At 64.1% G+C, this 56485-nt stretch carries 52 protein-coding genes and 2 tRNA genes (2 of these 54 cut by a window edge); 17 read left to right on the top strand and 37 right to left on the bottom strand.

The window, feature by feature from the left end; genetic code table 11:
- Positions 1-1159, bottom strand: the 5' portion of a protein-coding gene (gene argS, locus HV753_RS17620; protein WP_175175805.1) for an arginine--tRNA ligase. The gene continues 539 nt to the left of window position 1, outside the view; 1159 of the gene's 1698 nt are visible here — the first part of the coding sequence; its start codon is at positions 1157-1159; its stop codon lies off the left edge, out of view.
- A gap of 304 nt (positions 1160-1463) precedes the next feature.
- Here argS and HV753_RS17615 point away from each other — a divergent pair, with 304 nt between their 5' ends.
- The gene (locus HV753_RS17615) at positions 1464-1802 is read left to right on the top strand and encodes a DUF1840 domain-containing protein (RefSeq protein WP_175175803.1); all 339 of its coding nucleotides are present in this window, start codon (positions 1464-1466) and stop codon (positions 1800-1802) included.
- 78 nt (positions 1803-1880) lie between these two features.
- The gene (locus tag HV753_RS17610; RefSeq protein ID WP_175175802.1) at positions 1881-2198 is read left to right on the top strand and encodes a hypothetical protein; all 318 of its coding nucleotides are present in this window, start codon (positions 1881-1883) and stop codon (positions 2196-2198) included.
- An 80-nt stretch (positions 2199-2278) separates the two neighbouring features.
- Here the strand turns inward: HV753_RS17610 and HV753_RS17605 are convergent, their stop codons facing one another.
- The 6 genes from HV753_RS17605 to HV753_RS17580 all read right to left on the bottom strand — a co-directional run bounded on the left by HV753_RS17605 (position 2279) and on the right by HV753_RS17580 (position 8316).
- Positions 2279-3079: a carbohydrate ABC transporter permease gene (locus HV753_RS17605; protein ID WP_175175800.1), complete on the bottom strand. Its 801-nt coding sequence runs from the start codon at positions 3077-3079 to the stop codon at positions 2279-2281.
- A complete protein-coding gene (locus tag HV753_RS17600; RefSeq protein ID WP_175175799.1) occupies positions 3076-3951 on the bottom strand; it encodes a carbohydrate ABC transporter permease in 876 nt (291 codons plus the stop codon). The genes HV753_RS17605 and HV753_RS17600 overlap by 4 nt, the downstream gene beginning before the upstream one ends.
- A 16-nt stretch (positions 3952-3967) precedes the next feature.
- The gene (locus tag HV753_RS17595; protein ID WP_175175797.1) at positions 3968-5263 is read right to left on the bottom strand and encodes an ABC transporter substrate-binding protein; all 1296 of its coding nucleotides are present in this window, start codon (positions 5261-5263) and stop codon (positions 3968-3970) included.
- A gap of 35 nt (positions 5264-5298) precedes the next feature.
- A complete protein-coding gene (locus tag HV753_RS17590; RefSeq protein WP_175175796.1) occupies positions 5299-6354 on the bottom strand; it encodes an ABC transporter ATP-binding protein in 1056 nt (351 codons plus the stop codon).
- A 121-nt stretch (positions 6355-6475) separates the two neighbouring features.
- Complete coding sequence (locus HV753_RS17585; protein ID WP_175175795.1) at positions 6476-7273, bottom strand: phosphodiesterase; 798 nt, start codon at positions 7271-7273, stop codon at positions 6476-6478.
- Positions 7274-7302: 29 nt separating this feature from the next.
- Positions 7303-8316, bottom strand: a complete 1014-nt coding sequence (locus HV753_RS17580) for a substrate-binding domain-containing protein (protein ID WP_175175794.1) — start codon at positions 8314-8316, stop codon at positions 7303-7305.
- Positions 8317-8638: 322 nt separating this feature from the next.
- Here HV753_RS17580 and HV753_RS17575 point away from each other — a divergent pair, with 322 nt between their 5' ends.
- On the top strand, positions 8639-9967 hold the full coding sequence (locus tag HV753_RS17575; RefSeq protein WP_175175793.1) for an amidase: 1329 nt from the start codon (positions 8639-8641) through the stop codon (positions 9965-9967).
- 145 nt (positions 9968-10112) lie between these two features.
- On the opposite strand, the gene leuA is transcribed toward HV753_RS17575, so the two are convergent.
- From leuA to HV753_RS17560, 3 genes are all read right to left on the bottom strand, one after another.
- A complete protein-coding gene (leuA, locus tag HV753_RS17570) occupies positions 10113-11825 on the bottom strand; it encodes a 2-isopropylmalate synthase (RefSeq protein WP_175175792.1) in 1713 nt (570 codons plus the stop codon).
- 400 nt (positions 11826-12225) lie between these two features.
- Positions 12226-13203 carry a Bug family tripartite tricarboxylate transporter substrate binding protein gene (locus HV753_RS17565; protein ID WP_175175790.1) on the bottom strand — a complete coding sequence of 326 codons (978 nt, stop codon included), beginning with the start codon at positions 13201-13203 and terminating at the stop codon, positions 12226-12228.
- A gap of 187 nt (positions 13204-13390) precedes the next feature.
- Positions 13391-14047 (bottom strand): hypothetical protein, encoded by a 657-nt coding sequence (locus HV753_RS17560; protein WP_175175789.1) that lies wholly within the window; start codon positions 14045-14047, stop codon positions 13391-13393.
- Positions 14048-14063: 16 nt separating this feature from the next.
- Between HV753_RS17560 and rpoN the strand changes: the two genes are divergently transcribed.
- The 4 genes from rpoN (at position 14064) to bfr (ending at position 17854) form a co-directional block, all read left to right on the top strand.
- Positions 14064-15491, top strand: coding sequence for an RNA polymerase factor sigma-54 (gene rpoN, locus HV753_RS17555; RefSeq protein ID WP_454672796.1), 1428 nt, complete (start codon positions 14064-14066; stop codon positions 15489-15491).
- A 121-nt stretch (positions 15492-15612) separates the two neighbouring features.
- Positions 15613-15894, top strand: a complete 282-nt coding sequence (locus tag HV753_RS17550) for a (2Fe-2S)-binding protein (RefSeq protein ID WP_175175786.1) — start codon at positions 15613-15615, stop codon at positions 15892-15894.
- Positions 15895-16087: 193 nt separating this feature from the next.
- Positions 16088-17002: a DMT family transporter gene (locus HV753_RS17545; RefSeq protein ID WP_175175785.1), complete on the top strand. Its 915-nt coding sequence runs from the start codon at positions 16088-16090 to the stop codon at positions 17000-17002.
- Positions 17003-17377: 375 nt separating this feature from the next.
- Positions 17378-17854 (top strand): bacterioferritin, encoded by a 477-nt coding sequence (bfr, locus tag HV753_RS17540; RefSeq protein WP_006216785.1) that lies wholly within the window; start codon positions 17378-17380, stop codon positions 17852-17854.
- 86 nt (positions 17855-17940) lie between these two features.
- Here bfr and HV753_RS17535 read toward each other — a convergent pair whose 3' ends face one another.
- The 4 genes from HV753_RS17535 to HV753_RS17520 all read right to left on the bottom strand — a co-directional run bounded on the left by HV753_RS17535 (position 17941) and on the right by HV753_RS17520 (position 22604).
- A complete protein-coding gene (locus HV753_RS17535) occupies positions 17941-18627 on the bottom strand; it encodes a hypothetical protein (RefSeq protein WP_175175784.1) in 687 nt (228 codons plus the stop codon).
- A gap of 24 nt (positions 18628-18651) precedes the next feature.
- Complete coding sequence (locus HV753_RS17530) at positions 18652-20259, bottom strand: peptide chain release factor 3 (protein ID WP_175175782.1); 1608 nt, start codon at positions 20257-20259, stop codon at positions 18652-18654.
- Between the two features lie 109 nt (positions 20260-20368).
- Positions 20369-20998 carry a LysE family translocator gene (locus tag HV753_RS17525; protein WP_175175781.1) on the bottom strand — a complete coding sequence of 210 codons (630 nt, stop codon included), beginning with the start codon at positions 20996-20998 and terminating at the stop codon, positions 20369-20371.
- Between the two features lie 61 nt (positions 20999-21059).
- Positions 21060-22604 (bottom strand): DEAD/DEAH box helicase, encoded by a 1545-nt coding sequence (locus HV753_RS17520; protein ID WP_175175780.1) that lies wholly within the window; start codon positions 22602-22604, stop codon positions 21060-21062.
- A 304-nt stretch (positions 22605-22908) separates the two neighbouring features.
- Between HV753_RS17520 and HV753_RS17515 the strand changes: the two genes are divergently transcribed.
- On the top strand, positions 22909-24381 hold the full coding sequence (locus HV753_RS17515) for a YdgA family protein (RefSeq protein ID WP_175175778.1): 1473 nt from the start codon (positions 22909-22911) through the stop codon (positions 24379-24381).
- 96 nt (positions 24382-24477) lie between these two features.
- Here HV753_RS17515 and HV753_RS17510 read toward each other — a convergent pair whose 3' ends face one another.
- The 8 genes from HV753_RS17510 to HV753_RS17475 all read right to left on the bottom strand — a co-directional run bounded on the left by HV753_RS17510 (position 24478) and on the right by HV753_RS17475 (position 35488).
- On the bottom strand, positions 24478-25686 hold the full coding sequence (locus HV753_RS17510) for a metal-dependent hydrolase family protein (RefSeq protein ID WP_175175777.1): 1209 nt from the start codon (positions 25684-25686) through the stop codon (positions 24478-24480).
- Between the two features lie 25 nt (positions 25687-25711).
- Entirely contained in the window at positions 25712-27439 is a 1728-nt protein-coding gene (locus tag HV753_RS17505) for an ABC transporter ATP-binding protein (protein ID WP_175175776.1), read from the bottom strand.
- A gap of 7 nt (positions 27440-27446) precedes the next feature.
- On the bottom strand, positions 27447-28373 hold the full coding sequence (locus tag HV753_RS17500; RefSeq protein ID WP_175175775.1) for an ABC transporter permease: 927 nt from the start codon (positions 28371-28373) through the stop codon (positions 27447-27449).
- Positions 28374-28596: 223 nt separating this feature from the next.
- Positions 28597-29568: an ABC transporter permease gene (locus tag HV753_RS17495; protein WP_175175773.1), complete on the bottom strand. Its 972-nt coding sequence runs from the start codon at positions 29566-29568 to the stop codon at positions 28597-28599.
- Between the two features lie 132 nt (positions 29569-29700).
- Positions 29701-31308 (bottom strand): ABC transporter substrate-binding protein, encoded by a 1608-nt coding sequence (locus HV753_RS17490; RefSeq protein ID WP_175175771.1) that lies wholly within the window; start codon positions 31306-31308, stop codon positions 29701-29703.
- Between the two features lie 355 nt (positions 31309-31663).
- A complete protein-coding gene (locus HV753_RS17485; protein ID WP_175175769.1) occupies positions 31664-33052 on the bottom strand; it encodes a GTPase/DUF3482 domain-containing protein in 1389 nt (462 codons plus the stop codon).
- Entirely contained in the window at positions 33045-34493 is a 1449-nt protein-coding gene (locus HV753_RS17480) for a DUF2868 domain-containing protein (RefSeq protein WP_175175768.1), read from the bottom strand. The genes HV753_RS17485 and HV753_RS17480 overlap by 8 nt, the downstream gene beginning before the upstream one ends.
- Before the next feature lie 104 nt (positions 34494-34597).
- Positions 34598-35488: a helix-turn-helix domain-containing protein gene (locus tag HV753_RS17475; RefSeq protein WP_175175767.1), complete on the bottom strand. Its 891-nt coding sequence runs from the start codon at positions 35486-35488 to the stop codon at positions 34598-34600.
- A gap of 162 nt (positions 35489-35650) precedes the next feature.
- Between HV753_RS17475 and HV753_RS17470 the strand changes: the two genes are divergently transcribed.
- Positions 35651-36544: a DMT family transporter gene (locus HV753_RS17470; protein ID WP_175175766.1), complete on the top strand. Its 894-nt coding sequence runs from the start codon at positions 35651-35653 to the stop codon at positions 36542-36544.
- A gap of 8 nt (positions 36545-36552) precedes the next feature.
- Here HV753_RS17470 and HV753_RS17465 read toward each other — a convergent pair whose 3' ends face one another.
- The 5 genes from HV753_RS17465 to HV753_RS17445 form a co-directional block, all read right to left on the bottom strand.
- Complete coding sequence (locus HV753_RS17465; RefSeq protein WP_175175765.1) at positions 36553-37749, bottom strand: aminotransferase class V-fold PLP-dependent enzyme; 1197 nt, start codon at positions 37747-37749, stop codon at positions 36553-36555.
- A gap of 12 nt (positions 37750-37761) precedes the next feature.
- Positions 37762-38235 (bottom strand): RidA family protein, encoded by a 474-nt coding sequence (locus tag HV753_RS17460; protein WP_175175763.1) that lies wholly within the window; start codon positions 38233-38235, stop codon positions 37762-37764.
- Between the two features lie 104 nt (positions 38236-38339).
- Complete coding sequence (gcvA, locus tag HV753_RS17455) at positions 38340-39281, bottom strand: transcriptional regulator GcvA (RefSeq protein WP_175175761.1); 942 nt, start codon at positions 39279-39281, stop codon at positions 38340-38342.
- Between the two features lie 209 nt (positions 39282-39490).
- Positions 39491-39566 (bottom strand) — tRNA-Asn (locus tag HV753_RS17450).
- 66 nt (positions 39567-39632) lie between these two features.
- Complete coding sequence (locus HV753_RS17445) at positions 39633-40433, bottom strand: IclR family transcriptional regulator (protein ID WP_175175759.1); 801 nt, start codon at positions 40431-40433, stop codon at positions 39633-39635.
- 148 nt (positions 40434-40581) lie between these two features.
- Here HV753_RS17445 and HV753_RS17440 point away from each other — a divergent pair, with 148 nt between their 5' ends.
- From HV753_RS17440 to HV753_RS17420, 5 genes are all read left to right on the top strand, one after another.
- Complete coding sequence (locus tag HV753_RS17440) at positions 40582-42003, top strand: amidase (RefSeq protein WP_175175758.1); 1422 nt, start codon at positions 40582-40584, stop codon at positions 42001-42003.
- A gap of 30 nt (positions 42004-42033) precedes the next feature.
- On the top strand, positions 42034-42999 hold the full coding sequence (locus HV753_RS17435) for a Bug family tripartite tricarboxylate transporter substrate binding protein (protein WP_175175757.1): 966 nt from the start codon (positions 42034-42036) through the stop codon (positions 42997-42999).
- Between the two features lie 149 nt (positions 43000-43148).
- Positions 43149-44537, top strand: coding sequence for a GntP family permease (locus HV753_RS17430; protein ID WP_175175755.1), 1389 nt, complete (start codon positions 43149-43151; stop codon positions 44535-44537).
- 307 nt (positions 44538-44844) lie between these two features.
- Positions 44845-45162 carry a type II toxin-antitoxin system RelE/ParE family toxin gene (locus HV753_RS17425; protein ID WP_175175753.1) on the top strand — a complete coding sequence of 106 codons (318 nt, stop codon included), beginning with the start codon at positions 44845-44847 and terminating at the stop codon, positions 45160-45162.
- A 3-nt stretch (positions 45163-45165) separates the two neighbouring features.
- Positions 45166-45459: an addiction module antidote protein gene (locus HV753_RS17420; protein ID WP_175175752.1), complete on the top strand. Its 294-nt coding sequence runs from the start codon at positions 45166-45168 to the stop codon at positions 45457-45459.
- A 277-nt stretch (positions 45460-45736) separates the two neighbouring features.
- Here the strand turns inward: HV753_RS17420 and HV753_RS17415 are convergent.
- From HV753_RS17415 to petA, 6 genes are all read right to left on the bottom strand, one after another.
- Positions 45737-45812: transfer RNA gene (locus HV753_RS17415), tRNA-Thr, on the bottom strand.
- A gap of 257 nt (positions 45813-46069) precedes the next feature.
- Entirely contained in the window at positions 46070-46519 is a 450-nt protein-coding gene (locus HV753_RS17410) for a ClpXP protease specificity-enhancing factor (RefSeq protein WP_175175751.1), read from the bottom strand.
- 12 nt (positions 46520-46531) lie between these two features.
- A complete protein-coding gene (locus HV753_RS17405) occupies positions 46532-47143 on the bottom strand; it encodes a glutathione S-transferase N-terminal domain-containing protein (RefSeq protein WP_006224517.1) in 612 nt (203 codons plus the stop codon).
- Between the two features lie 154 nt (positions 47144-47297).
- A complete protein-coding gene (locus HV753_RS17400) occupies positions 47298-48158 on the bottom strand; it encodes a cytochrome c1 (RefSeq protein WP_175175750.1) in 861 nt (286 codons plus the stop codon).
- 23 nt (positions 48159-48181) lie between these two features.
- Entirely contained in the window at positions 48182-49570 is a 1389-nt protein-coding gene (locus tag HV753_RS17395; RefSeq protein ID WP_175175749.1) for a cytochrome b, read from the bottom strand.
- Between the two features lie 75 nt (positions 49571-49645).
- Complete coding sequence (gene petA, locus HV753_RS17390; protein ID WP_175175748.1) at positions 49646-50287, bottom strand: ubiquinol-cytochrome c reductase iron-sulfur subunit; 642 nt, start codon at positions 50285-50287, stop codon at positions 49646-49648.
- Positions 50288-50427: 140 nt separating this feature from the next.
- Between petA and mscL the strand changes: the two genes are divergently transcribed.
- On the top strand, positions 50428-50877 hold the full coding sequence (gene mscL / locus HV753_RS17385; protein WP_175175747.1) for a large conductance mechanosensitive channel protein MscL: 450 nt from the start codon (positions 50428-50430) through the stop codon (positions 50875-50877).
- A 123-nt stretch (positions 50878-51000) separates the two neighbouring features.
- Here the strand turns inward: mscL and HV753_RS17380 are convergent, their stop codons facing one another.
- Positions 51001-51762, bottom strand: a complete 762-nt coding sequence (locus HV753_RS17380) for an aldolase (RefSeq protein ID WP_175175746.1) — start codon at positions 51760-51762, stop codon at positions 51001-51003.
- Positions 51763-51907: 145 nt separating this feature from the next.
- Between HV753_RS17380 and HV753_RS17375 the strand changes: the two genes are divergently transcribed.
- Positions 51908-52936: an AraC family transcriptional regulator gene (locus HV753_RS17375; protein WP_175175745.1), complete on the top strand. Its 1029-nt coding sequence runs from the start codon at positions 51908-51910 to the stop codon at positions 52934-52936.
- A gap of 35 nt (positions 52937-52971) precedes the next feature.
- On the opposite strand, the gene HV753_RS17370 is transcribed toward HV753_RS17375, so the two are convergent.
- From HV753_RS17370 to HV753_RS17360, 3 genes are all read right to left on the bottom strand, one after another.
- On the bottom strand, positions 52972-54303 hold the full coding sequence (locus HV753_RS17370) for an MFS transporter (protein WP_175175744.1): 1332 nt from the start codon (positions 54301-54303) through the stop codon (positions 52972-52974).
- A gap of 50 nt (positions 54304-54353) precedes the next feature.
- Entirely contained in the window at positions 54354-54980 is a 627-nt protein-coding gene (locus HV753_RS17365) for a glutathione S-transferase family protein (protein ID WP_175175743.1), read from the bottom strand.
- Positions 54981-55255: 275 nt separating this feature from the next.
- On the bottom strand, positions 55256-56032 hold the full coding sequence (locus HV753_RS17360) for a Nif3-like dinuclear metal center hexameric protein (protein WP_175175742.1): 777 nt from the start codon (positions 56030-56032) through the stop codon (positions 55256-55258).
- Between the two features lie 19 nt (positions 56033-56051).
- Between HV753_RS17360 and HV753_RS17355 the strand changes: the two genes are divergently transcribed.
- Positions 56052-56485: the 5' end (the start) of a trypsin-like peptidase domain-containing protein gene (locus tag HV753_RS17355; RefSeq protein ID WP_175175741.1), read on the top strand. 742 nt of this gene lie beyond the right edge of the window; 434 of the gene's 1176 nt are visible here — the first part of the coding sequence; it begins with the start codon at positions 56052-56054; its stop codon lies off the right edge, out of view.

Below are 56485 nucleotides of genomic sequence, written 5' to 3'. Positions count from 1 at the left end.
GCATCACCTTGACCATCTTGTGCAGCACGTAGGAGGGGTAGTCCTTGGGGATGCCTTCGCCAAGCGCTTGCAGGCCGGCGCGCACGCGAGCCACGGTGCCGTGGTGGTCGCTGCCCTGGATGTTCACGGCGCGGTGGAAGCCGCGCTCCCATTTGGCCTTGTGATAGGCCACGTCGGGCACGAAGTAGGTGTAGCCGCCTTCGCTTTTCCGCATGACGCGGTCTTTGTCGTCGCCCGTGCCCAGTTCGGTGGTGCGCAGCCACAGCGCGCCGCCTTCCTCATAGGTATGGCCGCCGGCGATCAGCGCGTTGACCGTGGCCTCGACCCGGCCGGACGTGTATAGCGAGCTTTCCAGGTAGTAGTTGTCGAACTTCAGGCCAAAGGCTTGCAAGTCCAGGTCTTGTTCGCGGCGCAGATAGGCCACGGCGAAGACGCGGATGTCGTCCAGGCTGTCGACGTTGCCGGTGGCGGTGACGGCGGCGCTGCCGCCGGCGCCTTCCGAGGCTTCGATGGTCTTGCCGTCCTGGAAGTCACGCGCGATATCGGCGATGTAATCGCCCTTGTAGCCGTCAGCCGGCCAGTCGGCGGAGTCCGTCGTCAGGCCGCGGGCGCGGGCCTGCACGCTGATGGCCAGGTTTTCAATCTGGTTGCCGGCGTCGTTGTAGTAGTACTCGCGGGTCACGTCCCAGCCGCTGGCGTCGTACAGGCGGCACAGGGCGTCGCCCAGCGCGGCCTGGCGGGCGTGGCCCACGTGCAGCGGCCCTGTGGGATTGGCCGACACGAATTCAACCAGGATCTTGTCGCCGGTGCGCGGCGCACGGCCAAAGCTTGCGCCTTGCTCGGCGACGGTGGCGATGACGGCCTGGCGGGCGGCGGCGGTGACGCGCAGGTTGATGAAGCCGGGACCGGCGATTTCAGCGCTTTCGACCAGATCGCGCGCGGCGGGCGCTGCCAGCAGGGCGTCCACGATGGCCTGGGCCAGTTCTCGGGGATTGCGGCCGGCGGGCTTGGCCAGCTGCATGGCCACGTTGGTGGCAACGTCGCCATGGGCGGCAACCTTGGGGCGCTCCAGCAGCACGTTGGCCTGGGCGTCGGGGAGGCTCTGCGCAACGGCGGCCTGGATCAGGGAGATAAGCTGTTTTTGTTGCTCGGGGAGCATGGGCGTCTGGAGAAGTTCTGGGTGAGTGACCAAAGCGGGGATCAGGCGGACGGAGTCCGGGCCGGCAATGTCACGGGAATCCCTTCAATGATAGTTGATTTGGCGGCCGAACCGGCGGACGGGGGGACGGAAACCGTCCAGGAAACGGTCATCAGGGCCATGGAACTGTCAATAAAATCAAACATCTAGCCCCGCGCGGCGCGGCCGGGTCGACTTGCCCCTGGCGGACTCGCCAGCCCGCCAGTTGGCATCGTTCTGGCGTTGGGGTAGTGTATGTAACGTATTCAATGAGGGAGACCGACATATGCTGATTACCTTTCACTCCAAGGTCGTGGCCGAGGTGCTGATGCTGTCCGACCACGCCGGTCCCATTCTGCAAGCAGCCGGCAAGTCCATCGTCGACAAGATCCCGGAACGCGGCGTTTTCACGGTCGAACAACTGGCGCCCGCCATCAGCGGCATCGAACACGCGATCGCCGCCGCCGAACGCCCAGATGAGGACGAAGACGAGGACGCGGTGCCCCGGGCCCCGATGGCGCGCACCGTAGGCCTGAAGGAACGCGCCTTCCCGCTGCTGGACATGTTGCGGCAATCCCTGGCGGCGAACGTCGAAGTTACCTGGGAAGCCTCGCGCGGCTGGTAGGCAATGTCGCCGGATGGACAATCTGCCTGGCGTTTTTTGCCTACCCTTCCCGGCTGACGCCCTTTCAAGGAATTCCCTATGCGCAGCGACATCACGATTGTTTTCGATACCCGGCGTTCGCTGGACCTGACCGCCACCGTGGAAACATCCCCGCAACGCCAGAGCCAGGCGCGTGACTGGTTTGACGGTGCCTGGGAAACCCTGGGCTGCGAACCGTTGCGGCCCAGCGGCAAAGTGTTGCTGCTGGACAAGGTGCTGGGCGTGGCGGATGCCCTGGGGTACGACACCCTGTCCACCGACGAGAAGGAAGCCCGCGAATTTGCTGAAAACCTGGCGCTGGCGCTGGAACGGCCGCGCATCACGGTGGATCTGCCAGGCTTGACCGTTGGCTATTGAACGCAAGCCGCACACCCAAGACAAAAGATCCCGCTGCTAGCGGGATCTTTTCCTTGAGGGCCACGGCACGCTTAGCCGGGCTAGCGGATCCCCGCCCGCATGAATGACTGCACGAACTGGCGCTGGAACAGCAGAAACGCGATCAGCAGCGGCGCGGCGGACATCAGCGTGGCGGCCGTGATGACGGACCAGTCGATGCCTTGGTCGGTCGATGAGAACACCTGCAAGCCCACCGTCAGCGGCCGGGACTCGACCGAATTGGTGATGATCAGCGGCCACAGGAAATTGTTCCAGTGGTGGCTGACCGACACCAGGCCGTAGGCCACGTAAATGGGTTTGGCCAAGGGCACATAGACCTTCCACAAGATCTGCAAGGCATTGGCGCCTTCCATGCGTGCCGCTTCCTCTAGTTCGCGCGGCACCGTCTTGAAGGTCTGGCGCAACAGGAAGATGCCGAAGGCCGATGCGAAATACGGCAGGCCGATCGCGAACACCGTGTCGCGGATGCCCAGCTGGCTCATCGACCGGTAGTTCTCCACCAGCAGCACGTCCGGCATGATCATCAATTGCAGCAGCACCAGCATGAAGACGAAATCGCGGCCGCGGAACTCGAAGCGCGCGAACGCATAACCGGCCAGCGTCGACAGCACCAATTGGGCCGCCAGCACCATCGTGACCAGCAGGAACGTGTTCAGGAAGTAGCGCGGGAACGGCGCGGCCTGCCAGGCCCGCGCGAAGTTATCCAGCGTCAGCGGCGCGAACAGGTCAAAGCGCGTTGCGTAGGCCGGCGGATGGAACGCCGCCCACAAGGCATAGGCCAGCGGCAGGATCCACAGCAGGCCAAGCGCCCACGCGCCCAGGGTATCGAGCTTGTCTTTCATTGATAGTGCGTCCTGCGGTCCAGCCAGCGGAATTTGATCAGTGCCGTCAGCGCCAGCACCACTAGCAGCACAACGGTCAGCGTGGCGGCATAAGCCGTGTCCCAGAAACTGAAGCCCACCTGGTAGATGTAATACAGCAGCAAGGTGCTGGCGTTGTCCGGCCCGCCGCGTGTCATGACGACCACGTGATCCACCAGCCGGAACGCATTGATCAAGGCATTGATCAGCACGAAGAGCGTGGTGGGCATCAGCAGGGGCCAAAGCACGCGCCGGAAGTACTGCCAACGCGACGCACCTTCCAGCATGGCGGCTTCGCGCAGCGACGGCGACACCGTCTGCAAGGCGGCCAGGTAGAAGATCATGAAGAAGCCCGACTCCTTCCACACCGTCACCAGCATCAGCGCCGGCAACGCCGTATCGCGGTTGCCCAGCCAGTTGGGGCCAGGTGAACCGAACCAGCCCATCACCTGAGCGATCAGCCCATATTGCGGCGTGTAGAAGAATAGCCAGATGTTGGCCACCGCCACCATTGGCAGCACGGTGGGCGTGAAGTACGCCAGACGCAAAAAGCCGCGGCCGCGCAGGTTGCGGTTCACCCATAGCGCCATGACCAGCGCGATGCCGATCGACGTGGGGATCGTGCCCAGCGCGAACCACAGGTTGTTCCACAAGGACTGCCAGAACACCGGATCGTCGAGCATGACGGCGTAGTTATCCAGGCCCACGAAGCGCGCGGGCCGCGCGCCCTTGGGCGTGGAGAAAAAGCTGTGCCAGAGCGTCGCCACCGCCGGGTAATGCGTAAATGCGGCGAGCAGCACGATGGCTGGCAGCAACAGCAGCCAGCCATAAAGCGCATTTAAAGAACGGCTCATCGTGCTTTGGACCTGTTTACTTGTAGGGGCGCAGGATGCGGTCAGCCTCGCGTTGCGCATCGGTCAGGGCTTGCTGCGGCGTCTTCGAGCCCGTCAACGCCGCTTGCAAGGCGTCGTTCAGGGTCTTGGTGACGCGCTGGTTCTCATGCGTGGAGAATTCCGCCACGCTGACTTCCAGCTGGTCGCGCGCAACGGCCGCGGCCGGCACTTCCTGCGCGTACTTCTTCATCTTCTCGGTCTGCCAGGCGGCCGGGGTGACGGCGACATAGCCCGTGGCGATGCTCCAGTCGGCCGCGCGTTCCGGCGTCGTGACCCATTGCGCGAACTTCAGCGCCGCCTGTTGCTGCGCCGGGGTGCCGCTCTTGAAGATGTAGAAGTTGCCGCCGCCCGTGGGGCTGCCGCCGCGCTTTTGCTGCGGCATCATGGCCACGCCGAACGGGAAGTCGGCGTTCTTGCGGATGTTGGTCAGGTTACCCGTGGTGGTCCATACCATCGCCGCCTTCTTTTCCAGGAAGTCCTTCGGCGTGGTGCCCCAGTCGATCGTGCCGGTCGGCATGATCTTGTGCTTGGCCGACAGATCGCGCCAGAACTGGGCGGCTTCCACTACCGCAGGCTTGTCCAGATAGACCTCGTTGCCCGCCTCGTTCATCAGAATCGCGCCATTGGGCGTGGTCAGCGCCTGGAACAGCCAGTACGCGAACGCACCGCCCGACGGAATCTCGATGCCCCATTGCGTGGTGTTGCCCGAAGCGTCCTGCTTGGTCAGCTTCTTGCCGTAGTCAACCAGCTCGGCCCAAGAGGCCGGGGCGCGCTCGGGATCCAGGCCAGCCGCCTTGAACAGATCCTTGTTGTAGTACATGACGATGGTCGAACGCTGGAACGGCACGCCCCAGGTGTGCCCGCCCGACCGGCTGTTCTGCATGAAGGCGTCATAGAAACCGCCCAGCCATTTCTTGTCGGCGTCGCTCTTGGCCAGCGAGTCGATCGGAACGATGGCGTCTTCGTCGATCAGCGTGAACATGTCGGTCGACAGCAGCACGGCCAGTTGCGGCGGCGTGCCGCCCTTGAGCGCGGTCAGCGCCTTGGCGATCGAATCCTGGTACGAGCCGGCATAGATCGGCTTGATCTTGATGTCCGGATTTTCTTTCTGGAAATCCGCAACCATGTCGTCGACGATCTTGGTGATCGGGCCGCCGACGGCAACCGGGTAATAGAACTCGACCTCGACAGGTTTGTTCTGTGCCTGCGCGGGGAGCGACAGGCAGGCGGCGGCCAGGCTGGCGGCCAGGGTCTTCAGTACGATGCGTCGCATGGTGCGTTTCCTTATCCGTGGAAGGGGGGCGGCTTCTAGCGCCCGGCGGTGTTGATGACCGCCGAATCGGCGGCAAAGAAATGTTGTTGCTCGTCGGGCCAGGACAGGCGCAGGGCTTCGCCCGCGCGGGCGCGCAGATGCCCGCCAACGCGCACGGCCACGCCGCTGGTGTCACCAACGCGGCAGACCACGATGGAGTCAGCGCCGAAATACTCCACGCTTTCCACGGTGGCCGGCAGGCCGTTGTCGTCGATGCGGATGTGTTCGGGGCGCACGCCCAGCTTCACCGCGCCGGCGGGCGCACCCGCGATGGCGGGACCGTGCATGCCGGCGATGACCGTGGCGCCTTGCAGCGTCGTCACCCCGATCAGGTTCATGGGCGGCGTGCCGATGAAACGCGCCGCGAATTCGCTGGCCGGACGTGCGTACAGGGCGTCCGGCGTGTCGTGTTGTTCGATCTGCCCGCCACGCAGCAGCACCACCTGATCGGCCATGCTCATGGCCTCGGTCTGGTCGTGCGTCACGTACACCATCGTGATGCCCAGGTCCTGCTGCAAGGCGCGGATCTCGCGCCGCATCTCGTGGCGCAGTTGGGCATCCAGGTTGGACAGCGGTTCGTCCATCAGGCACACCGGCGCTTCGGAAATCACGGCGCGTCCCAGCGCCACGCGCTGCTGCTGCCCGCCCGACAATTGCGAGGGCTTGCGGTCCAGCAGATGGCCCAGGCCCAGCAGGCCGGCCACCCGTTGCAGTCTGCGGTCATAGTCATGCGCCGGTTCCTTGCGAACCTTCAGTCCGAACAGGATGTTCTCGCGCACCGACAGGTGCGGAAACAGCGCATACGACTGGAACACCATCGAGATGCGGCGCTTGGCGGGAGGCAGTTGCGTGACGTCGCGGTCGCCGATGTGGATCGTGCCCGACGTGGGGGTATCCAGCCCGGCGATCATGCGCAACGTGGTCGACTTGCCGCAGCCCGATGGGCCCAGCAACACCGTGAAGCTGCCGGCGGGCACCGTGAAGCTCACGCCGTGGATCGCGGCGGCGGCGCCATATTGTTTGGTGAGGTTATCCAGAACGATGGATGACATGCTGTCTCGACGATCTAATAGTTAGATCCGCATTGTTGCCTGTTATGAAAACCTTTTCATTGTGCAGCGCAAACATGACGGATTCATGGCAATTCCAGGGGGTGAGTCCCTGCGCTACGTATCAGGCAAACGGATAAGGGCCGGGGTACTCCCCAATAACGGCGTGGTGCGTCACCAGGCTTTTGCCCTGCCACCAATGCAGCTGGTAGCCCGGCGGTTCCATGACGTATTGCAGGACGGGGCGCGGCCCAAGCTCCAGCGCCAGTTGGTGCGCGGTGCCCGGACAGGTGGACGCGATCGTGCCGCCAAACCGCTGGAAAATGGTGCGGTGCAAATGGCCGCACAGCACACGCTCCACATTCGGAAAGCGCGACACGATGCGTTCCAGTTCAGACGCGCCGGCCAACAGGCCGATGGCGTCCATGTGTTCGATGCCCGTCAGGAATGGCGGATGGTGCATCAGCACCAGCGTGGGCCGGTCGGGCTGTTCCGCCAGGCGCGTGGCCAGCCAGTCCAGGCGGTCCTGGCACAGTTCGCCGTGGCTTTTCATCGGCACCACGGTGTCCAGCGCCAGCAGGCGCAGCGGATAGGTCTCCACCGCGTACTGGATGAAAGGACCGTCGCCTTGCAGATAGGCGTGGTCGGGAAACGCGGCGCGCAATTGCGCGCGGTCATCGTGGTTGCCCGGCAGAAGGAAGTACGGAATCTCCAACGCCTGTAGATGGTCGCGCAGCGCCTGGTATTCATGCGGGCGGCCCAGGTCGGTCAGGTCGCCCGTGATCAACACGCAGTCTGGTCGGGGCGTCAGGGCGTTCAGCGCGCGCACGGCCGGCCCAAGAAAGGCTGCCGGATCAATGATGCCGTAGGCCTTGTCCCCGGGGGTGCGCATGTGCAGGTCGGTGATTTGTGCGATGAGCATGATGCGGATCAAGTGTCTGGGTAATGGAGTCAGCGTCGCACGGACGCCGCCGTGCCGCCGACCACGATGCAGTGCGGCAGCCGGTTTGATTGCGGCGGCTGGCCGTGGATTTGCGCCAGCAGGTTCGAACAAGCGGTCTGTCCGATGCCGTCACTGGGTTGGGCCACGGTTGTCAGCGGTGGCGTCAGCAAGGCGCCGAAGCGCATGCCGTCAAACCCGCATACCGAGATATCGGCTGGCACGGACAGGCCCAACGCCACCAGGTCGGCAATGACGGCGGTGGCCAGCAGGTCGTTGGAGCAGAACAGCGCGGTGGGCGCCTGCTTGCCCCGTAGCGCGGCCTTCAGGGCATCGGCGTCGCTGCCGGTGTGGGAATTCATGGCGATGTGCTGCACGGCTTCCAGGCCCAGCTTCTTGGCGCAGGCGCGGGCGCCCGTCAGACGGCGGCGTGCGCGATCCGAAGCCGTCAACGGGCCGGTTACCAGGGCAATGCGCCGATGCCCCAGCGCGGCCAGATGCGCAACCATGTCGCTGGCGGCAGCGCGGTTGTCGACCGAGGCGAAGGGGTGCGTATTCGATTCGTTGTAGACCAGCACGTAAGGCATGCCGGCGCTATCCAGGTCATCCAGCGTGGCGCTCTTGTTCACGTCGGCAACGGTCAGGATCAAGCCATCAACCTGATGGTCCATCAGCCCCTGCACCGCGGCGGATTCGACGGCGGGGTCATAGCCCGTGGCGGTCAGCATCACGCTGTAGCCGGATTCGCGCGCGCGCCGCTCGGCGCCCTCGAAGCACTCCGCAAACACGGGATTCGACAATGTGGGCAGGATCAGGCCGATGGTGCGCGTGCTGCCCGAACGCAGGCTGCGGCCAACGCGATTCGGCCGGAAGCCGGCACGTTTGGCCACATTGCGGATATGCGCAAGCGTGTCCGGATGCACGATCTCGGGTTGGTTGAACGCGCGCGAAACCGTCGCTGGCGACACCCCAGCCTTGCGAGCGACTTCGATGATGGAAAATCGGGGCGACGGGCGCGTAGCCATATCTTTATTGCTGTCGGTTTACTGAAAACGATTTCATCTTACAAGACAAATATGACCTTTGTATTGCACGGGTTTGCGCTATGCTGATAAGCACGCAACAACAGAAAGCCATGGCGCGACGCAGTTGGTTTACCCGGGAAAACAAGGTGTTTTCGGTGTTTTTCCTAATTGACTCGGCGCGCACAATGGTTGGGATCAGTCCGCGGGCATGCCAAGGCGAACACGCCGCGGCGCCAGCAAGGGCAGACCCTCGGTCAAGGGGACCGGGTGCGTAGTTCAGCTGTCGCGCGTCATGCGCGGCACCGGTAAAGAGGAAAGGATCATGTCTACTGCCTTAAACAGACTTGGCGCGCTTGAAGCCGCGCGCAAGCTGCAACGGCGCGAATTAACCGCGGTGCAATTGGTTCGAGCCTGCTTCGCCCGCATCGAGCAACGCGAAAACACCATCCACGCCTGGACGGCGTTGCAAAAGCAGGCGGCGCTGGACCATGCGGCTGTCCTGGACAGCGGTGCGCTGCGCGGCCCCTTGCACGGCTTGCCCATCGGCGTCAAAGACCTGTTCGACACCGCTGACCTGCCCACGCGCTACGGTTCCCCCATTTACGAACGTCACCGTCCCGGCCTGGATGCCGCGTCCGTGGCGCTGTGCCGTGGCGCCGGGGCGATCGTCGTCGGCAAGACCGTTACCACCGAGTTCGCCACGTATCAGGCGGGCCCCACCCGCAATCCGCGCAACGAGGCCTACACGCCCGGCGGCTCCTCCAGCGGTTCTGCCGCCGCGGTCGCCGACGACATGGTGCCCTTCGCGCTGGGCTCGCAGACCGCCGGCTCGATCATCCGTCCCGCGTCGTACTGCGGCATCGTGGGCTTCAAGCCGACGTTCGGTGCCATCCCGCGCGCAGGCGTGAAAAGCCTGGCCGAATCCCTGGATACCGTGGGCGGCTTCGCCAGATCGGTGCCAGACGTCGCGCTGTTTGCGTCGGTCATGATGCGTGATGCGCGCATGCTGGAATTGGCTTATGACGGCAAGCCGCGCATCGGCATGTGTCGCACGCTGCAATGGCGGCATGCGCAGGCTGAAACCAAGGAAGCCTTCGCGCAAGCCGCCGCCACGCTGTCGCGTGCCGGCGCCTTCGTGCAAGAGGTGCCGCTGCCTTCGCAGGATTGCATGCTGGTGCAGTTGCACGCGGACATCATGGCGTATGAAGCCTCGCAGTCGCTCGCTTTCGAGCGCCTGGAACATGCCCGGCAGCTTAGCCCCAGGATTCAGGCGATGCTGGAAGCGGGGTCGCAGATCACCGCCGAAGAGCACATCAAAAACCTGGCCCGCGCCGAAGAGTCGCGTGCGCGCGTGAATAGCTGGTTTCAGGACTTTGACGTGGTGCTGGCGCCCAGCGCCGCGGGTGAAGCGCCGTTCGCCGATCTGGGTACAGGCGATCCGCAATTCTCGCGCGCCTGGACGCTGTTTGGCCTGCCCTGCCTGAACCTGCCCTTCGCGACCGGCCCACAGGGCTTGCCCGTGGGGCTGCAACTGATCGGGCAGCGTTACGACGACTACCGCACCCTGACCATCGGCGCCTGGGTCCACGAGCGCCTGCTGGCCGCCAATGCACCAGACATCGGGGCGTCTGATATGTGGCCGCGCGGCTGACGGCCCTTTTCTGAAAACAGAAAGCCCGCCAGATAAGGCGGGCTTTTTCTTGGCAGGGCCGCACGGAAAAGAGGTGTGTCTTCCGGGGCGCGCAAACCCATGTTCCGGGTTTGCGTCAGGCGCTTATGTCATGCCGAAAAGCGGATCACGCGGCTTCGGTGGCTTCCTGCTCAGCCGCCGTCACGGCGCCTGCATTGATGTGGCGATTGACGGCGCTCAGCACGGCCTGGAACGAGGCCGTCACGATGTCGCGGTCGATGCCCACGCCGAAACCGGTGTTGGATTCGCCGACGCGCAATTCCACATAGGATGCGGCGCGCGTGTCGGTGCCGGTGCCAATGGCGTGCTCGTGGTAGTCCATGATGCGCACGGGCACATCCAGCGCGGCCACGAAGGCCGAGATGGCGCCGTCGCCCTTGCCCGTCACGATGCGGCGTTCGCCGTTGTATTCGAGTTCAGCTTCGATGCTGAAGTGCTGGCCTTCGCCGGCCGACGGATTGCCGTCGATGCGGTGGCGGATCAACTTCCACGGGGTCTTCTGTTCAAGGTATTCGCGATTGAAGATCGTGTGCACGTCGTCGGCGGTGACTTCGCGGCCGGTTTCGTCGGTGACGCGCTGGATGGCGCGGCTGAATTCGATCTGCAAGCGGCGCGGCAACACCAGGCCGTGTTCCTGTTCGAGCAGGTACGACACGCCGCCCTTGCCCGATTGGCTGTTCACGCGAATCACGGCGTCGTAGCTGCGGCCGAGGTCAGCCGGATCGATCGGCAAATACGGCACTTCCCAGACGGCGTCGGCCTGTTGCAGCGCGAAGCCCTTCTTGATGGCGTCCTGATGCGAGCCCGAGAATGCGGTGAAGACCAGATCGCCTGCATACGGATGGCGCGGGTGTACGGGCAACTGGTTGCAGTATTCGGCGCAGCGGCGGACCTCATCGATGTCGGAGAAGTCCAGGCCCGGATGCACGCCTTGCGTGTAGAGGTTCAAGGCAAGCGTGACCAGGTCGACGTTGCCGGTGCGTTCGCCACTGCCGAACAGGCAGCCTTCGATACGGTCGGCGCCGGCCATCACGGCGAATTCGGCGGCGGCGACGGCGGTGCCACGGTCGTTGTGCGGATGCACGCTAAGCACGATGCTGTCGCGGCGTGCCAGGTTCTTGTGCATCCACTCGATCTGGTCGGCGTACAGGTTCGGGCTGGTGGCCTCGATCGTGGCGGGCAAGTTCAACACCATCTTGTGGTCGGGCGTGGGTTGCCACACGTCGGCCACGGCGTTGGAGACTTCCAGCGCGAATTCGGGTTCGGTCGTGCTGAACACTTCGGGCGAGTACTCGTAGCTCCACTTGGTTTCGGGACGCTGCGAGGTGTATTGCTTGATCAGGCGCGTGCCGGTCGTGGCGATGCCCTTGATCTCGTCCTTGGTCATGTTGAACACGACCTTGCGGAAGGCCGGCGCACATGCGTTGTACATGTGGACGATGGCCTGCTTGGCGCCTGCGGCGGATTCCACCGTGCGGCTGATGAGGTCTTCGCGCGACTGGGTCAGCACGATGATGGTCACGTCGTCCGGAATGCGCTTTTCGTCGATGAGCTTGCGCACGAAGTCAAAGTCGGTCTGCGAGGCGGACGGAAAGCCCACTTCGATTTCCTTGAAGCCGATCTTCACCAGTTGCTCGAAGAAGCGGAGCTTGCGCTCGACGCTCATCGGCTCGATCAGGGCCTGGTTGCCGTCGCGCAAGTCCGTGCTCATCCAGATCGGCGCTTTGGTGATGCGGCGGCTGGGCCAGGTGCGTTCGGAGAAGTCGCGGGTGAAGGGCGCGAAGGGGACGTATTTGGTAGCGGGGTTGGCAAGCATCATGACTACACCTCGATCGGTTTCTTTTGAATCCCGGGAGCACTACTCTCGGCGGCATTTGTGACCGGATGACGGTCTTGTGCCAGGGTTTGCCGTGATTGACCGGCAGGATTCACAAATAAAAGGGGGAAATCGCGTGTGGCAAGCGTGGCTGCCGAGCTACCACGGGGACACTAGGCCCGGCAACCGATCGGTAGGTATAGCGATAGCGATAGCGCGGCGAAGCAGGAGATGCGAGCGCGCAGGCCGGCAACCGGAGCGGCGGAGCGTCCGGTGGCAATCGCGAGGGAGGTGCGGTGTGCGGCCATAGGTTGCTAGTCAAACATACTTTCCGCCGAAGCGCAAACACAAACGTTTGGAAAAACGGGGGGCGGATCGCCCCGCCGCGTTTGCCGCCTTGTGCCTATTGCGTCTGCATGTGGCCGTTTTTCACGACTTTGCCCAGGCGTTCGCGTTCGCTTGCCGCGAATTCGACGAAGCTGGCGCGCGAGCCGCCGCCGGGTTCGATGCTGCTCTGACGCAGCGCGTCCTGCACTTCCTTCGTTTGCAGGGATTTCTCGACTGCCGCATTCATCTTGTCCAACACATCGGCGGGGGTGCCCGCCGGCGCGAACAGACCAGCCCAGTGGCCAATGCGGATCGCGGGGAAGCCCGCTTCCGCCGTGGTGGGGATATCCGGGGCGCTGGCCATGCGCTTGTTCCAGGTGGTGGCCAGCGCTTTCAGTTTGCCGGCCTGGATCAGGGGCAGCGTCACGATGCTCGCTTCCGAGGTGGCGTCGACCTGGTTGCCGATCACGGCGGTGACACCTTCCGAGCCGCTTTTGTAGGCGATGGGCTCAATCGGCAGGCCCGTCGCTTCCTTCATCATTTCGGCCACGAAATGCGGCGTGCTGCCGTTGCCGGCGGTGGAAAAGGTGATGCGGTCGGTCTTGGCCTGCTTGGCGCGTGCGACGAAATCCTTGAGGTCCTTCGCCGGGTTGGACGGATTGGCGACGATGACGGACGGCGTGATCGACAACAGCGCCACCGGGGTCAGCTCGTCGTCCTTGTAGGGCTGATCCGAGCGGATCAGGCTGTTGGTGACCGTGCCGTTGCTGCCGACCAGATAGGTGTAGCCATCGGCAGCGCTGCGCGCAACGTGCGCCGCGCCCACGACGCCGCCCGCGCCAGGGCGGTTTTCGACGATGACGGCCTGGTTCAAGGTCGAACCGACCGCTTTCGCGATGATCCGGGCGACCAGGTCGTTGGCGCCGCCTGCGCTGAATGGGGCGACGAAGGTGATGGGTTTGTCAGGCCAGGCGGCCAGGGCCGAGGGGGACGCGATTGCGGCCGAACAAGCCACCAGCAATCCGGCGGCATACCGGATGGGGGTACGGAACATGGGTACAACTCCAGGAGGGCTGACCGCGCATTCGGCAGGTCTCGGCTGCCGGTGGAGTTGGAATGGTGTGCGCGGCCCGCGGTTGCGCGAGCCTGGAGCGGCCAGTATAGGGCGAGGGGGCTGGCGGGCGACTGAAACGAACAGGCCGCCTGAGCGGCGGCCTGGAATCGGATGGGAGACTTGCGCGCTAGCGGGTCGGGCCGATGCGGGGTTCCACGTAGCGGTCGCCACGGGTTTCGCCGCGAACCTCAACACGCGGGGCGGCTTGCGGATCGCGGCGGCCGTCGTCGCGGGAATCGCGCGCCGGGCGGCTGCCGGAACCTTCCAAAATCTGTGCCTGTTCCGCCACCATGGCAATCTTGCTGATGCGATTGTGGCGAATTTCAGACAACGAGCGGCGTAAATCGCCTACCGTGAAGGGCTCTTGGCGGTCGCCCCAGGTCCAGCGCAGCACGCCCAGCGATTCTTCCGACAGGTTTGGGGCCAGGTTGGCCAGCACGTCGGTGCTGACCGGCGTGGCCGCGCCCGAGGCCAGGCTGGCCGAAAACCAGGAGCGAACCGAGAAGAAGACGATCAGCGACCAGATGCCGGCCACCACCCACCAGAGGTACGGATTGACCTTCTGCACCATGTCCACGGTGGGCTGGCCCAGGGAGTGCAGGAAGTCGTAGTTCATGCGCTTGCCGAAATCGAGTATCCAGGAGGCGACCAGATACCAGAGGACGACAGCGACGGCGATGACTATCGCGCGCATTACGAGTCGGGGAAGCGCCAGTTTCAGCAGGGTTTGGCCGATAAGTCGGCTGTCCTGGCGGGCGCTTGCGGGCGAAGTCAGATTCATCATGCAAAATATTGTACCTATGACCCGTCCAATTTTAGAACTGCGACCTGGCCAGCATCTGACGCTGACCCCACAGCTACAACAATCGATACGATTGTTGCAGTTGTCTACGCTCGACCTCGAGGCCGAGATCTCGCAAGTGCTCGCGGACAATCCCCTGCTGGAGCGCGAAGACGACACGCCCGCGGCCGAGGCGCAAGCCGAATCCGAACGCGAGTCCTCCGTGCAGGACGACGAGCATGCGGCCGAGCGCGAGACCCCGGTGGACGAAATGCCGGGCTCGGGCGGGGTCTATTCGGATGATGATTCCGGCCTGCCTGAAGCGGCGCGGCCGGACACCTTGCGCGAACATCTGCTGGGGCAATTGATGTTGACGCGCGCCGCGCCTCGCGATGCCGCGCTGGCGGCATTGCTGATCGACGAGCTGGACGAAAACGGCTACCTGGGATCGCCGCTTGAAGAGATCCTGGGTTGGCTGCCTGCCGACATGGAACCGGACATCGATGAACTGCGCGCCGCGCTGTCCCTGTTGCAATCATTCGACCCCGTCGGCATCGGCGCGCGCGACATGGCGGAATGCCTGCTGTTGCAATTGCGCAACCCAGACCTGACGCGCCAGCCCGAAGCGGCCGACACGGCCGTTCTGGCGTGTGCTCGGCAGATCTGCGCGCAGCATCTCCCGTTGCTGGGCACTGGCAATGCCGCCCGCCTCTGTGCGGCGGTGGGTTGCGACGAGGCAACATTCCGCGCCGCCCATTCCCTGATCCTGCGCCTGGAACCGCGTCCAGGGCGTGCCTGGACGGTCCCGGCGGCCGACTACGCCGTGCCGGACGTCATCGTGCGCAAGACCCGGCGCGGTTGGCAAGTCACGCTCAACAGCGCTGCCATGCCTCGGTTGCAGATCAACGGGCTGTATGCGCAGATGCTGGGCAACCAGAAGGAATCGGCGCATGCCGGCCTGCAATCCCAGTTGCAGCAGGCCAAATGGATGATCCGCAACGTTGAACAGCGGTTCGACACCATCCTGCGCGTCTCCCAGGCCATCGTGGAGCGCCAGACCGCTTTCTTCAGCCAGGGGCCGTCGGCGATGCGGCCGCTGATCCTGAAAGACATCGCGGGAGAGCTGGGTTTGCACGAATCCACCATTTCACGGGCCACAACACAGAAGTACATGCTCACTCCGTTTGGCACATTGGAGCTAAAACGCTTCTTCGGCGCGGGCGTATCCACCGACGGCGGGGACGCGACGTCCGCCACGGCGGTGCAGACATTCATCCGTCAGATGGTGGCGGAAGAGAACCGCACCAAACCGTTGTCCGATAGCCAGATCATGCAGAAATTGGCCGATCAGGGGATAGTCATCGCACGCCGGACGGTGGCAAAGTACCGGGAAGCGCTGCGGATTGCCCCCGCAACGCTGCGCAAGGCGCAGGCCTCGGCGCGCTGAAATAAGGGACGAATCTTCCGAGATTCGTCCTTTGTTTCAAGGGCTTGCGTGACAATTCCGTTGCAAATTTATTATTGCGAGGGGCTTGCCATCGGTCGAATAATTTTCGATAATCATTCGCATGTACATTTGCGTATGTAATGCCATCACCGAACGCCAAGTCCGCGCCAGCGTGGACGGGGGCGCGACGACCATGTCCGACCTGCAATTCGAGCTGGGCGTGGCGACGTGCTGCGGCTGCTGCGCGGCAACCGCCGCCGAATACCTGCCGGGTGGCCGCTGCTCCAGCGTGTGCGACGTTCGCTCCATCGCGGTTCCGGTCAATCCGCCCGCTGCCCTGGTCGAATCGGGTGCGGCAGCCAACAACAGCAGCTTCCCCATTCCGCTGGTCGCCGCAGGCTAAGTACCGCTGTCAGTCAATCCGGCCCGCTGCCATCATGCCGCGGGCCGCGTCGTTTCTTCCCGCAAGACTCCCCTATTGCTCTGAACGTTCTGACCGGCCTTGGCGCGGGACGATGGGTTGCGCCTGACGGGCGGCGCGCGCAGAATGCCTGCTCCACGCGGCATGCGTGGCGCCACGCTTTCCTGGAACCCCGATGAAGGCCTCCTCGCCCGCCGTTTCTGCCGCCTCGACCGCCAATGGCGCTTCGGGCATCAGCTGGGTGCCAATCGCCGCATTCTGCTTCTTGTGGAGTTCCGCGTTTGCCGCCGCCAAGATCGCGGTGCGGGACTGTCCGCCGCTGACCCTGTTGACGATCCGCTTTCTGATTGCCGGCGTGTTGATGCTGGGGATCGCCGCCGTCAGCCGCCACGGCAAGCGTCCGACCGGGCGCGACGTGGCCTCGCTGATCTTGTTGGGGATCTTGAATAACGCCCTTTACCTGGGCTTGAGCTGGTCCGGCATGACCACCGTGTCGTCCGCGTTCACTGCCGTGCTGATCAGCACCAATCCGCTGCTGATCGGCGTGTTGGCGGGGCCGGTGCTGGGCGAACGGCTAAGCTGGCGCAAGCTGCTGGGCCTGTGTTTTGGGCTGGCTGGCGTGGCCTTGGTGCTGCGGTCGCGGTTGACTGGCATGCAGGAGGACTTGCACGGCACGCTGCTTGTCACGGGCGGCTTGGTGGCGCTGGTGGCAGGCACGCTGCTGTACAAGCGCCTGAAGCCATCGGCAGGCCTGTGGACGTCGACGGGCATCCAGTCGCTGGCTGGCGCCGTGGCGCTGTTGCCGTTCGCGCTGATGAGCGAGAACGTGGGTGATGCGCGCCTGACCGCCAGCCTGGTGTGGAGCATGGCCTACATGATCGTGGCGGTGTCGATGGGCGGCTACTACCTGTGGTTCATGATTCTGGGCCGCGCCAGCGCCACCTCGGCCAGCGCACTGCATTTTCTGATGCCGCCGCTGGGGCTGTTGTTCGGGTGGCTTGTGCTGCGCGAACCGGTGTCCTGGCTGGATCTGCTGGGCATTGTTCCGATCGCATTCGGCATCTGGTTGACCACGCGCAAGGCCGCTTGATCGGGGGTTGGCCACAATCGTGTTTCGGGTTGCCGATATGCAACGCGATGGCCTGCGGGGATTTCAAGCGGGTTTTACGTCGAGGGCGGCGCACGCACGCGCGGATAGCGCGGCGATATCGCCATGGATTCCTTCCACTGGCCGCCGCCAGGCCGCATATAGCCTGTCTTGCGCATGCAAGGCATCAAGTACGCATACTCATTCTCATTGGCTTGTCGCTTTCTTGTAGCGGTTCTAAAGCCGTTTACCAAATGCAGCGCAAGGCTAGGCGCGGCCCTCCGGCTGATGGTAGTCTGCCGGGGTTGCGTACGCGCGGCATCGTGCGCTCCTTTGTCGCGATGCACTCGCGTCGCGCCTGACTGCAAGGAGTCCATTATGAAAGGCGACAAAACCGTCATCCAGTTTCTGAACAAGCAACTGACCAATGAACTGACGGCCATCAACCAATACTTCCTGCATGCTCGCATGCTGAATCATTGGGGCTTCGATAAGCTGGGCAAGCATGAGTACGAAGAATCCATCGGTGAAATGAAGCATGCCGATCGTCTGATCGCCCGCATCTTCATGCTGGATGGCCTGCCCAACCTGCAAGACCTGCACAAGCTGCTGATCGGTGAAGACGTGCCCGAGCTGCTGGCCTGTGATTTGAAGCTTGAGCAAGCGGCGCATGCCACCGTCGTGGAAGCGATTGCCTATTGCGAATCGGTGCGCGATTACGTCTCGCGCGATCTGTTCCAGGACATTCTGGACGACACCGAAGAGCACATCGATTATCTGGAAACCCAGATCGATCTGATCGACAAGGTCGGTATCCAGAACTACCTGCAAAGCCAGATGTCCGTGCCCGAATAAGCATCCTTCCGGCCAAAACAATGGCGCCCCTCGGGGCGCCATTGTTTTTTGCCGCATAACGTGCGCAGCGTGGGGGCCTTTCCTATTTATTGTGGACGGGCCGGGCATTCGGCCATGGTGCCCCACGCGCGGTTGGGCGCACAGTACTTGTTGCGAGCAGCCCACGAGCATGAGGGGCGCTCAAAGAAGCCCTGCGTGGCGCATTGCGCCAATTCACGCTTGAGGGAATCTTGCCAGCCAGCCGCACCCGCAATGGGCGAGGTGTTGGGCGGGGGCGGAGGCGCTTGCACCATTTGCGGCGTGCCGTAGCCACCCGCTTGCGCCTGGCCGCCGTTGATCGCGGTGGACGTGCCAGGCACCTGCAAGTCCAGGGTGCTGACATCCGACGTGCCCGAGGGCAGCGGTACTTCCGAGGCGGCTGCGATTTCGCGGGCCTGTTCGGGGGAGATGCGCTCGCGCGAGAGTTTCACGGCCGGATCGCTCACGGTGTCGAACAACGACACCGTGTTGACCTGCCATTCGCGGTCGGCGGGCTTGTCCGGCACGCCCAAGGTGCCGTCGATGCGGGGCTGCGGCGGCTGCGCCACATAGGGCCGTCCGTTGGCATCCAGAACGGGTTGCTGAGAAGCCGCCGCGTCCTGCCCAGGAGCGGGTGCGGCGGGCGGCGCGTGCGCCACCAGCCAATCACCCAGTTGAATCCCGCCCCAGGCCGACGCGCCAAGCGCGATCAGGAGCGTTGCGAATAATAAACGCCAAGACATTGCTACCCTCATCTGCCATGCGGAACCCGAACGGGTCTACGCTTTGTCCCCGAAAACCTTGCCGCCGTGCTCGCGCATCGCATGGAATTTCACATCGGGATACAGGTCCTCGGCCACGCGCAACTGCGCAGGGGAACTGATCAAAAACGCCGCCGCATCGACCACATCATAGGCGATATGAGCTGCATTGGCATCCATGAACTTGCGCAGCGCCTTGGGGTTTTCAGACGTAATCCAACGTGCCATTGTGTAGCGGGAAGGCAGCATCCGGGCGTCTACGCCGTACTCCGTTTTCAGGCGATGAGCGACCACTTCAAACTGAAGTTGGCCGACCGCGCCCAGCAGCAGCGAGCCGCCGGCCGCCTCGGGACGGAACACCTGAATGGCGCCTTCTTCGCCCAATTGCGTCAAGCCGGTGCGCAACTGCTTGATGCGCAGCGGGTCCTTCACTTCGACCGCCTGGAAGAGCTCGGGCGCGAAGAACGGCAAGCCGGTGAATTGCAGCGTTTCGCCTTCTGTCAGGACGTCGCCCAATTGCAGCACGCCGTGGTTCGGGATACCGATCACGTCGCCGGCATAGGCCTCGTCCAGCAGCTCGCGCCGCTGCGACAGGAAAGACACCACGTTGTTGGGGCGCATTTCCTTGTTGGTGCGGGCGACCTTCAGGCGCATGCCGCGTTCAAAGCGGCCTGAACTGACGCGCACGAAGGCGACGCGGTCGCGGTGCGCAGGGTCCATGTTGGCCTGCACCTTGAACACCACACCCGTGAATTTGGGCTCTTCGGGCAGCACTTCGCGTTGCAGGGCAACGCGCGGGCCCGGGGGCGGCGCCTGTTCGACCAGGGCGTCCAGCACTTCCTGCACGCCGAAGTTGTTGATGGCGGAGCCGAAGAACACCGGGGTCTGCTTGCCGGCCAGGAACTGCTCGCGGTCAAACGGCGGCGCGGCTTCGTTGATGAGTTCGATCTCGCCGCTGGCCTGCTCGAAGGCCGAGCCGAAACGGCGGGCAATCTCGGGGTTGGCCAAGCCTTCGATGAAGTCATCGGTGTCGGAACGGCGTTCCTGCCCAGGGCGGAACACGCGCATGCGGTCGCGCCGGATGTCGAACACGCCGCCGAACGACTTGCCCATGCCGACGGGCCACGAGAACGGCACGGTGTCCATGCCCAGGTGGCCTTCGATTTCCGACAGCAGTTCCAGCGGTTCGCGCACTTCACGGTCCATCTTGTTGATGAACGTGATGATGGGCGTGTTGCGCGCGCGGCAGACTTGCAGCAGGCGGATCGTTTGCGGCTCGACGCCATTGGCGGCGTCGATCACCATCAGCGCGGCATCCACCGCCGTCAGCACCCGGTAGGTATCTTCGGAGAAGTCCTGGTGGCCCGGGGTGTCGAGCAGGTTGATGACGCAATCGCGGTATTCCATCTGCATCACCGAGGACGCCACGGAAATGCCGCGCTGCTTTTCAATTTCCATCCAATCCGAGGAGGCGTGGCGGGACGCTTTGCGTGCCTTGACGCTGCCGGCGATCTGGATCGCGCCTGCGAACAGCAACAGCTTTTCGGTCAGCGTGGTCTTGCCCGCGTCAGGGTGGGAAATGATCGCGAACGTTCGGCGCCGCGCAACTTCTTGTTGGATATTCATGGTCGGGGGATTGTACTTAACGCCGCTTTTTAGGCCGGCGAGGTCCGGCATCGTGCATGAAAAGCGCGGGGCACGCGCCGTTGCCAGCGCGTGCCCCGGGCCTGAAGATTCAGGAGTGGCGGCGGAACGACGCCAGGAAGACACCGGCCAGGATGAACAACGAACCGAAGGTGCGGTTCATCCAGCGGATGTGCTTGGCGTCGCGAAGCAGGCGCAACACACGCGCCGCCAGCAGCGTGTACACGCCCATGGCCACCAGGTCGGTAAACGCCAGGGTGCCCGCCAGCGCCGCGTACTGCGGCGTGAGCGGCAGCGCGGTGTCGACGAACTGCGGCACCACGGCCAGCAGGAACACCGTGCCCTTGGGGTTCATGGTGTTGATCAGGAAGCCGCGCATGACGAGTTCCCGGATCGAGGCTTGCTTGGGATCGCCCGAATCGACCGCGACAGGCGCGGCATCGGTGCGGATCTGACGCACACCCAGATAGATCAGATAGGCCACGCCCAGGTACTTGACCACATTGAAGGCCATTTCGGACGTGGCCAGCACCGCACCCAACCCCACGGCCACGACGACGAACTGGAACAGGATGCCCATGATGAGGCCGGCCGTGTTCCAGTAGCCACGTGCAAAGCCGTACTTCAGTCCAGAGGACATGGCAGAGATCGCGCCCGCGCCTGGTGAGAACGAAATGGCCCAGGAGGCCAGGAAGAACGTCAACCAGGTGGATAAGGGCATGATGGCGCGGGTCCTTGGATCGCAGGATTCGGGGTGTGGCGGTGATATTACCTGCTTGGGATTACTTGCTCAGCAATGCGCCGCGCGAGCCGCCCGCCGGGCGCCCCGCACCACCGTTGCCGGCAGGACGCGATGCCCCTTCCGGACGGCGCTGGCTTTGCTGCGGGCGGCTTTCGCCACGGCCGGCGTGAGCCGGACGGTCAGCGGGCTTGCCGTCACGCGAACCGCCATTGCCACGGCCGTCACCACCGGCACGGGCCGGCGCAGGCGCGCGGCCGCCGGCAGCGGCGCGAGGTTGGCCTTGAGCGGGACGCGACGAACGGCCGGCGCCGGCATTGCCGCCACCACCATTGCCACGGCCCGCGTTGCCGCCACGGCCGCCATTGCGGTTGCCGCCGCGCGGGCTGCGGGCGTCTTCGTCACGTTCCTGACGCTCGAAAGCCGCCGCGCTGGTGGCGGACGGGGTCCAGCCTTCCACGGGCTTGCGCTCGATCGTCTTCTTGATCAGGCGCTCGATGTCCTTCAACAGCTTGATTTCGCTGTTGTCGACCAGCGATACCGCAGCACCCGTCGAGCCGGCACGGCCCGTGCGGCCGATACGGTGCACGTAGTCTTCCGGCACGTTGGGCAATTCAAAGTTCACGACCTGGGGCAACTGGTCGATGTCCAGGCCACGGGCGGCGATGTCGGTCGCCACCAGGACCGTCACGGTGCTGTCCTTGAAGCCGGCCAGCGCGCGGGTGCGGGCCGATTGGCTCTTGTTGCCGTGGATCGCGGCGGCGGTCAGGCCGTCCTTGACCAGCTTCTCAGCCAGGCGGTTGGCGCCGTGCTTGGTGCGCGTGAAGACCAGCACCTGGTGCCAGCCGCTTTCACGGATGATGTGGCTGATCAGATCGCGCTTGTGGTGCTGTTCCACCATGTGCACCGTCTGGGTGACCAGTTCGGTGGCGGTGTTGCGCGGGGTGACCGAGACTTCGCCCGGGTTGTTCAGAACGCCGCGCGCCAGCGTGCGGATCTCGTCCGAGAACGTGGCCGAGAACAGCAGGTTCTGGCGTTGCTTGGGCAGCAGCGCGAGGATCTTGCGGATGTCGCGGATGAAGCCCATGTCCAGCATGCGGTCGGCTTCGTCCAGCACCAGGATTTCCACGCCCGACAGGTCCACCGTCTTCTGGCCGCAGTGGTCCAGCAGGCGGCCGGGGGTGGCCACCAGGATGTCCAGCGGCTTGCGCAGCGCGGAGATCTGGGGGTTGATGTTGACGCCGCCGAACATCACCATGGACGTCAGCGAGGTGTATTTGCCGTAGGTCTGGACCGATTCCGCGACCTGCGCGGTCAATTCGCGCGTCGGGGTCAGGATCAGGCAACGGGGACGGCCGGGCTTGCGCAATTCAGGCTTCTGCTGCATCAGCAGGTGCAGAATCGGCAGCGTGAAGCCGGCGGTCTTGCCGGTGCCGGTCTGTGCGGCGGCCAGCAGGTCGCCACCTTTCAGCACTTGCGGAATGGCCTGGGCTTGAATGGGGGTGGGTGCGGTATAGCCGGTGTCGGCAATAGCGCGCAACAGGGAATCAGCCAGCCCGAGGTCGGCAAAAGGGGAAGAGGTAGTCAAAACAACTCCAGCGGCAGCCCGTCGCTCAAGTTGAGAGACTCCAATCCAGGCGGACGAATAAGGAGAAAAGGGAAGCGCCCTGATGGGCGAAGCTTGGCAGCGAAGGGCCTAGCGGACGTGTGCAGATTGGCAAAGCACACGGGGTGATTGTAGCTGATGTGGCATTGCAGCACCGGTGGTTTTTTCGCAATGCGGTATCACCAAGTAACATATTGCATCGCCTATGCACGAAATAAGTGTTTTCCCTAGGCGGCACTCCCTATAATCCGTGCGCTTATATCCATTTGAAGAATAAAGGATTGCTATGAAGAAATCGGCATTAGTGGGTATTGTCGTTGCCCTGGGCGCGGTCTGGACCGGCACGGCCTGGTACACGGGCCAGAAGGCCGAGGACTTCCTCAATCAGTCGATCGCCAACGCCAATGAAGGCCTGAAGACCGTCAACGCCAAGTGGGGCATCGCCTCCAACGTTGAACTGGTGTCGTTTGAGCGCGGCGTGTTTTCCTCCACCGCGCGTTACCGCGTGAAGTTCACCCTGCCCGCTAGCGAAGGCAAGCCTGCCGTGGATCGCGATGTGCTGTTTGTCGAGCACCTGTCGCATGGTCCCCTGCCGCTGTCGAACCTGAAGTCCGGTTCCTTCGCTCCGGCGATGGTGGCCAGCGACTTCGCGCTGGAAGAGACGCCGGCCGTCAAGGATTGGTTTGTTGCCGCCAAGGGCGCAACGCCCCTGACCGGCCATTACAGCGTCAGCTACGCCAAGAACATCACGGGCAAGTTCAACCTGGCGCCGGTGGAAGTGGCCAAGGGCGACACCAACCTGAGCTTCTCGGGCATGACCGGCAACGTCGAATACGCCATGGGCAGCAAGCACAGCGTCGTCGAGATGAAGACGGACAAGCTGGTCCTGGCCGGCCAGTCGGACAGCAGCGACATCGTCAGCATGACCTTGCAAGGCATCACGCTGACCAGCGACATGACGCCGACGTCGAACGACTTGTTCGTGGGCAACCAGAAGGTGATGTTCAAGGACTGGACGATCACCTCCAAGGAAAAGCCGCCGGTTCAGTTCAAGGACACCTCGGTTGCCGTCGACATGACGGAAGCCGGTTCGGCCATGGGCGTCAAGATGGCGTTGGACTTCGGCATGATCAACGTGCAGGCCAAGGACATGGCCGGCATGAAGTTGACCGTGGATGTGCAGAAGCTGGACGCCAAGGCGTTCAAGGCGCTGAACGACGTTTATGAAGCCTCTTCGCGTCGCATGATGCAAAGCCAGGGCGACCAGCAGACGCCGGAATTCACGCCGGAAGAAAAGCAGATTCTCAAGACCAACGTCGAGCTGTTGTTGGCTGGTAACCCGACCTTGGCGGTGTCGCCGCTGGAAGTGCGCACCACCAACGGCACGTCCACGTTCAACCTGAATCTGGATCTGGCCAAGCCGGCGTCCATGGACGGTGAATTCGCCGATACGCTGACGCAGGCTGTTCGCAAGCTGGATGCCAAGCTGGTGCTGTCCAAGGGCAACCTGACCGATCTGATGGCCATCGAACCGCAAATGCGCGGCGTGCCGGCTGATCAGGCCGAAAAGACCGCCAAGGGCCAGGCCGAAATGGTTGGCACCATGGCAACCGCCATGGGCATGGCCAAGGTCGAGAACAACAACATCGTGACGTACCTGAACTACGCCGACGGCCAAGTCGACTTCAACGGCAAGAAGATGCCGGTTGAGCAGTTCCTGATGATGGTGATGAGCGGCGCCATGGGCGGCGCGCGCTAAGCGCGGGCAGTTTCAAGCCACGCAAAGTCAAAAGCCGCCGCGCCCTGGGCGCGGCGGTTTTTTTCATGCCGGGACGATGACCGCCGGGCCTGACTGTCAGAACGGCAAGGCCCCTGCCGCCAGCACTCCATTGCGCAGCACCGCCACGTGGAAGCGCTTGTCGGCGGCTTTCAGGATGTCTTCGGTGGGGTCGCCCTGCACCAGCAGCAGGTCGGCCACCTTGCCCTCGGCGACGACGCCGTGCTGGTCCAGGCCCATGAGGTCATGGCCGCGCGAGGTGCCGGCGATCAGTGCGTCCACGGGCGTCATGCCGAACTCCACCATGTAGGCCAGTTCCATCGCGTTTTCGCCATGCAGGTTGAACGGCGTGCCGGCGTCCGTGCCCATCGCGATGCGTCCGCCCGCCTTGTAATACATCTGGAACGATTCACGGTGGCGCTGCTCCACCGCGCGCGCCTTTTCCACCGCGTAGGCCGGGATGCCGTTGTCGGCGTTGGCGATGATGTTGCGTACCGCTGCGATGGTGGGCACCAGATAGGTTTCGGCCTCCAGCATTTCGCGCAGGCAATCGTCGTCCATGAAGATGCCGTGTTCGATTGAATCGATGCCTGCTCGCACCGCGTTCAAGATGCCTTGGGTGCCTTGTGCATGACTGGCGGTGCTTTTGCGGAAGCGCTTGGCTTCGTGCACGCCGGCTTTCATTTCATCGAAGCTGTAGTGCGCGTCCATGGGGCTGACGCCGGGCGTCATGACGCCGCCGGTTGCCATGATCTTCACCAGGTCGCAGCCAGCGTGTACCTGTTCGCGCACGGCCTTGATCACATCTTCACAGCCATCGGCTACGCGGCCGATGCGGTTGCCGTGCCCGCCCGTCATGCAGATGATGCGTCCCGAGGCCTTGATGGTGGGGCCGGGAAACACACCGCGCGCAATCGCGTCGCGCACGCCGAATTCCAGATAGTCCTTGCCGCCGCAATCGCGCAGCGCCGTGACGCCGCCGCGCAAGCTGGCCTGCGCGTTCTCCAGCGCGGTCAGCGTGATTTGTGCCGGGCCTTGTTTGCTGAGCTGCGCGTTGGGATCGGCGCTGCCGGTGTAGACCAGGTGGACATGGCAATCCGCCAGGCTGGGCATCAGCGTCATCCCGGTGGTGTTGATCCGCATGCCGGCATAGCCTTCGAATTCGCCCGCCGGCGCCACGCGCGCCACCCGGTCGCCTTCGACCAGCACACCGTGGTCTTGCAATGCCTTGCCTTCGCCATCGAATACCTGACCGCCGATGAAGAGGGTCTGTCGTGTCGCCGCCATGTCTCGCTCCGGTTGCGCCCGGGCCTCAGCCCACCACGTCCAGCCCCTCGCGGGACATGGATTGCAGGCGGGGCATCAGTCCAAGCAGGTGTTGGCTGTAAGGGTGTTGGGGGTGGTCGAACAGGCTTTCCGTTTCGGCCACTTCCAGCAGTTCGCCGTAGCGCATCACGCCCACGCGGTCGCACATCTGGCGGATCACTGGCAGGTCATGGCTGATGAAGAGCATGGTCAGGCCCAGTTCTTCTTGCAGGTCTTTCAGCAGGTTCAGGATCTGCGCCTGGATCGACACGTCCAGCGCGGAAGTGGGTTCGTCGCAGATCAGGAAGCGGGGGCGCGTGGCCAATGCGCGGGCGATGCAGATGCGCTGGCGCTGGCCACCCGAGAATTCGTGCGGGAAGCGTTCTGCCGCACGGTCGCCCAGACCCACGACATCCAGGAGGTCGGCCACGATGCGGCGCGTTTCGGCTTCGGACGCGGCAAGCTTATGAAAGCGGATGGGCTCGGCAACGATGTCCAGCACGCGCATGCGCGGGTTGAGCGACGAGAACGGATCCTGGAAGATCATCTGGATCTGGCGTCGGAACGGATTGAGCTGTTTTTCGCCCTTGAGCGCGGTCAGGTCCGTGCCGCCGAACGTGACCGACCCTTCCGATGGCGTGTACAACCCCGAGATCAACCGCGCCACCGTGGACTTTCCCGAGCCGGATTCACCGACCAGCCCGAAGACTTCGCCTTCGCCAATGGAGAAGTTCACGCGCTTGACCGCGTCCAGCGTGCGTTGGTTGCGCTTGAACAGTGCGTTCTTGAGCACAAAGCGCATGGAGAGATCACGCACCTGCACCAGCGGGCCGTCGGTATGCGCGCCGAAGTCGCGCCGTTGGCCCAGCCAGTGCGTGGCCAGGTCCAGGGGCTGGGCCGGCGTCTTCACGTCTTCGATGTACGTGACCAGCGGAAAGCGCTTGAGCTTGATGTCCGGGCGCGGCACGGCCGAAATCAGGCTGCGGGTGTAGGGATGGTCGGGGTCGCCCAGGATCTTGGACGTGGGACCTTGCTCGACAAGCTTGCCGTGATACAGCACCGCCACGCGATCCGTCACGTCCGCGATCACGCCCATGTCGTGCGTGATGATGATCATGCCCACCTGCTCTTCGCGGCACAGCTTCTTCAAGAGTTCCAGGATCTGAGCCTGGATGGACACGTCCAGGGCGGTGGTGGGCTCGTCGGCAATGATCACCTCGGGCTCGCAGCACAGGGCCAGCGCAATCACCACGCGCTGGCGCATGCCGCCAGAGAACTGGTGCGGGTACTGCTTGACGCGAAGTTCGGGCTGGTCGATGCCGACTTGCACCAGCAGCTGCACCGCGCGCTTCTTGGCTTCGGCGTGCGCCAGGTTCAAGTGGACTTGCATGGTTTCGACCAGCTGGCTTTCCACCGTTTGCAGCGGGTCCAGCGAGGTCAGCGGATCTTGGAAGATCATGCCGATGCGGCGCCCGCGCACTTTGCGCTGTTGCGCGGGCGTCAGCGTGTCGATGCGTTCTCCGTTCAGCAGCACCGAGCCGCCGGCCAGGCGTCCGGGCGCTTCCAGCAGGCCGATCACCGCGTTGCCGATGGTGGACTTGCCGGCGCCCGATTCGCCCACTACGCCCAGGATTTCGCCTTTCTCGAGAGCCAGCGATACGCCGTCCACCGCGACGAGAGTGCCGCGGCGGCTGGGGAATTCAATGCGAATGTCTTCGATGTTCAACAGTGCCATGACGTCCTCAGCGCAGCTTGGGGTTGAGCGCGTCGCGCAGCCAGTCGCCCAGCAGGTTGACTGATAGCACCAGCGCCACCAGCGCAATGCCGGGGAAGATCGATATCCACCACATGCCCGAGAACAGGTAGCTGTTGCCGATGCGGATCAAGGTGCCGAGCGACGGCGACGTGACCGGCACGCCCACGCCCAGGAACGACAGCGTGGCCTCGGTGATGATGGCGATCGCCAGGTGGATGGTGGCGATGACCAGCACCGGGCCCATGACGTTGGGCAGGATGTGGCGGCGCAGGATGGTGATGGGGCCGATGCCGATCAAGCGCGCCGCCTGCACGTATTCCTTGTTGCGTTCCACCAGCGTGGAACCGCGCACGGTGCGGGCGTACTGCACCCAGCCCGAGATGCCGATGGCGAAGATCAGCACATACAGCGCCAACTGGTCGTGCATGTCGCGCGGCAGGACGCCGCGCGCCACGCCGTCGATCAGCAGCGCCACCAGGATGGCTGGAAACGATAGCTGCACGTCGGCGATGCGCATGATGAAGCTGTCGATGCGGCCGCCGGCATAGCCGCTGATGAGCCCCAGCGTGACGCCCAGCACCATCGAGAACAGCACCGAGGCAAAGCCCACCAGCAGCGACACGCGCGACCCGTACAGCACGGCCGACAGGATGTCGCGGCCCTGGTCGTCGGTGCCCAACAGGAAGTCGGGGCTGCCGCCCTCTTCCCAGGCAGGCGGCGTGTTGGCGTCCATGATGCTCAAGGACGCCAGGTCGAAGGGGTTGTGCGGCGCGACGACGGGCGCGAACAACGCGCCCAGCAGAATGGCCAGCGTGACGCTTGCCGCGATGATGGCGCCAGGCGAACGCTTGAAGCTGTGCCAGAGGTCGCTGTCGGCCGCGCGGGAAAAGAAGGGAGCGATGCGAGCAATCATGTGATTTCCTTTTTCTCCGCGCCCCTTCGGGGGCAGCAAGCCGAAGGCGCGGCGTGGGGGCTATTTTTTACCGCTGGGCCGTCCCAAGGTAAAAAGCACCCCCTCGGGGGGCAGCAAGCCGAAGGCGCGGCGTGGGGGCTATTTTTTACCGCCGGGCCGTCCCAAGGTAAAAAGCGCCCCCTTGGGGGGCAGCAAGCCGAAGGCGCGGCGTGGGGGCAATTTCTCATTTGCTCTGCACGCGCAGACGCGGGTCCACGGCGAAATACAGCAGATCGACGACCAGATTGATCACCACGAACATGAAGGCGATCAAGACCAGGTAGGCCGCCATGACCGGGATGTCGACCATGCTGATCGCCTGGATGAACAACAGCCCCATGCCTGGCCACTGGAACACCGTTTCCGTGATGATGGCGAACGCGATGATGGAACCCAGTTGCAACCCCGTGATGGTGATGACGGGCACCAGCGTGTTCTTCAAGGCATGGCGGAAATTGATCAACCGTTCCGGCAGGCCGCGGGCGCGCGCGAATTTGATGAAGTCGGCACGCAGCACCTCCAGCATTTCGGCGCGCACCAGGCGCATGATCAAGGTCATCTGGAAGAGCGCCAGCGTGATCGCCGGCATGATCAGCGCCAGCCATCCTGATTTGGTCAGGAAGCCGGTGGTCCACCACCCCAGGCTGACCACGTCGCCGCGCCCGAAGCTGGGCAGCCATCGCAGTTGCACGCCGAAGACCAGGATCAGCAGGATGCCGATCAGGAACGTGGGCAGCGAGATCCCGGCCAGCGAGATCGCCATGAACGCCTTGGACAGGACGCCGTGCCGCTTGAGGGCAGTGTAGATGCCCATCGGTATACCCAGCGCCAGCGCCATGACGGCCGAGACGAAGGACAGTTCCAGCGTGGCGGGCATGCGCTCTTCAAGCAGCTCGCTGACTGGGCGGCGCTGACGGTACGAGATGCCGAAATCGCCCTGCGCCGCGTTGGAGACGAAGCGCGCGAATTGCACGACAAAGGGATCGTCCAGGCCGAGATCCACGCGCAACTGTTCGCGTTGTTCAGGCGTGGTGTCCTGGCCGACCATGCTGGCGATCGGGTCGCCTACATAGCGGAACATGGAGAACGCGATCAGCGCCACCGTCAACATCACCAGCACCGACTGGATAAGTCGTTGCGCAATAAAGGAAAGCATTATGGAGTGCCCTCGTTTGCAGATAACGCCGGGCCGCGTTTCCGGTGCAAGCGGGAAGCGGGGCTGGGCCGGGCGCGCCCGGGCGGCTTCTGCCGCCCGGGGCTCACATCGTCAGGAGATCACGACAACGGTCTACGGCAACACAACGTCGCGCAGGTCGAGCACGTCGTCGGCGCGCTGGATGACCTTGATGTTGTCCTTCACGCCCCAGGACATGGGTTGCTGGTGCAGCGGCAGATAGCCGAAGTCGGCGCGCACGATCTCGAAGGCTTCCTTGATCATGGCGTTGCGCTTGGTCTGATCCGTTTCGACGCCGATCCTGTTGGTCAGGTCGTCCACCTTCTTGTTGCAGTAGCCGCCCAGGTTGAATTGACCCGCGGCGGTTTTCGCGTCGCGGCAGGCAGCCAGGTTCAGCAGCGCGTTGTGCGCGTCGGTGGAACTGGGCGTCCAGCCCAGCATGTACATGCTGGTCTGGTTGCCCGCTTGCAGCAGGATCTTGCCGAAGTACTTGGACTTGGTCTGCGCCAGCAGGTTGATCTTGATGCCCACGCGAGCCAGCATGCCGGCGACCGCCTGGCAGACCTTTTCGTCATTGACGTAGCGATCGTTCGGGCAGTCCATCGTTACCGTGAAGCCCTTGGGATAGCCTGCTTCGGCCAGCAGCTTCTTGGCCCGTTCGGGATCGGGCTTGTACGGTGCGCCATAGGAATCGGCATAACCGTTGATGGCGGTGGCGACCAGCGAGCCCAACGGCTTGGCCGCGCCGCGCATGATCTTCTCGTTGATGGCCTTGGTGTCCACGGCCAGCACGACGGCTTCGCGCACCTTCGGATCCTTGAAGGGGTTCTTGCCCTTGACGTCCGAGAACAGCAGTTCGTCGCGGTCCTGGTCCATGCCGATGAAGATGGCGCGCGCTTCCGGCGCGGTCAGCGGTTTCACGCCCTTGGCGTCTTCCAGGCGCTTCCAGTCCTGCACGGGCACGGGTTGCACCAGGTCCATTTCGCCCGAGATCAAGGCGGCCACGCGCGTGGCTTCCTGCGTGATTGGCTGGAAGATGACCTCGTCGACGTTGGTCTTGATGTCCTTGTTCCAGTAGCCGTCATAGCGCTTGAGCACCGTCTTCACGTCCGGTTGACGCGAAACCAGCATGAAGGGACCGGTGCCGTTGGCGTTCAGGTTGGCGTAGTTGCCTTGGTTGTCGCCCTTGACGTTGGTGGCTTCGGTGGTCTTGTTCTTCTCGGACCACGACTTGCTCATGATGTACAGGAACACCCATTCGCGCGGCAGGATGGGGTTGGGCGTGGGGGTCGTGACTTCAATGGTGTAGTCGTCCACCTTCTTGATGTCGGAAGCCTTGGCGCCGTAGCCCTTCATGTCGGAGCCGGGCGTCAGGCTGCGCTTCCAGGAGAAGATGACGTCGTCCGCCGTGAACGGCGATCCGTCATGGAACTTCACGCCTTTGCGCAGCTTGAAGACCCATTTGGTGGGCTCGGGGTTTTCCCAGCTTTCGGCCAGCAAAGGCGTCAGTTTCAGGTTGCCGTCGTAACCTGCCAGCGTTTCGTAGATGTTGCCCTGGAAGCCCAGCGTGAAGGTTTCGTTCAGCGCCATCGGGTCCATCGACGTGGCGTCGCCTTGATAGGACCAATGGAAGGTCTTGGCGGCCGCGCCGGCGCTGAACGCCAGGGATGCGGCAACCGCAGCTGCCAGCGCCACTTGCTTTAGGTGGGGAAAAGTACGCATAGCCCTCGTGCTCCGTGTGGTGCGCGGATCGCGCGACAGAAGTGACAGGGCCCCGGCCCGATCGGGATCCGGGGCTCGGGTTTGCTGCTTACGACGAAAGACGGTGCGGGGCCGGTTGGCGCGCGGCGCGAACTGCGCCCTGGCCGTTGAGGGCGATGCCGGGAATCACTGCCGAGGACTTCGACTTCACGATAGACCCAACCCCTTGTGATTGTCATGGCGGGGACGGACCTCGCCAATGCAAAACGAATCTTATAGATCGATTCGTTTAAGCGTCAATCGGTTTGGATTGGGGTTAGTACTTGCTTGCCGTATGCCTTGAATGGTGCGTTCCGCGCGGCAAGCGGCGCAAGGGTCAGGCGTCTGGCTCAGGCGTGGCGGCAAGGGTTTTCGCCAACTCGTGGACGATGCGCTTCCTGCGGTCGCTGTCTTCATGGTGTTTGCCCAGCGCGGACCATTCCGGTCGGCTGCGCGCTTCTTTCAATGCCTCGGGCAACGGGCCCTTGCGCCAGGCTTCCTCATCCGGAAGGGCTAGCGTCAAGGGCTTGCGCGCCGCATGGCCACGGCGTTCCAGTGCGTCGATCAATTGCCGCTGGCGCAAGGCCAGCAAGCGCAGCACGGCGTCGTCCACGCTGATCTCGCGCCATCCCCGCAGCTTGCCGGCGACGCGCTTGCCCAGCTTTTCAACGCCCTGCCACAGTCCGCCTGCGGCAGCGCCGATCAGCATGCCGGTGCCCAGGCTGAGCCCTGCGCTGAACAGGTCGACCGCGGCGCCCGCCATCGCGCCGGCGGCAGCGCCCATGCCGACTTGAACGCCCATGTCTTTCAGCGCTTGGGGATGGAACAAATCCATGCCCCAGCGTTCGCCTTGCAGCGGCAACACGTCGTCAGTGATATCAGACGGACGGAAGTTATAGAGTGCCAACAAGGCGTTCACGCAAGTCTGTTCGCGCTGGCGGACCTGATCGCGCAATTGGTTTGATGCGGCGGCAAGCGTGGCGTCGTCGCTAGGGCTGGACAGGCGTAGCGCGGCGACGTCGACCAGGAGATCGGCCAACAGTTCGTAGGCGGCGGCGTGACGTTCGCGGCGTTGCGCGGACAGACTGTCCGACAGCCGAGTCAACGCGGCTGCATGCCGGTCCAGCAACACGCCCAATTTGGCGTACAGCTGTTGCTCGGCATCGAGTGGCGGCGCCACGGTGTCGAATTCCACGACCGCATGCAGGCCCAGCCGGGCCATCGCGCCGCGCCATTCGTCGGCACGGTGCGCGGGCGCGTTCACGAAATTCAGCACGGGCAACAAGGGCCGGCCGCAAGCGGCCAGGATGGAGAGTTCGTCGCGATGCTTGCCCAGCACGGGATCGCGCGCGTCGATCACATAGAGCGCCGCGTCGCAGTCCAACATCTTTGTCAGAACGCGGGCTTCCTGTTCGTAGCGGCCGTGGGCTTCAGGGGTGTCCAGGAAGCGGCGGACACGTGCCGGGCCGTCCAGCCGTTCGTCGGGGCTGCCCAGCCGTTCCAGGTATTCCAGCAAGGCGATGCTGTCTTCCATGCCCGGGGTGTCGAACCATTCCAGCACGGGACGGCCTTCCAGGCGTAGCCGCGCGCCTTCGACGTGGCGAGTGGTGCCGGGGCTGTCGGCCACGTCGCCGAAGGCGGTGTCGCGCGTGAGCGTACGCAGCAATGAGGTCTTGCCGGTGTTGGTGTGGCCAACCACCGCGATCTTGATGACGCCGTCAGTCATGGCCGGTCTCCAGCCACGTCAGCGGCGCGGCGGGGGTTTGCAGAATGGCGTTAGCGGGTAGCCCCAGTGCCAGCAGCCGTTCGCGCCACACTGCGGCGCGCGTGCCCGCGTCGGGCGCATCCGCGGCGGCCGACGGGGTGATGAGCCAGACACGGGTGGTCTGGGCATGGGCGGACAATTCGGCGATCAGGGACAAGGTGCCACGGTCGGGAGTCTGGCGGGCGTCGCAGGCAATCAGCAGGCGCGAGGCGACTGCCTGGGACAGCGCGTCCAATACCCGGTTGCGTTCTTCGCGCGTGTCCAGGTTGCCGGCCATTTGGATGCCGGGAGATACCTCGGCGGGCGGCCAGGTCAGGTCGGAGGGCAATTCCAGGCCCAGCAGCACGGGTTGGCCCGCCAATCCGGCCAGCGATGGCATGGCGACGCGCGGTTCGTGCAGCGGGTCCACCGGCCGGTCGATGCCGGTGGATTGCGCCGGGGGTTCAAGGCGATCGCGCAGCGGCGAGAAACCGGCCAGCGTGGGGTCGATGCGCAGGTTTCGCAGGGCACGCAGGGTGGTGGCCACGCAGAGCGCGCCTGCCAATAGACGCGGCAGAATGCCATAGACGACGAACACGCCGATCAGCCATTGCGCCCATTGCACCTGAGCGTCGGCGGACAGCGTTTGGACGCCGTCGCTGGCACGGATGATGGCGGCGTCGGGCATGGGGAAACCCAGGTGCGCGGGCAGCCAGCCGATGGCCTGCGTGAGCCAGACGAAGGTGTCGGGCGTTAACAGCGTCGTGGCCCAGATGAAGCGGTAGCTGGCCGTGGACAGCACCACCAGCAAGGCCGCCAGCGCGGCGCATAGCGCCGTCAGCCACAACAGATGACTGATGGCGCCGAAAAGCCAGCGCAAGGCGCCGGCGCGGGCCAGCAGGTTGAGGAAGGCCTGCGGCACCAGGGCGCCGTCGGGTCCGCGGGCCAGCTTGCGGGTGGCCCACAGCCAGAGGCGGCCCAGCCCGGTCACGGCGGAGGGTCTGAGCAGGAAACTGGCCAGCCACAACAGGAAGGTCAACACGTGCAGGCCAAGCAAGGCGCCCAGCGCCCACAGCACGTTGACCGGCCGCGACCCGTCGCCCAGCGCACCCAGGGCGACGGCGATGCCGGACATCAAGGCCAGCACGAACAGCACGGCCAGGATGCCCCGAGCGCTGCGGCGCCAGGCATCAACGAGCGGGGTCAGGTTTTCGCGTTGCGCCAGGAGATCGGCGCGGGCCAGGATGCGCGACGGCAGGTCGGAGTCCAGCTGTCGCACGCGCCGGACGGCATCGGCATCGTCCAGGGGGCCCCAATGGGTTTCGCGCAGGCGGATGAGTTCGGCCAGCCAATGTGCGCGCAACGGACGCGCAGTGGCGGGGCCGGCCACGGGATTGGAATCGCGAGAGGGCGAAGACGGCATCGCGGTGGGGGCAAGCGCGGGCGGGCCGCGGCGTCAGGCCGCTAAGGGCGATGCGTCATTGTAGACCGGGCAGGTCGGGAAACGGGGCCGGACAGCCGCCGTGTTCAGTGCGGGCGGCGTGCGCTGCGGTACTGGCCGGGCGTGACGCCAATGGCGTCGCGGAACACTCGGGACAGGTGGCTGGCGTTGCCGAAGCCGCTGGCCTGGGCAATGCCGGCCAGGTCGCCTTTGCCCGTCGCCAGCAGGCCTCGTGCATGTGCCAGGCGGCGTCCGCGTACCCAGGCGTGCGGCGGTTCGCCGAACGAGGTGTGGAACATGCGGGCAAAGTGGTAGGTGGACAGCGCCGCCACCCCCGCCAGTTGATCCAGGGTCAGCGGTTCGTGCAGATGCGTATCGATGTAGTCCATGATGCGTCGGCGCACGGCGGGCGCCAGGCCGCCACGGGCGGCGTGCGCCGCCTTGCGCGCCACGCCTTGATTCAGCAGGTGGTGCAGCACGGTTTCCGCCGCGCTGCTGGCCGCCAGCCGATCCGCTGGCTGCGACCAGTCGGTGCCCAGCAACTGGCGGCAGACGTCGCTTAGCGAGTCGTCCTGGATATAAGTGCGGTCGCGCAGTTCCAGCGTGCGAGGTTCGCAGTCCAGCCGCATGATGGCTTCGCGCGCCAGGCGTTCGGGTGCGATGTACAAGTGCAGGAAATGCACGGTGTCCTTCATGCACCAGCGCGAATAGTGTTCGGCGGGCAGCACGCAGAACTTGCCGGCGCCGCCGTGAAGTGCGTCCTGGCCCACGCGGAAGGATTTATCGCCGCCGTGCAGGTACAGCGACAGCGTGTGATGGCCGGGGGTGTCGTAGCCCAGCGTCTCGTTGGCGCTGCGGCCCCATTGCGAAATGGCCATGCCTTCGCCAAGGGGCGACGCGCGTTCCAGGGTGGCGGTGGAGCGCGACAGGGTGCGGAAGACGGAGAAATCGGCCGGGGCCGAGGCGATGGTGCCCATAGGACTGAAATGCTACTGCGATCTCACGCGCGGCGCGCGCGAGTCTGCGTAAAAACCGCAAGATCCGGCAATTCCGGCTAGCCGCGGCGGCGCACACTCGCAGCCCACGGCTTCATGTTCGGCCGACCTGTTCCATGACCCCTTTTTCTTGCTGATGGCATCGTGAATCTCTTCCTGTATTTCCTGACGGTCGTGATCTGGGGCACCACCTGGATCGCCATCAAGTTGCAGCTGGGCGTGGTGGCCATCCCCGTGTCCATCTTCTACCGCTTCGCGCTGGCGGGCCTGGTGCTGTTTGCCGCCCTGCTGTTGACCCGCAAATTGCAGACGCTGGATCGGCGCGGCCATTGGCTCTGCGTGGGTCAGGGCCTGTGCTTGTTCTGTCTGAATTTCCTGTGCTTCTATACCGCCACGCAGTGGATTCCCAGCGGCCTGGTATCGGTGGTGTTTTCCGCCGCGACGTTGTGGAATGCGCTGAATGCGCGGTTGTGGTTCGGCACGCGCGTCGCGTCGCGCGTGATGCTGGCCGGCGGCGTTGGCTTTGCTGGCCTGGTGTTGCTGTTCTGGCCCGAGCTTGCCAGCCAGCAGGCCAGCCACGAGACGCTGCTGGGATTGGGTTTTGCCTTGCTGGGCACGTTCTGCTTTTCCACCGGCAACATGCTGTCCTCGTTGCAGCAGCGCGCCGGCATCCGGCCGCTGACGGGCAACGCCTACAGCATGCTGTACGGCGCGTCGATCCTGTTGGCGGGTTGCGTGGTGGCGGGCCTGCCTTTCCAGTTCGACACATCGACGCCCTATGTGGGCGCTCTGCTCTACCTGGCCATTCCCGGCTCGGTGATCGGATTCACCGCCTATCTGACCTTGGTCGGGCGCATGGGGCCGGCTCGCGCCGCCTATTGCACCGTGTTGTTCCCCGTGGTGGCGCTGAGCGTGTCGACGGTGGCCGAAGGCTATCAGTGGACGCCATCGGCCTTCGCGGGCCTGGCGCTGGTGATGTTCGGCAACCTGCTCGTCTTCACGAAATGGTCGCCGTTCATGCGTCGCGCGGCGGCATGAGCCGGATGCTAACGGGCCAGTTGTCGTAGCCCATCCAGCAGGCGGGCAAGCTCGGCATCGCTCGTCAGATAGCTGACCGAGGCGCGCGCGATCTGCGTCAGGCCGCGCGCCTGCATGTCCAGCGGCGTGTAGGGCACGCCGTTGCTGCCGATGGTGATGCCTTGCGCCGCCAGGGCGCGTTGCACGGCGGGGGCCTCGTGGCCGGCCAGGTTGAAGGACACCAGGCCGGATTGCTCCCGGCCTTGATCCAGCACGGTCAGGCCCGGGATGGCCGCCAGTTCGGCGCGCAGGGTCCGGGCCCGCGCGTCAATGGTGGCGCGAATGACCTCCAATCCGATATCCAGCGCTTCTTGCAACGCATTGGCCAACCCGCAGCGCAGCGCCAGCGAGTTCTCGGCGGATTCCAGGCGGGCGGCGTCGGGACGCAATTGGGGCTGGCCGTCCGCGCCCAAGGGGGCGGAATGCGTATCGACGAAGGCAGGCGTGAGCTGGTCCAGGAAATCGCGCCGCACGTACAGCAGGCCGGTGCCACGCGGGCCGCGCAAGGCTTTGCGGCCGGCGCCGCTCAAGACATCGCAACCGATCTCCGCCACGTCCACGGGCAGTTGGCCGACTGCTTGCGCCGCGTCCACGAAATACGGGACGCCATGACGTCGCGCCACCAGGCCGACGGCGGCGGCGGGATTGATCAGGCCGCCGTTGGCGGGTAGCCACGTCAGGGCGATCAGGCGCACGCGGTCGTCGAGCATGCCGGCAAGCGCCTCCGCGTCCACGCAGCCGCTGTCATCGGACGGGATGGTTTCGAGCACGGCGCCCGCACGTTCGGCACGCAAGCGCATGGCGGCCAGGTTGCCGCCCCATTCATGGCGGCCGACAAGGATGCGGTCGCCGGGCCGCCACGGCGCCAGCGCCGCGAAGGCCGCGCCCCAGCCGGGGGAATTACCGGTGGTCAGCGCGATTTCCTCGGGCTGGGCGTTCAGCAGCCTGGCTGCCAGTGTGCGGGCGTTTTCGGTCAGCGCGCGCGCGGCCACGCCGGCTTCCATCGGACCCAGCGCGGCTTCGCGCTGTAGATGCGCGTATATCGCATCCAGCGTGCCGGATGAGGGCAAGGACGAACCCGCGTGATTGAAGTGGACACTGCTTTGCGTGCCGGGCGTCCGGGCGCGCAGCGCGTGGACGGCGTCAGGGGTCAGCGGGGCGGGCATGGCCGTCGACGATCAGGCGGGCGTCAAGGCGATGACGGCCTCGACTTCCACGGACACGCCCTGGGGCAGGGACGCCACGCCGACGGCGCTGCGCGCATGGCGGCCGGCATCGCCAAACACGTCCACCATCAGGTCGGATGCGCCGTTGGCGATGGCGCTCTGGCGGTTGAAGTCAGGCGTGCTGGCCACGAATACACCCAGGCGCACGACGCGCGCCACGCGGTCCAGGCGGTCGCCGGTGGCTGCCGCGATCTGCGACAGGATGCCCAGGCTGGACAGCTTGGCGGCCGCGACGCCATCGGCGTCAGACACCTGGTTGCCCAACTGGCCCAGGTAAGCGGGCTTGCCGCCCTGGCGCGAGATCTGGCCCGAGATATAGAGCAGGTTGCCGTCCTGGACGAACGGCACGTAGTTGGCGGCGGGCGCCGAGGCGGCTTCCAGGGCGTAGCCCAGTTCGGCCACGCGGCCGGAGATGGTGCGGGTCATGTCGATTCACCTGTAAAGGAGGTAAGCGGATAGGGCAAGCTTTGATGCTATCGGCCATGGCGGCGCATGACCAATCAATTCTTGCAGGGCATGCATGAGTAAAACTAATACGTGCCGTGAATGTCCGTGCCGGCGGCCGGGTCTTCGGATGCCGACGCCGCCTGGATCAGCCAGTCGTGCAAGGCCCTTACCGCAGGCGCCAGGGCGCCGCGAGGGGCCACGAACCACCAACCGATGCGGGGGTCTTCCAGCACCGTGCCAGGCAGCGCCTGCACCAGCGCGCCGCTGGCCAGGTGCGGGGCGATCAGGCGATGCCGGCCCATGGCCAGACCCTGGCCCGCCAAGGCGGCTTCGACAACGATGTTGTAGTCGTGCAGATGCACGGTCTGGGCGCGGCCCAGGTCCATGCCGAAGCGCCGTGCCCAGGCGTCCCATTCAAAGGGTTGCTTGGCGTGCGAGGCCAGTAAGGGATAGCGCAGCAGATCGTCTGGCGCGCGGGGCCGCTTGCGCCCGCCTATCAGTGCGGGGGCGCACACGACGGACAGTCGTTCGGCCATCAGCAGTCGCGATGCCACGCCGGGCCAGCCGCCGCGGCCGTAGCGGATCGCCACATCCACGTCGCCACCGGCTACGTCAGCCAGGCTGATGTCGGGCTGCAATTGCAGGTCGATGTCCGGATGCGCGGCGGCGAAGGCAGGCAGGCGCGGCGCCAGCCAGCGCGTGGCGAACGAGGCCAGCAATCCCACCTTGAGCGTGCGACGTGTCGCGGCGGGAGCGCGGATGGCGTCGGTGCCCTGCCGCAGCAATTCAAAGGCGGCATGCACGTGGTCGTAATAGGCGAGTCCCGCAGGTGTCAGCGCCACGGCGCGCGTGCGGCGCTCGAACAGTGCAACGCCTAACTCGCTTTCCAGCCGCTGGATGTGATGGCTGACGGCGCTTTGCGTGACGAAGAGTTCTTGTGCGGCCAGCGAAAAGCTCAGGCGTCGCGCAGCCGCTTCAAAAGCGCGCAGGGAGACCAGGGCAGGCAGGGATCGCGTGGAACGCATGGAGGCGACGACGTGGCTTCAGGAGGGGATGCGCGTCATCCTACGCTTTGTGGAAGGCATGGCAACTGGGCCGGTAAACGGGGGCGCCGCCGACGCATAAGTGCCGACGTCCCGTTCCGAACTTCCAATGCAAAAAGCCCGCAAACAAGTTGCGGGCTTTTTTAGGGGTACTGCGAGCAGTGCGGATAAAAAATGCACGGCTGAATTCTTGGCTCCCCGAGCTGGGCTCGAACCAGCGACCTGCGGATTAACAGTCCGTCGCTCTACCGACTGAGCTATCGGGGAACAGGTAGAGGGGCCGAATTATGCACAAAAAATCGGAAGAATGCAAAACGGCCTGAAAAGTTTCAATCAGGCGTCCTGGATCGCCTGTGCCGTGCGGAACAGTTGCGGCACGATATCGCTCAGCAAGCGGTCGCTGGGATAGTCGTGGCGCGGCGCCCTCACGCTGATCGCGGCCAGCGGCGTGTCCCGCGCGTCGCGCAGCAGCACCGCCGCGCCCACCTGGTTTTGCAGCACCTGGTCTTCGGTCAGCGCGTAGCCGTCGTCGCGGGCCTGGCGGATCATCGCCAGCAAGGCGTCCGGGTCGACGACCGTGCGTGGCGTGAACGCGCGCGGCGGCGCGCGCAGCAGCGCCTGGCGGATCGCGTCATCGTCTTGCGCGGTCAGCAGCATGCGCCCGCCGCTGTTGCACCACGCGGGCATGCGGCGGCCGGGCAGCATTTCGGCCAGGGTCAATTGCCGGCTGGGCAGGCGCAGCAGATAGATCATGTCGCCGCCGGCCAGCACGCTCAGGTGCACGGCCAGGCCGCAGCGGTCGCGCAGTGCGACCAGATGCGGCGCGGCCATGGATACCAGCCGGTCGCTGCGCAGGAAGAAGTAGCCCAATTCCACCACGCGGGGCGCCAGGCGGTAACGGCGCGAGGCCGGGTCCTTGATCAGGTAGCCCATGCGCTCCCATGTGTGGATAAAGCGCTGTGCGGCGCTTTTTCCCAAGCCTGTGACCGTGGCGATGTCGGTCAGGCCTAGCGAGTCCGAGGCGTCGCGGAATGCGTCCAGCACGCGCATGCCCTTTTCCAGCGACGCGACAAACAAGGGGTCGTCAGCATCAGCGGCGGCGGTAGCGGCAAGGGGGGGCGGGCGTGTCGTCATGAGGTTCCGTGCCGGGCGGCGCAAGAGAGCGGATGCGGTGGCGTCAGAGGGCAGCGCTAGTTTCCCCGAATTGTCCGGGGGCGGAATACCCACTATAAAGCTGATTATTCAATACTTTATATCGTATTGCAATACATTGCGGCTATACATGACCCAGATTTCTTCCCTTTGTGAAATGACCGCCGTAGCCCTGCGCGCTGACATCGCCGCCGGCCATGTCAGCGCTCGCGACGTGACGGCTGCGCACTTGGCGAGCATCGATGCCTGCAACGCCCAGGTGAATGCGGTAGTCACCGTGGACGCCGAAGGCGCCCTGGCGCGCGCCCTGCTTGCCGACGAGCGCCAGGCGGCCGGCCATCCGCTGGGCTTGCTGCACGGCTTGCCCATCGTGCACAAGGATTCCTTCCTGACGGCCGGCATACGCACCACTTATGGGTCGCCGCTGCATCGGGATTTCGTGCCCGAGCGCGATAGCCTGATCGTCAGCCGCGAGCGCGCGGCAGGGGCGATCACGCTGGGCAAGACCAACCTGCCCGAGTTCGGCGCCGGTTCGCAGACGTTCAATCCGGTATTTGGCGCCACCCGCAATCCCTACGACCTGCGCCTGACCGCCGGCGGCAGCAGCGGCGGCGCCGCTGCTGCCCTGGCCGCCCGCATGGCGCCCTTGGCCGACGGTACGGACATGGGGGGATCGCTGCGCAACCCGGCCTCGTTCTGCAACGTGGTGGGCCTGCGACCGTCGCCGGGGCGTGTCCCGCAATGGCCCACGGCCAGCCCGTACAACGCCTTGACCGTCGCAGGTCCCATGGCGCGCACGGTCGCCGATGTGGCGCTGCTGCTTGCCGCCACGGCGGGCGCGGATGCGCGCGACCCGCTGGCCATCGAGCAGGACCCTGCCCGCTTCCTGGACAGCCTGTCGCGTGATTTCAAGGGCGTGCGCATCGCCTACGCGCCGACGTGGGGCGGTCTGCCGGTACAAGCCGCAGTGGTGCAGGCGCTTGCGCGCCAACTGCCGGTCTTTGCGGACCTGGGCGCCCAGGTGGAACCGGCCTGCCCGGATTTCACCGGCGCGGACGCCGCCTTCCAGGCCTTGCGCGGGCAAACCTTCGCTGTGGGCTACGAAGCGGTGCTGCGCGAGCACAGGCACCTGCTCAAGGACAGCGTCATCTGGAACATCGAGCTGGGCCTGCAACAACCGGCCGCCGCCATCGTACAGGCCGAGCGCGACCGCGCTGCCCTGTTCGCGCGAATGCATGCCTTCATGCAGAACTACGAATTCCTGATCGGGCCGGTGAGCCAGGTACTGCCGTTCCCGGTCGAACAGGAGACCGTGAGCTGCATCGAAGGCACGCCGATGCACAACTACATCGACTGGATGCGTTCAGGCTATTACCTGTCGCTGACCGGCCATCCGGCCATTTCGGTGCCCTGCGGCTTCAGCGATGCGGGTCTGCCCATCGGCATCCAGATCGTGGGCCGCTATCGCCGGGAACATGCGCTGCTGCAACTGGCGCACGCGTTCGAACAATCCACGCAGTATTGGCGCCAGGCGCCCGTGCTGCCGCACTGACCACTACGCCAACAACACAAGGGGAAAACAATGAATCACACTGCCGCCCGCGCCTTAGCCCTGTGCGTCTTGGCTGCGATGCCGCTGATAACCTCGGCCCAGGCCTATCCGGAAAAACCGGTCACCATGGTGGTGCCGTTCCCGCCCGGCGGATCCACCGACGTCATCGGCCGGCTTTTTGCCGTCAAGCTGGGAGCGCGCCTGGGCCAGACAATCGTCATTGAAAATAAGCCCGGCGCCAACACCGGCATCGGCGCCGCCGCCGTCGCCCGCGCCGCGCCTGACGGCTACACGCTGATGATCACCGGCGCCCCGACGTTCACGTCGAACCCGCTGCTGTATCCGAACCTGAACTATGACCCGATCAAGAGCTACGAATATGTCGCCGTCGCCGGCAGCACGCCGTTCGTGATTCTGACGAATCCGCAGACCGGTATCGGCACCATGGCCGACATCACGAAGCAGTCCGCCACGCAGCCGCTCAGCTTCGGCTCGTTCGGCAACGGCTCCACCCCGCACATGGCGGGCGAATCATTGGCCCAGCGCACCGGCGCCAAATTGCTGCACGTGCCCTACCGCGGCAGCGCCCCGGCCATGACCGACCTGATCGGCAACCAGATTCCGTTGTCGATCGACACGCTGGTGGCGGGCCTGCCCCAGATCAAGGCCGGCAAGGTCCGCGCGGTGGCGCTGACGGGGCATGCGCGCTCGGCCCTCGTGCCCGATGTACCCACCGTCGCGGAGAGTGGCGTGGCTGGCTACGACTTCGAGACCTGGTTCGGCGTCGTCATGCCCAAAGGCACGCCCGCGCCCATCGTCGCCCGCATGTCCAAGGAAATCGAAGCGGTGATGGCGGAACCGGATACCCGCGCCAAACTGCAAGAGCTGGGCTTTGACGCCACCTACCAGGATCCGGCCGCATTCCGCCGCAAGGTAGAGACGGAACTAGAGCGCAACGCGGCGATCATCAAGGCGGCGGGGATCAAGCCGGATTGAAGGATTGGCGGCTCGTGGCGCCCTGATCGGGGATCGGGGCGACTGCCCGTCTTTCCACCGTCGCCGCCCGCGCGGCAAGTTGTAAGGCCGATCCCTTATGATGGCACCCAGAAGGTTCGCGACCTCTCTTGTTTTTTCTGGGTTCATACATGTCATCGTTCGACATTCAATTGTTGCTTACCGCTCTGGTAAGCGTCCTGGTGCTGGTCGCACTGATTGTTTCGCGCATCCGCATGCATCCGCTGCTGGCGCTCTTGATCGTCTCCATCGGCGTCGGTTTCGCCACGGGCATGGAGCCGGTGGCCATTGTCAAAAACCTGACCGACGGCGCGGGCAAGACCCTGGGCGCGGTGGGGGTGGTGATCGCCCTGGGCGCGATGCTGGGCAAGATCCTGGCGGATTCCGGCACCACCGAGCGCCTGGCCAATGCCATCTTGCGGCACACCTCTCCTCGCATGATCCCCTGGGCCATGACGCTGGTGGCTTTCGTCATCGGCATTCCCATGTTCTTTGAAGTGGGTCTGGTCGTGATGCTCCCGCTGATCTTCAGCGTGGCACGCAAGCTGGAAAGCCAGCAGCGTTTCAAAGGGTCTGCCTATGTGTACGTGGGCGTGCCGGTAATCGCGGCCCTGGCGGCCATGCACGGCATGGTGCCGCCGCATCCCGGCCCGCTGACCGCCATCGCGTCGTTGAAGACCACGATCGGCCCGACCATGATCTATGGCTTCATCGCCGCGCTGCCGGCCATGGTGTTTGGTGGTCCGCTGTATGGCGCGTTCATCGCTCCGCGCATGACCACCCGTCCGGATGAGGCCTTGCTGGAACAATTCACCGCTTCCAAGGAAGCGGATGCGAGCCAGGACGTGCCCAGTGTCGGATTGGGCATTCTTGCTGCCCTGCTGCCTGCCTTGCTGATGCTGGTGCACGCCGTGGCGGAGATGTCGCTGCCGAAGGGATCCAGCGCGTTGCACGTTGCCGCCTTCCTGGGCAATCCGGTGGTCGCCATGCTGCTGGGCGTGCTGTTCGCGGCCGTCACGCTGGTCTTCATGCGCCGGGGCGACGCGGAAAAACTGCGCGAGGCGCTCGGCCAAAGCCTCAAGCCCATTGCCGGGATCATGCTGATCATCGCTGGCGGCGGTGCTTTCCAGCAGGTATTGACCAGTGCCAAAGTCGGCGATGCCATCGTGCACCTGACGCAGCAGTTCGCGTTTCCGCCGCTGATCCTGGGCTGGCTGATCGCCATGCTGCTGTCGGTATCCACGGGGTCGGCCACGGTCGGCATCGTGGGGGCAGCCGGCTTGCTGGCGCCGCTGGCCGGCGCCGACCCGTCATTGAATCTGCCGTTGTTGGCGTTGTCGATCGGTTGCGGGTCGCTGTTCTTCAACTACGCCAACCATGCCGGCTTCTGGATGGTGAAGGAATCCTTCGGCATGACCATGGGCGAAGCCACCAAGACAATTTCGGTGGTGCAGTCGATCGTTGCCGTGGTGGGCCTGATCATGGTCCTGCTGTTCAACATGCTGCCGCCCTTGGGCTGACGTTCTTGGGCGGAATATCGCCGTGAAAAAGCAAAAAGCCCAACCGGAAGGTTGGGCTTTTTGCTTGATTCTATTGGGGTGCGCGCAGACGTGCGAGGGGGGTGGTCAGTCATGGAGATGACTTTCTGTCGAGTCATTAGACCCGCTCCCCATTCCCACATGGGGCGGTCGCCCACCTATCGAATCTCGGTTTTCCACATCCGACTGCGGCTGGCTCAGCAGCGAGGCGGGAATAAGGCAAAGGGGCTCGAAACGCCATACCGCCATAGACGATGTCAGACGGTATTGGATTGTATGGCTGTCTCTTATGGGTTACAGTAATCCTATGCCATCCATTCGCACTACCGCTGCTTTTGATGACTGGTTCTCCGCGTTGCGTGACATTCGCGCCAGGGTCCGTATCCAGGCACGGATTGATCGGCTTGAGATGGGAAACCCTGGCGACAGTAAAACGGTGGGCGGCGGAATTACCGAATTGCGTATCGACTACGGACCAGGCTACCGGGTCTATTACACCCAGCGCGGCGCGGTGCTGGTGGTGCTGCTGTGCGGCGGTGACAAGACGACGCAGCGCGCCGACATTACGCACGCTAAGGCCATTGCCAAAGCGCTTGAATTGGAGTGAATCATGACCAAAGTTCAAACACGACCCTGGGATTCCGCAGCCCATCTTCGTAACGAAGAAGAAGTAGCGGCCTACCTCGACGCGGTTCTTGATGAAGCCGGGGACGATCCGAAATTCGTCGCCCATGCGCTGGGCGTCATCGCTCGGGCACGCGGCATGACTCAGCTTGCCCGTGATACTGGCGTCAAGCGTGAAAGCCTGTACCGCGCCCTGTCCGGTGAAGGCAACCCTGAATTTGCCACCATCTGGAAGGTGGTCCGAGCGCTGGGTATTCGACTGCACGCCACGCCTGCTTGATGCGATTGCCGGGGGGCGGTCATGCTCCACCCCCATGCAGCGTGTACAGGCCCCGCGCCACGGCCTCAAACGAGTTTGCCGCCGCCAGTTTGGCCGTTCGCTTGGCTTGCATGGGCTCAGCGCCAGATGCGATCAAGGCCCCCGCCGTCGGCCAGCTGTAGGGCTTGGGGGCGTATGGCAATAGATAGCATTGGACGATCCCAGACGATAAAAAACCCGCAAAGCCTTAGCTGGTGCGGGTTTCGTGTACTACCGTGTACTACGTCAGACGGGAATTTGGTGCCGGTGAAAGGAATCGAACCCTCGACCTTCTCATTACAAGTGAGCTGCTCTACCAACTGAGCTACACCGGCGTGGCGTGCCGGGGCACGCGCAGGGACTGCATTGTAATGAAAAAACGGCGTCGCCGCGTGCGGAAGCCAGCAAGCCAGAATATGGGAGGGCAGCGTGGCTGCATTTCCCCTCGGCCTTCCAGCGTTGGCGCACGCAAGCGCCAGGCAGCAGAATGCGCCGCGCCGGCAGGAGGGGTTTCCTGCCAGGCACGGAACACGGGGAAGCTGTCTGGCTGCGAAGACATTGCGCCAGGCGCACTGTCCCCGCATCGCGGAGGTTACTTGACGATGGTCAAGCGCGGACGCTTGGGTTCGTCGTCATCTCCACCGTCGTCGCCGGGCGTGGCCTCGGTGTCGGAGCCTTCGGGCATGGCGGTATCCACCACGCCCTGGGCGCCGGCTTCCGGCGGTTCGTAGGGCTGCACTTCGAAGCCCATGCCTGCGCCGGTTTCACGCGCGTAAATGGCGCTGACGGCGCCCACGGGAACGTAGACGTTTTCGGTCACGCCGCTGAAGCGGGCTTGGAATTCAATGAATTCGTTGCCCAGCGTCAGACGGTTGGTGGCCAGCGTGCCTACGTTCAGTGTGATCTGCCCGTCACGCACATGAGCGACGGGCACCATGGTGTGCTCGTCGACCTGCACGGTGATGTACGGCGTGTAGCCGTTATCGGTGCACCATTCATGCAGTGCGCGGATCAGATACGGTTTGGTCGAAGTTTCACCCATCACACAACAGCCTTAACGACGCATCACTTTTTCCGAAGGCGTCAGCGCTTCGATGTAGGCCGGACGCGAGAAGATGCGTTCGGCGTACTTTTGCAGCGGGGCCGCATTCTTGGGCAGTTCGATGCCGTAGTGGTCCAGGCGCCACAGGAGCGGAGCCACAGCCACGTCGAGCATGGAGAATTCCTCGCCCAGCATGTACTTGTTCTTCAGCAGCATGGGAGCCAGCTGGGCCAGGCGGTCGCGAATGTTCTGGCGGGCATGGGCCAGCTTCTTCTCGTCGGGCTTGGCGCTGCGGTCTTCCAGCGTCGAGACGTGAACAAACAGTTCTTTCTCGAAGTTGTAGAGGAACAGGCGGGTACGGGCGCGCATGACCGGGTCAGCGGGCATCAACTGGGGGTGCGGGAAGCGCTCGTCGATGTACTCGTTGATGATGTTCGACTCGTACAGGACCAGGTCGCGTTCGACCAGAATGGGCACTTGACCGTACGGGTTCATCACCGAGATGTCTTCGGGCTTGTTGTACAGGTCGATGTCGCGGATCTCGAAATCCATACCCTTTTCAAACAACACGAAGCGGCAGCGTTGCGAAAACGGACACGTGGTTCCGGAATAGAGCACCATCATGGCGGTAAGTCCTTTATGAAAAACGAAAGGCCAGCGCCTAAATCTAGCAGGCGCTGGCCCCAATTGCCAGGCGGGATAGGCGTACAGCCCTATCCGCCGATGCCGTCCCTGTTAATAAACGGGGACGGCTTACTTGCCTGGCGGGGCGTTGCGGTTAGCGCACGTGTTTCCAGTACGAAGCGTTCAAGCGCCACGTAACCAGGAAGAACAGCAGCAGGAACAACATGACGCCAACGCCGAGACGGACGCGGAAAGTCTGGACGGGCTCGGCCATCCAGGACATGAACGCGGTCAGGTCTGCGACATCGTTGTCGTATGTTGCGACTTGGGCCGGATTGGCGGCCTTAAATTTGGCATCAAAGGTGGCATGGCCGTGGTAATCAGCTACCGGTTCGGCCTTGACCGTGGAAAAACCTTGAGCATCGTACACCGTCGTGACACGTTCCCAGTTTTTGGGTGTGCCTTCCTTGGCATCCTTGGCTTCAACTTCGTGCATGGCCACGGTGGTCAGCTCGCGCGGACCCTGGACTTCCCAGAGCGCATGGGGCATGCCCACCGCCGGGAAAACCAGGTTGTTCCAGCCGGTGGCGCGCGAGGTGTCGCGGTAGAAGGTGCGCAGGTAGGTGTAGATGTAGTCAGCGCCGGACGGACCCGCGTTGACCGATTTGGCACGGGCGATCACGGACAAGTCCGGGGGCGTCGTGCCAAACCACTTCTTGGCGTCCTTGGGCGTCATGGCAACGGTCATCATGTCGCCGACCTTTTCGCCGGTGAACAGCAGGCTTTCCTTGATTTGCTGGTCGGTCAGCCCGATGTCCTTCAACTTGTTGTAGCGCATCGAGGAGGCGCTATGACAGTTCAGGCAGTAGTTGACGAACAGCTTGGCGCCATTTTGCAGCGACGCCATGTCGTTGACGCGGTAAGGCGCCTTGTCCAGCGGGAATCCGCCTTCTGCGCCAAAAGTGGCGGTACACGTGAGCATCAAGGCCACGGCACCAATCAGCTTCTTGATCATGGTTAATCCGTTATCTGGTGGGCTCAGTGGGCGTGGAACGTAACGCGCTCAGGCACTTGCTTGAAGGTGCCAAGGCGGCTCCAGACCGGCATCAGGAAAAAGAATGCCAGGTACAGCAGCGTGCCGATTTGCGACGTGATGTTCAACGGCGGACTGGGCGGCTGCGTACCGATGTAGCCGAGCACCAGGAAGTTGACCATGAAGATGCCGTAGATCCATTTGTGCCACGTGGGGCGGTAGCGGATCGACTTGACCGGGGAATGGTCCAGCCAGGGCAGGAAGAACAGGATGACGACCGTGCCGCCCATGGCAACCACGCCCCAGAACTTGGCGTCGATCGCGCGCAGCAGCACGGCCACGACGATCAGGATGCCGGGGATGGCGATGCGCATGATGCCCTTCAGGTTGCTCTTGACGAGCAACGCGATGGCGCCCAGCACGGACGCGCCTGCCAGCACCCACGTGAATTCGTCGGTGGTGGCGCGCAGCATCGAGTAGAACGGCGTGAAGTACCAGACCGGCGCGATGTGCGGAGGCGTCTTCAGTGAGTCAGCAGGAATGAAGTTGTTGAACTCAAGGAAGTAGCCGCCCATCTCCGGCGCGAAGAACACGATGAAGGCGAACACAAGCAGGAAGCCCGCCACGCCCATCAAGTCATGCACCGAATAGAACGGATGGAACGGAATGCCATCCTTCGGCCGGCCGTACTTGTCTTTCGGACCCTGCTTGATTTCGATGCCGTCCGGGTTGTTCGAGCCGACTTCGTGCAGCGCGACCAGGTGCGCCGCCACCAGGCCCACCAGCACCAGCGGAATCGCGATGACGTGGAAGGCGAAGAAGCGGTTCAAGGTGGCGTCCGACACGACGTAGTCGCCGCGGATCCAGATCGACAGTTCCGGGCCGATGAACGGAATGGCCGCGAACAGGTTCACGATCACCTGTGCGCCCCAATACGACATCTGACCCCAGGGCAGCAGGTAGCCGAAGAAAGCTTCGGCCATCAGACAGAGGAAAATCGCCACGCCGAAGATCCACACAAGTTCGCGCGGCTTGCGGTAGGAACCGTAAAGCAGCCCGCGCAGCATGTGCAGGTACACGACGACAAAGAACATCGACGCGCCCGTGGAGTGCATATAGCGCACCAACCAGCCCCAGGGGACCTCGCGCATGATGTATTCGACGGACTGGAACGCGCGTTCGGCGTCCGGCTTGTAATGCATGACCAGGAAAATACCGGTCACGATCTGAAGCACCAGGACCAATAGGGCCAAGGAGCCAAAGAAATACCAGAAATTGAAATTCTTCGGTGCGTAGTACTCGGACAGATGGGCTTTCCAGGTGGAGGTCACCGGAAAGCGCCGGTCCAACCAGCCCAGCAGGCCTGTCGTCTCGACGGTTTTCTCGCCAGCCATGTAACGGCTCCTTCTCTAATACGTGTGCGTATTTGTTTTACTTACGTAATTCGGGAAAAAAGCGCGACGCGAGCGTCAGGCCTTGTTGTCTTCATCAACGCCCACGATGATGCGGGTGTCGCTGAGATATTGGTACGGCGGAACTTCGAGATTATCGGGAGCAGGCTTGTTCTTGTAGACCCGGCCAGCCAGGTCGAACGTGGAGCCGTGGCACGGGCAGAGGAATCCGCCTTGCCAATTGGCACCCATGCCGCCACCGCCGCCTGTTTCAAAGTGCGAGGTGGGCGAGCAGCCCAGATGGGTACAGATGCCGACACAGACGAAGAGCTCGGGCTTGCGCGAGCGGACTTCGTTTTCGGCGTATTTGGGCGTGAAGCCTGGCCGTTTTGAATCGGGATCGGCCAATAGCGGATCCAGCGTTTTCAACGCGGCGAGCTGTTCGGGAGAACGGTGCATGATCCACACCGGCTTCCCGCGCCATTCCACTGTTTTCATGGTGCCGACGGGAATATCCCCGACGTCCACTTCTACAGGGGCCCCGGCAGCGCGGGCCTTGTCAGAGGGAGAAAACGTGCTCACAAGCGGCAAAGCCGTTGCGACACCTGCTACGCCACCCACGGCACAGGCGGTGGTAACCCAGAAACGTCGCGAAGGATCGGGTGGCAGGTTGGGATCAACCGCACCGTCATCATCGTGCACCAGCGTATCCTGACTCATCTTCCTATCCTTGTTGATGCGCCCGCTCTACGAGTAGCATCATTTCTGCGGCATCGGGTTCGCGGGAATATGTAACAACATAGCAACCGCGTATTATAGCGCCAGCCCACTGACGGGCGTATCACGAAGGGAGTGCTTTTATGAGCAAAGCAACTGGTTTCGTCAAAGAATTCCGAGATTTCGCTGTAAAAGGCAATGCGGTTGACTTGGCGGTGGGTGTCATCATCGGTGCGGCGTTCGGCAGGATAGTCGACTCGCTCGTCAAAGACATCGTCATGCCTTTGGTCAACTTCATCCTGGGCGGCTCGGTCGATTTTTCGAACAAGTTCTTGGTGCTGTCGATGCCTGCTGGCTACAACGGCCCGATGACCTATGCCGACTTGTCCAAAGCGGGCGCCAACGTGTTCGCATGGGGTAATTTCGTCACCATCATCATCAACTTCGTGTTGTTGGCGTTCGTGATCTTCTGGATGGTCAAGGCCATCTACAAGGCGCGCGCCAAGGCCGAGGAAGCACCGGCCGCACCGGCCGCAACGCCCGAAGACGTGGCGCTGCTGCGCGAAATCCGCGATCTGCTCAAGAAGCCCTGATCCGACACTGCCGCAGCTCGGGCTTCGCCACTGAGCGGAGCCCGGGCTGCGGCTGGCGGACGTTCCCGCCGGCGCATGCCGGCCCCCGCTGAACGATCCGCAGCCAGTTCTTCCCCGCTTGGTCTATTCCGCAGCCATTTGCCGTTCGACGCGACGCGCGAACATGGCGAAGCTTGCACGCACGATGCTGGGCTTCAGCAGGAAGTCGTGCGATTCGGCGGCCAGCTCATCATTCACCGGTTTCACCTCGCCGTATGCGGCGGCCGCCAGCAACTGATTGCGGGCCGCGCGCTCGATCAGCACCGATAGGTACAGCGCTTCTTCCACGCAGGATCCGGCGGCCAGGAATCCATGGTTGGCCAGCAGAATGCAGCGCTTGTCGCCCAGTGCTGCCGAAATGATCTCGCCTTCCTGATCGGCGATGGGCAGGCCGGGCCATTCTTTCAGATGAGCGCAGTCGTTGTGGAACGGGGTGGCGTCCATGTGTGCCACGACCAGCGGCTGGCCCGTCATCGAGAGCGTCGAGACATGGGGCGGGTGCGTGTGGATGATGCACTGCACGTCGGGGCGCTGGCGATAGACCCAGAAATGAAAGCGCACGGCAGGATTGGGCGTGCCCGGGCCATCGAGCACCTCCATGTCCTCGTTGATGCGGATGACCGAGGCGGGGACGATCTCATCGAACGCCTGGGCCATGGGCGTCGTCAGGAACGTGCCGTCGTCTTTGCGCACGGTGATCTGGCCCGCCAGGGTTTCCGAATGGCCTTCGCTCGCGAGGATGCGACAGCTCAGCGCCACCTTTTCCTTCTCGCCCCAGTTTCCGAAGTCGAGTTTGTTCGCGGAGCGCGCAAAGAAGGCGTCGGCATGGGCTTGTTTTTCCAGCATGGGGTCTCCTTGGGGATAATGGCTCAATTACACGCCCGCCTCTGCCACCTGCAATTGACCGATCACGAACGTGGGTTGACTCAATGCGACAGGACGGCAGGCGCTTTTCGGCCTTGGGTGGCCGGCCCGACAGCGAGTTCCCAGCATGCCAAGCGCCAGCCAGACAGTGAATCAACCTGCCCGGGCCGCCTGTCCCGAGGCGGATCTGAACTTTGCGCCCCAGTTCCGCCCCTTCTACGCACAGGAAATCGCCGGCTACGAGCGAGAGCTGGACAAGCTGGTCCTGCCGGGGGAGTTCAGGGCGTTGACGGAGCAGCCCAGGCTGCAATTGCAGGCCTGTCGCCTGCGCGCGGGCGGGCTGGTGGTGAGCCTGGAGTCGACGCCGATCAGCGTGCACCACCGCGCGGAGCACGCAACGGATCTGGGCCACGCGGAGTTCCTGGCGAGCTTCGTGATCGCAGGGCATGGCGTGATTGTTCAGAACGAAGCCACCCTGCCGCTGGAACCCGGGGACATCATCTTTCGCACGACGGCGTTGCCGTCCGAGATCCGGATGTACACCGATTCGCGCATCGTGGTGGTGAAGGGGCCGCTTTCGCGCCTGCTCGGCGCGCACAGCCTGGCGATGTCTCAGTTCACCGCGCAACGCGGCGTGGCCGGCCTGCCGATGGTGCAGACCGCCCATCGTTGCCTGCATCATGTGTTCTTCGACAAGCAGGAGTCCAATTCCACCTCGTCGCTGTTTGCCGAACAGGCGCTGCTGGCGCTGTTGGCCTCGATCTACACCAGCCAGGCGTTGGAGAAGATTCCGGGCGCCGCACGGGCGCCGGCCGACAACTGGCAGGTGCTGGCGAGCTACATCGATGCCCACATCACCGATCCGGACCTGTCGGTGCAGGCGGTGGCGGATGTGCTGCGCGTCACCACGCGCTGGGTGCACCGGTTGTTCAAGATGCGTTCGCTGCAATACACGAGTTATGTGCGCGAACGCCGTCTGCAACTGGCCCGCGAGGCCTTGGAGGACCCACGGCGCTCGCACGTCGAGGTCAAGGAGATCGCTGCCTCTTGCGGTTTTCAGCACGCGAGCCATTTCATCCGCCGCTTCCATGAACGCTTCGGCATGTCTCCCGCCCTGTACCGCAAGACGGCCAGAAGCGGCAGCGGCGGCGCGTAGGGCCGCGCCGCCCGCGCCGGTGCGGCTTCGGCGAGTTAGCCAGGGCGCAAGTCCTGGGGCGTGGGTTTCATGAGAAAGGCCGACGTGCCCGCGACGATGCCCAGGAACGCCAGATAGACCCCGACGGGAAGAATGTTGTCGAACTTCTGGACCAGCGTGGCCGAGATCAGCGGGGCCAGGCCGCCACCGATGGCCGCCGAGAATTGAACCCCGATGGACAGTCCGGAATAGCGTAGTTCCGCGGGGAACTGCGCGCTGTAGAGGCTGGACTGAGGGGCGATCATGATCGCGTAGTTGAAGGCCATGGCGACGAAGACGGCAAGACTGTATGCCACGAGCGAACCGCTGCCCACCGCGAGAAAGATGGGAATGGCCATGAGCCCCAGGAACATGCCGCCCCAGCCACAGACGCGGCGCGCGCCGATGCGGTCGGCCAGCACGCCGAACAGCGGGATGGTGAACATCAGCACCCCCGCGCCGTAGAGCAAGGCGTGCAGCGCGTCGGCGCGGCTGAAACCCAGCTTGGACACGGCGTAGGACACCGAGAACACCAGGAAGGTATAGATCAGGGTGACCTCGGCAATCTTGCAGCCGATGCACAGCAAGAGCGATTTGCCATGCGCGCGCAGCAGTTCGCGCAGCGGCATCTTGTCTTCCAGGGGTTGCCTGGCTTGCGCTTTCTGGCGCTTGATCTGCTCGAACTCGGGAGATTCGTCGATGCCATGGCGGATGAACAGGCCGACGACGATGAGCACGGCACTGCCGAGGAATGGCAGGCGCCAGCCCCAGGACAGGAAGTCCTCTTCCGGCAGCCGTGTCACCAGCGCGAAGGAGCCCACCGACAACAGGATGCCCAAGGGCGCACCCACCAGCGGCAGGCTGCCGAAGAACGCCTTCCACTTCGGCGGAGCGTGTTCGACCGCCATCAGCATGGCGCCGCCCATTTCGCCACCGAACGACAGCCCCTGTCCGATGCGCAGCACGACCAGCAGCACCGCCGCCGAGATGCCGATTTGTTCGTAAGTCGGGAGTAGTCCGATGAGCACGGTGCATATGCCCATGAGCAGCAGGCTCAGCGTCAGCATGGACTTGCGGCCAACGCGGTCGCCGAAATGGCCGAACAGGATGCCGCCGATGGGCCGCGCCAGCATGCCGCTGGCGAACGCGCCAAAGGCCGCCAGGGTGCCGGTCACCGGATCGAACTGCGGGAAGAAAATCTTGTTGAACACCAGGGCGGCGGCGGTCCCGTAGGCAAGGAAGTCGAAGGCTTCCACGGCGGTGCCGACTACGGTCGCGACAGCGACCCGGAACAGGTTCGGTTTCTTGTGTGATCGGGCAATGGGCTGCGCGGCCGGTAAGGCGTCCATGTCATTTCCTCTTGTCTTGTCGTAATGGTTTTTGTTGTTGCGTGCGCGGTTCAGGGCCCGGGCGGCACGTATCCCGGCAACTGCCGTATGCGCGCCCTCCACGCTGCAATGGCGGGATAGGCGGCGATGTCGATGGCGGCTTCCTCGGCGAGCGCCGCGTAGCCGTAGCAGGCGATGTCGGCCACGCTGGGGACGTCGGTGCCGGCCAACCACCGGTTTTCCGCAAGGCGTTTGTCCATGCGGCGCAGGACGTGGTCCGTGCGGGCTTGCATGCCGGGAACGTCGAGCAGCGCCTCGCTCACGCCCAGGTGATGCGCGGCCTCGGCATTGCTGACGACGCGCGTCAAGCGCAGCGGTTGCAGGCTGTTCGCGATCTCGTTGGCGGATACCGATATCCAGGCGTGCATGGCGCCGACGAGGGGCAGCGGCGCGAGCCAGTCCGGGGCGTAATGGTGGGCCAGGTGTAGCAGGATGGCGTGGCTGTCCCAGATGGCGATATCGCCATCGGTCAGCGCGGGGATCTGTTGAAAGGCGCTGATGCGCTCGAACTCCGCGGTCTGGTTCTTGCGGGCCAGCACGTCGACAAATGTGCTTCGGTAGTCTTTGCCGATCAGCGCAAGAAAAAGGCGGACCTTGTAGCAGTTGCCGGAGCGCGGGTGGTCATGGAGAGTCAGCATTCAGTGGCTCCGTGTGAAGGAGGCCCGGCCGGAAAGGGGCAGACGGCGGGCGGCTGCATGGAATGCTAGGGCTCCCGACTGCGGCCAGAATTGACAGGGAGAGAACCGCGATTGACCAGGTGCGACGCACAGGCGTCACTTTGATCGGACACTCTGGTTTTCCCGGGGCTGGATCCGGTGGATTCAGAGGCTGCGGGTGCGCGTGACAGTCGCTGGCGCCATGAAATGCAAACGCCCCCTTGCGGGGGCGGATGGTGGATCGGGCGGGACGCTTTCTAGGCGGGGTTGTCGATGTCGACGAACTCGACCTTGATGCCAAAGCGCTCGGCCACGGCCTGACCTAGCGCTTCGGCGCCATAGCGCTCGGTCGCATGGTGGCCGGCCGCGATGAAGCCCACGCCGGTTTCACGCGCCAGGTGCACGGTGGATTCCGAGACTTCGCCGGTAATGTAGGCGCTGGCGCCCGCATCCACGGCGTCGGCCAACATGCCCTGCGCGCCGCCCGTGCACCATGCCAGGCGCGACACGGGCTGGTCGGGGTCGCCCACGACCAGCGGCTGGCGTCCCAGGCGCTCGGCCACGCGCGCGGCCAGCTGGCCCAGCGTTTTCAGGCCGGTGGCCTCGCCCAGCCAGATCAGATTGTCCTGGCCACAGGTTCGTGGTGAGCCGTCGTCGCGACGTTCGGGGGTCAGACCCAGCACGCGGGCCAGCTGCGCGTTGTTGCCCAGCGTCGGGTGCGCGTCCAGCGGCAAATGATAGGCGTACAGATTCAGGTCGTTCTTCAAGGCCAGCGCCATGCGCGTGCGGCGCGTGCCGATGACACGGCGGTCTTCGTTGCGCCAGAGCCAGCCGTGATGCACCAGCACCGCGTCGGCCCCGCGTTCGACCGCCGCGCGCAATAGGGCTTCGCTGGCGGTGACACCGGTGATAATGTGTCCGACTTCGGATCGGCCTTCCACCTGCAAGCCATTGGGACAGTAGTCCTTGAAACGGGCGGCTTGCAGGGTGTCGTCCAGCCAGCTGGCCAGCACGTGGGAGTCCACTTTTTTCATTGTTCGTCCTATCAGAATCATGCGCCGATATTGGCTGATCTTTGCTCAGGCCGTCACGGTCTGCCTGGGTATTCTATTCGTGGTCACGACCTTGCGGCCCGACCTGCTGCGTCTGGCGGGGCCGGGTGCGGCCCCCACGGCCACTGCTGCCGCGCCGGCAACGGGGGCGCCACGCCCACCCGCTGGCAGCGGCATGGGCCCGGTGTCCTATGCGGACGGGGTGGCCCGCGCCGCGCCGTCGGTTGTCAACGTCTACACCACCAAGCACGTCAATGTGCCGCTGATTCCGCTGCCCGATGATCCGGTGCTGCGCCAGCTATTCGGCCAGGTCCCGGGCATGAGCCGCCGGCAGGCCACGACCAGCCTGGGGTCGGGTGTCATCGTGAATCAGGACGGCCATGTGCTGACCAACTACCACGTGGTGCAGGCGGCGGAAGCGATCGAAGTCGCCTT

Origin of the sequence: Achromobacter pestifer (assembly GCF_902859625.1) — a bacterium.
In the GTDB taxonomy this organism is placed as follows: Bacteria; Pseudomonadota; Gammaproteobacteria; order Burkholderiales; family Burkholderiaceae_B; genus Achromobacter; species Achromobacter pestifer.
Note: the sequence above shows the minus strand (reverse complement) of the source record. Positions and strands in the feature narration are given on the sequence as shown.

Coding starts and splice junctions, on each gene's coding strand:
- HV753_RS17400 (WP_175175750.1), bottom strand. CDS start 48,158: ATGATCAAGAAGCTGATTGGTGCCGTGGCCTTGATGCTCACGTGTACC.
- HV753_RS17370 (WP_175175744.1), bottom strand. CDS start 54,303: ATGGACGCCTTACCGGCCGCGCAGCCCATTGCCCGATCACACAAGAAA.
- HV753_RS17590 (WP_175175796.1), bottom strand. CDS start 6,354: ATGTCATCCATCGTTCTGGATAACCTCACCAAACAATATGGCGCCGCC.
- HV753_RS17585 (WP_175175795.1), bottom strand. CDS start 7,273: ATGCTCATCGCACAAATCACCGACCTGCACATGCGCACCCCCGGGGAC.
- HV753_RS17405 (WP_006224517.1), bottom strand. CDS start 47,143: ATGATGGTGCTCTATTCCGGAACCACGTGTCCGTTTTCGCAACGCTGC.
- mscL (WP_175175747.1), top strand. CDS start 50,428: ATGAGCAAAGCAACTGGTTTCGTCAAAGAATTCCGAGATTTCGCTGTA.
- HV753_RS17485 (WP_175175769.1), bottom strand. CDS start 33,052: ATGACTGACGGCGTCATCAAGATCGCGGTGGTTGGCCACACCAACACC.
- HV753_RS17420 (WP_175175752.1), top strand. CDS start 45,166: ATGACCAAAGTTCAAACACGACCCTGGGATTCCGCAGCCCATCTTCGT.
- HV753_RS17360 (WP_175175742.1), bottom strand. CDS start 56,032: ATGAAAAAAGTGGACTCCCACGTGCTGGCCAGCTGGCTGGACGACACC.
- HV753_RS17595 (WP_175175797.1), bottom strand. CDS start 5,263: ATGCGACGCATCGTACTGAAGACCCTGGCCGCCAGCCTGGCCGCCGCC.
- HV753_RS17380 (WP_175175746.1), bottom strand. CDS start 51,762: ATGCTGGAAAAACAAGCCCATGCCGACGCCTTCTTTGCGCGCTCCGCG.
- HV753_RS17615 (WP_175175803.1), top strand. CDS start 1,464: ATGCTGATTACCTTTCACTCCAAGGTCGTGGCCGAGGTGCTGATGCTG.
- HV753_RS17425 (WP_175175753.1), top strand. CDS start 44,845: ATGGGTTACAGTAATCCTATGCCATCCATTCGCACTACCGCTGCTTTT.
- HV753_RS17480 (WP_175175768.1), bottom strand. CDS start 34,493: ATGCCGTCTTCGCCCTCTCGCGATTCCAATCCCGTGGCCGGCCCCGCC.
- HV753_RS17465 (WP_175175765.1), bottom strand. CDS start 37,749: ATGCCCGCCCCGCTGACCCCTGACGCCGTCCACGCGCTGCGCGCCCGG.
- HV753_RS17610 (WP_175175802.1), top strand. CDS start 1,881: ATGCGCAGCGACATCACGATTGTTTTCGATACCCGGCGTTCGCTGGAC.
- HV753_RS17605 (WP_175175800.1), bottom strand. CDS start 3,079: ATGAAAGACAAGCTCGATACCCTGGGCGCGTGGGCGCTTGGCCTGCTG.
- HV753_RS17395 (WP_175175749.1), bottom strand. CDS start 49,570: ATGGCTGGCGAGAAAACCGTCGAGACGACAGGCCTGCTGGGCTGGTTG.
- HV753_RS17565 (WP_175175790.1), bottom strand. CDS start 13,203: ATGTTCCGTACCCCCATCCGGTATGCCGCCGGATTGCTGGTGGCTTGT.
- HV753_RS17525 (WP_175175781.1), bottom strand. CDS start 20,998: ATGCCCTTATCCACCTGGTTGACGTTCTTCCTGGCCTCCTGGGCCATT.
- HV753_RS17560 (WP_175175789.1), bottom strand. CDS start 14,047: ATGATGAATCTGACTTCGCCCGCAAGCGCCCGCCAGGACAGCCGACTT.
- HV753_RS17430 (WP_175175755.1), top strand. CDS start 43,149: ATGTCATCGTTCGACATTCAATTGTTGCTTACCGCTCTGGTAAGCGTC.
- HV753_RS17530 (WP_175175782.1), bottom strand. CDS start 20,259: ATGAATATCCAACAAGAAGTTGCGCGGCGCCGAACGTTCGCGATCATT.
- HV753_RS17475 (WP_175175767.1), bottom strand. CDS start 35,488: ATGGGCACCATCGCCTCGGCCCCGGCCGATTTCTCCGTCTTCCGCACC.
- leuA (WP_175175792.1), bottom strand. CDS start 11,825: ATGATGCTTGCCAACCCCGCTACCAAATACGTCCCCTTCGCGCCCTTC.
- HV753_RS17435 (WP_175175757.1), top strand. CDS start 42,034: ATGAATCACACTGCCGCCCGCGCCTTAGCCCTGTGCGTCTTGGCTGCG.
- HV753_RS17545 (WP_175175785.1), top strand. CDS start 16,088: ATGAAGGCCTCCTCGCCCGCCGTTTCTGCCGCCTCGACCGCCAATGGC.
- petA (WP_175175748.1), bottom strand. CDS start 50,287: ATGAGTCAGGATACGCTGGTGCACGATGATGACGGTGCGGTTGATCCC.
- HV753_RS17500 (WP_175175775.1), bottom strand. CDS start 28,373: ATGATTGCTCGCATCGCTCCCTTCTTTTCCCGCGCGGCCGACAGCGAC.
- HV753_RS17580 (WP_175175794.1), bottom strand. CDS start 8,316: ATGGCTACGCGCCCGTCGCCCCGATTTTCCATCATCGAAGTCGCTCGC.
- HV753_RS17505 (WP_175175776.1), bottom strand. CDS start 27,439: ATGGCACTGTTGAACATCGAAGACATTCGCATTGAATTCCCCAGCCGC.
- HV753_RS17440 (WP_175175758.1), top strand. CDS start 40,582: ATGACCCAGATTTCTTCCCTTTGTGAAATGACCGCCGTAGCCCTGCGC.
- rpoN (WP_454672796.1), top strand. CDS start 14,064: ATGACCCGTCCAATTTTAGAACTGCGACCTGGCCAGCATCTGACGCTG.
- HV753_RS17515 (WP_175175778.1), top strand. CDS start 22,909: ATGAAGAAATCGGCATTAGTGGGTATTGTCGTTGCCCTGGGCGCGGTC.
- HV753_RS17550 (WP_175175786.1), top strand. CDS start 15,613: ATGTACATTTGCGTATGTAATGCCATCACCGAACGCCAAGTCCGCGCC.
- HV753_RS17375 (WP_175175745.1), top strand. CDS start 51,908: ATGCCAAGCGCCAGCCAGACAGTGAATCAACCTGCCCGGGCCGCCTGT.
- HV753_RS17600 (WP_175175799.1), bottom strand. CDS start 3,951: ATGAGCCGTTCTTTAAATGCGCTTTATGGCTGGCTGCTGTTGCTGCCA.
- HV753_RS17460 (WP_175175763.1), bottom strand. CDS start 38,235: ATGACCCGCACCATCTCCGGCCGCGTGGCCGAACTGGGCTACGCCCTG.
- bfr (WP_006216785.1), top strand. CDS start 17,378: ATGAAAGGCGACAAAACCGTCATCCAGTTTCTGAACAAGCAACTGACC.
- HV753_RS17410 (WP_175175751.1), bottom strand. CDS start 46,519: ATGGGTGAAACTTCGACCAAACCGTATCTGATCCGCGCACTGCATGAA.
- HV753_RS17365 (WP_175175743.1), bottom strand. CDS start 54,980: ATGCTGACTCTCCATGACCACCCGCGCTCCGGCAACTGCTACAAGGTC.
- HV753_RS17535 (WP_175175784.1), bottom strand. CDS start 18,627: ATGAGGGTAGCAATGTCTTGGCGTTTATTATTCGCAACGCTCCTGATC.
- HV753_RS17490 (WP_175175771.1), bottom strand. CDS start 31,308: ATGCGTACTTTTCCCCACCTAAAGCAAGTGGCGCTGGCAGCTGCGGTT.
- HV753_RS17445 (WP_175175759.1), bottom strand. CDS start 40,433: ATGACGACACGCCCGCCCCCCCTTGCCGCTACCGCCGCCGCTGATGCT.
- gcvA (WP_175175761.1), bottom strand. CDS start 39,281: ATGCGTTCCACGCGATCCCTGCCTGCCCTGGTCTCCCTGCGCGCTTTT.
- HV753_RS17495 (WP_175175773.1), bottom strand. CDS start 29,568: ATGCTTTCCTTTATTGCGCAACGACTTATCCAGTCGGTGCTGGTGATG.
- HV753_RS17575 (WP_175175793.1), top strand. CDS start 8,639: ATGTCTACTGCCTTAAACAGACTTGGCGCGCTTGAAGCCGCGCGCAAG.
- HV753_RS17510 (WP_175175777.1), bottom strand. CDS start 25,686: ATGGCGGCGACACGACAGACCCTCTTCATCGGCGGTCAGGTATTCGAT.